The following is a 57,671-nucleotide window of genomic DNA, read 5'->3' as shown; positions in this document are numbered from 1 at the left end:
GGCCAGCGCGACGGCCGCGAGGACTCGGAGATGACGACGCACGGTTTCCCCCTTGGTTCGGTGCACGGCGCGCCGCGCACCGGTCGCGTGCGCGTGCGGTCGCCGCGCCCTTCGGTGCAACGATCTTCAGGTTAGAGCGCCGTCCACAGCCGCGACCATGAGGAAAACCCCCGCTTTCACCTGCGGAACTCCACAGTGCCGCGGGGAGACGCTCCTGCCGTCTGCCGTCTGCCGTCTGCCGTCTGCCGTCTGCCGTCTGCCGTCTGCCGTCTGCCGTCAGCCGTCAGCCGTCCGCACCGAGCGCCGTCAGGTCCAGCCCCCGCAGCCGTTCCGGATCCGCGAGGATGTCGATCGCGACGATCTTCCCGCCCACGACGGTCAGGCCCATCACCGACAACGGCGCCCCGTCCACGACCGTGACCACCCCCGCGGCCCCGTTCACCAGCGCGTACCGCGCACCGTGCGCGGTACGCCGGAAAGCGAGCGCCCGTCCGGCCACCTCGTGCGCACCACGAACGGTCCTGGCCAGCCCCGGGAACCCGGCGCCCGTGTCGGCACGGAGCACCACGTCCGGATCGAGGACCGCGAGCAACGCCTCGAAATCACCGTCGCGTGCGGCGGTGAGGAAGGCGTCGACCACCTCGCGCTGCCGGACGAGACCAGAGTCGGGCACGGCAGCCGTGTTCCGCACCCGGCGGCGGGCCCGGCTGGCGAGTTGCCGGGCCGCGGCCGGAGTGCGCCCGACGACGGGCCCGATCTCGTCGAACGGCACTCCGAACATGTCATGCAGGACGAACGCCAGACGTTCGGCAGGCGCCAGTGTCTGGAGCACCACCAACAGGGCGAGCCCGACGGCATCGGCCAGCAGCGCCTGTTGCTCCGGATCGGTCCCGTCCGTACCGCTGCCGCCACTCCCGCCGCCGACGGTGGCGCTGCTGATGACGGGGTCGGGCACCCGTACGTCGAAAGGCTCCTCGCCGCGCGCCGTACGCGTCCGCAGCAGATCCAGGCACACCCGGCCGACGACGGTCGTCAGCCAGCCACCGAGGTTCGCCACACCGCTGACGTCGGAGCGGCTGAGCCGCAACCAGGCTTCCTGCACGGCGTCGTCCGCCTCGCTCAGCGAACCGAGCATCCGGTACGCCACCGCCCGCAGATGCGCCCGGTGCTCCTCGAAGCGCTTCGCCAGGAAATCTTTCTCGTCCACCTGTCACATTCTCCCGTCGTGTTCCGTCAGAACGATGACGAACCGTTGCCCCTCGATGTGACGGACCGCCCCGCAGGACAGGAGACATGACCATGCAGAGCACCCAGAGCACCCAGAGCACCCAGAGCCCCCAGGACGCGCAGGGCACACAGGATCCGCAGGGCTCGCAGCCCCCCGTGCAGGCGCGGATCTCGAACCCGGCCGTGCTCCTCCCCGGCGTCACGGAATCCGTCCTCGCCGTCCTCAAGTCGGTCAAGAAGGCCGGTGTCCCGCAGGCCACGCTCGACCTGGTCCACCTGCGGGCGAGCCAGATCAACGGATGCAGCTACTGCGTGCACGGCGGCACGTTGCAGGCTCAGAAGGCCGGTGAGCGTGACGAGCGGCTGCACACCGTGGCGGCGTGGGCCGACGCGCCCTTCTTCACCCCGGCCGAGCGCGCCGCTCTGGCGCTCACCGAGGCCGTGACCCGGCTCAGCGACCGTACCGACCCGGTGCCGGACGCGGTCTGGAACGAGGCCGCGGCGCACTACGACGAGCGGCAGCTCGCCGCTCTGGTGCTCATGATCGGTATGACGAATTTCTTCAACAGGGTCAACGTCAGCACCCGGCAGGTCGCGGGCGCTGCCTGGTAAGGACCCGCCGACCGACCCGCCGACCGGGCTCGCCGACCGAACTGATCGGCCGGGCCCGGCGGCCGGGTCAGCCGAAACGGATGTGCTTGACGCTCGTCCACGTACGGCGCAGCCGCCCGCGGAGCGCGCTGTCGGTGTCGGGGGCCAGCTCCAGCCCGGCCGAGGCGGCGATACGGTCGGCGACCTGCGCGACCGTACTCCGGTCGGTCCACACGTGCTCGCTGAACTCCGGCCCGCGCAGCCGCTCCAGACAGTGGTCCAGCTTCGACACGGCGAAGCTCTCCCGCCGCAACGGAGTGTCCTTGCCGGCGACGAACCCCACGACATGCCCGAAGCCGCGCTCCCGCAGCCGCCGCAGCACCGTCCGCCGGTCGGCGAGCAGGGCGAAGTGCCGGACATCGTGGCCACGGTCGCGCAGCCGGCCGACAATCTCGTCGAAGTAGGACGTTTCCACGAGCGTCATCGGGGCGATCACGGTGCCCGGGTGCTTGGTCAGGGCCAGGTCCAGCACCTCGTGGACGCCCTGCCGCCAGGCCGGAAGGTCCTGGAAGTCGCCCCGCAGGGCCGGCGGCGTCATCCGGTGCAGGCCGAAGCCGACGTGCTCGGGGTCACAGATGACGCTGCCGGGGAGCCGGCGCTGGATCTCGTGCGCGGTCTGCGTCTTGCCGCCGCCGAACGGGCCGTTGATCCACAGGAGCATGGGCGGCACTCTACGGGTACGGGCTCCCGCAGAGCGAGGGCACTCCACCCCACACCCCGCTCCCCACACCCCACACCCGTAACTCCGCCCCCTCAGGGCGCCGCCGTGAACACCAGGCACGCATTGTGCCCCCCGAAGCCGAAGGAGTTCGTAAGGGCGGCGGACAAGGCGCCCTTCCGCGGCTCTCCCGTGACGACGTCGAGGCCGACCTCCGGGTCGAGGGTGTCGACGTTCTGCGTGGCAGGGACGACACCGTCGCGTACGGCGAGGATCGCGGCGAGCGCGCCCGCCGCTCCGGCCGCCCCGAAGAGATGGCCGGTCATCGACTTGGTCGCGGTGACGGACGGATGGGTCCCGATGGCCTCCGTGATCGACCGGGCCTCCGCGAGGTCGCCCAGAGGCGTGGACGTCGCATGGGCGTGCACATGCTCGATGTCGCGCGGGGACAGCCCGGCGGCGGACAGGGCCAGCCGCATCGCGCGGACCTGCCCCTCGGGGTGCGCGGCCGTGATGTGGTGGGCGTCCGAGGTGACGCCCGCGCCCGCGAGGGTGGCGTGCGCGCGGGCCGCGCGGGCGGCGGCGAAACCGGCACGTTCCAGAACGACCACGGCCGAACCTTCGCCGATCACGAAACCGTCCCGGTCGACGTCGAACGGGCGCGACGCCAGCTCCGGCTCGTCGTTGCGCGTCGAATGCGCCTTGGCCTGGGCGAAGCCCGCCAGCGGCAGCGGGTGGACACACGCCTCGGCCCCGCCCGCCACCACCACGTCCGCCCGGCCGAGCCGGATCAGGTCCAGACCCATCGCTATGGCCTCGGCGCCGGAGGCACAGGCGCTGACCGGGGTGTGGGCGCCGCCGCGCGCTCCCAGTTCGATGCTGACCCAGGCGGCAGGGCCGTTCGCCATCAGCATCGGGACAGTGTGCGGGGACACCTTCCGTACGCCGGACGTTTCGAGTACGTCGTCCTGGCCGAGCAGGGTGAGCGCGCCGCCCGTACCCGTACCGATCACCACGGCCAGCCGCTCCGGATCGACGGCCGGCGCGCCCGCGTCGGCCCAGGCCTCGCGGGCCGCCACGAGCGCGACCTGTTCGCACCGGTCCATGCGCCGGGCCTGCACCCGGTCCAGGACCGTACCGGGCTCGACCGCGAGCCGGCCCGCGATCCGTACCGGCAGCCCGGCCGCCCACTCCTCCTCGATGGCGCTGATGCCGGACCGCCCGGCCAGCATGGCGTCCCAGGTGGAGGCGGCGTCTTTGCCCAGCGGCGTGGTGGCACCGAGCCCGGTGACCACCACGTCCTCGGTGACGGTACGCATGAGATGAACCCCCTGTGCCATCAGATGAACCCCCTTTGTCGCATGGAGACAACTTCCCGGACCGCGTCAGGCCGGGAAATGATCAACTCGATGCTCACTCTGTCAGGGGGTTACTGAGGTGGCAGGTGGCAGCTTCCACGGAGTTCGTGGGTGTGCGGTTGTGGGAACCATGCAAAGCAGTCGCGGTGGGACGGCGCGTTCGCGTCGGCTGCCGGGCGAGCGGCGACGAGGAAGATCCGCCGGGAACCCGATCCATGAGCCCGCCCGGAACCCCGACAGCCCAGGGCCCTTCCTGTAGAGACCCGATCACGAGATATCTTGATGTCGAGCAATGTTGCAGACGTGGAGCGGAGCACCCGGTGACTGACTCGACCATCATCTACACACACACTGACGAGGCCCCGGCCCTGGCGACGTATTCGTTCCTGCCGGTGATCGAGGCCTACGCCTCGACGGCCGGGGTCACGGTGGAGAGCCGTGACATCTCCCTGGCGGGCCGCATCATCGCCGGTTTCCCGGAGTGGCTCCAGGAGGAACAGCGCATCGACGACGCCCTCGCCGAGCTCGGGGAGCTGGCGAAGACGCCCGAGGCCAACATCATCAAGCTGCCGAACATCTCGGCCTCCATCCCGCAGCTCAAGGCGGCCGTCGCCGAGCTGCAGGAGCAGGGTTACGCGCTGCCGGACTACCCGGACGACCCCAAGACCGACGAGGAGCGCGACATCCGCGCCCGCTACGACAAGGTCAAGGGCAGCGCCGTCAACCCGGTGCTGCGCGAGGGCAACTCCGACCGCCGTGCCCCCGCCTCGGTGAAGAACTACGCCAAGGCCAACCCGCACCGGATGGGTGCCTGGTCGGCGGAGTCGAAGACCGAGGTCGCGCACATGAGCGGCGACGACTTCCGCTCCACCGAGAAGTCCGCGGTCATCGCCGAGGACAGCACGCTGCGCATCGAGCTGGCCGGCGACGACGGCTCGACCACCGTCCTGCGCGAGTCGGTACCGGTGCTCGCGGGCGAGGTCGTGGACGCCTCTGTCATGCGCGTCGCCGTGCTGCGCGAGTTCCTCAAGGAGCAGGTGGCCCGCGCCAAGGCCGAGGGCGTGCTGTTCTCGGTGCACCTCAAGGCCACGATGATGAAGGTCTCCGACCCGATCATCTTCGGTCACGTGGTGCGCGCCTTCTTCCCGAAGACCTTCGCCGCGTACGGTGACGTGCTCGCCAAGGCCGGCCTGACCCCGAACGATGGTCTGGGCGGCATCTGGAAGGGCCTGGAGTCGCTGCCCCAGGGCGAGGAGATCAAGGCGTCCTTCGACGCGGAGCTGGCCGAGGGCCCGGACCTGGCCATGGTCGACTCCCACCGGGGCATCACCAACCTGCACGTCCCCAGCGACGTCATCGTCGACGCCTCCATGCCGGCCATGATCCGCACCTCCGGCCACATGTGGAACAAGGACGACCAGGAGCAGGACGCCCTCGCCGTCATCCCGGACAGCAGCTACGCCGGCGTCTACCAGGCCGTCATCGAGGACTGCAAGGCCAACGGCGCGTACGACCCGTCGACGATGGGCTCGGTGCCGAACGTCGGTCTGATGGCGCAGAAGGCCGAGGAGTACGGCAGCCACGACAAGACCTTCGAGATCCCCACCACCGGTACGGTGCGGGTCCTCGACCAGGACGGCAACGCGGTCCTGGAGCAGACGGTCGCCGCCGGCGACATCTTCCGCATGTGCCAGACCAAGGACGTGCCGATCCGCGACTGGGTCAAGCTGGCCGTCACCCGTGCCCGCGCGACCGGCGACCCGGCCGTGTTCTGGCTGGACGAGGGACGCGCGCACGACGCGAACCTCATCGCCAAGGTGAAGCAGTACCTCCCGGAGCACGACACCGAGGGCCTGCAGATCGAGATCATGTCGCCGGTCGAGGCCACGAAGTTCTCGGTCGAGCGCATCCGCCGCGGCGAGAACACCATCTCCGTCACCGGCAACGTGCTGCGCGACTACCTCACCGACCTGTTCCCGATCCTGGAGCTGGGCACCAGCGCCAAGATGCTCTCGGTGGTGCCGCTCATCAACGGCGGTGGCCTCTTCGAGACCGGCGCCGGCGGCTCCGCGCCCAAGCACGTCCAGCAGCTGGTCAAGGAGAACTACCTGCGTTGGGACAGCCTGGGCGAGTTCCTCGCGCTCGCGGTGAGCTTCGAGCACCTCGCGCAGAAGACGGGCAACGCGCGCGCCCAGGTGCTCGCCGACACCCTCGACCGCGCGACCGGCTCGTTCCTCGCCGAGAACAAGTCGCCCAGCCGCAAGCTCGGCGGCATCGACAACCGCGGCAGCCACTTCTACCTGGCCCTGTACTGGGCCCAGGAGCTGGCCAAGCAGACCGAGGACGCGCAGCTCGCGGAGTCCTTCGCGGCCCTCGCGGCGACGCTGGCCGAGCAGGAGCAGACGATCGTCGACGAGCTGATCGCCGTCCAGGGCTCGCCGGCCGACATCGGCGGCTACTACCAGCCCTCGGTGGCCAAGGCCGCGGCCGTCATGCGCCCGTCGCAGACGTTCAACCAGGCGCTCGCCACCCTCGGCAGCTGATACGGCGCCGGGCACCGGCGTACGGGCGCTCCCGTCCGCCGGCCGCCCGGCACCTGTACGACGGGTCCGCCCCGGCCGACAGCAGCGCTGCTGTCGGCCGGGGCGGACCCGTTTCCGTACGGCCCACTCGGGCGGGCCGGAGTGCCCTCACGGCACCAAGTGCCTCAGGCCCTCCTCGCACTTCTTCGCCAAGTCGGCGGACCGGGGGAGCATCAGCTCCTCGTACGCACGCACCGCGTCGTCCACCTGCTCCGCGTCGACCAGCGCCTGCGCCAGGTCGGCGCCGTCGAGCAGCGCGTGGTTGACGCCCACGCCGAGCGGCGGCATCAGGTGCGCCGCGTCACCCAGCAGCGTGACGCCCGGCACGTGCTCCCAGACGTGCGGTACGGGCAGCGCGTACAGCGGCCGGTTGGCGAAGCCGCGGTCACCGTCGAGCATGGCGTACCGCAGCCCCTCGGCCCATCCGTCGAGCCGCTCCCCGAGGTACGCGCGCATCGCCGCCGTGTCGTCCACGTCCAGCCCGGCGGCCGTCAGCCAGTCCTGCGGGGCCCGGAAGGCCACGTAGACGCGGATGTGACCGTTGCTGTTCCGCTGGGCGAACAGGATCGTCGTGCCGGACTCCGCCACCAGCGTGCCCGGGCCGACCAGCTGCGCGAGACCGGGATGGCGTACGTCGCTGTCGTCGAAGCCGGTTTCGAGGAAGGCGACGCCCGTGTAGGCGGGACGGGCGTCCGAGACGGCCGGGCGGACCCGCGACCACGCGCCGTCGGCACCGACGACCAGGTCGAAGTCCTCGGAGCTGCCGTCCGCGAACTCCAGACGGCAGGTGCCGTCACCGGGCGGCGTGGCACCGCTGACGGCACTTGCCCAGCGGACCGTCCCCGGCGCGAGCGAGTCCAGCAGCAGCTTCCGCAGATGTCCCCGGTCGATCTCCGGCCGGTACTCGACGCCCGCGCCCTCGTCCCCCGGAGGCCACTCCTGTTCCATGGCCGCCGCGGTGACGTGGTCCACCTTCCGCCACTCCTGGCCCTCGGGGCGTGACAAGGCGTGGAACCGGTCGAGCAGCCCCGCCGCGCGCAGCGCCGCCTGGCCCGTGTCCGGGTGCAGGTCGAGGCTGCCGCCCTGGGAACGGGCGTCCGCGGACGCCTCGCGCTCGAAGACGGTGACGGAAAGGCCGTGACGTTGCAGGACACGGGCACAGGTCAGGCCGCCGGGGCCGGCGCCGACGATCGCGACGCGGGCCGCACGGGTGGAATTCATGGTCCCTCTCCAGGGGTGCGCGGAGCGCCGGACCGCACGTCCGGCGTCTCTCTCCAACTAAAAAAGCACACCCAATAAATAAGTGCAACGACTTAACCTTCTTACTCGATGCACCGCGCGGTAGGCTGCACTCGTGACCCAACCCGTTCCCCGCATCGAGCCCCCGCCGCCCGCCCAGGGCGCCGCTCCCGTCGGCCGCCGCGAACGCAAGAAGGCACAGACCCGCAAGGCGCTGGCCGACGCCGCCCTGCGGCTCTTCCTGGAGCGTGGCTACGAGCAGGTCGGCGTCAAGGAGATCGCCGAGGCCGCCGATGTGTCGGTGACGACCCTGTTCAAGCACTTCGCCGGCAAGGAAGCACTCGTCTTCGACCAGGAGGGCGACATCGAGGCCGCCCTCGTCGCGGCCGTACGCGACCGGGCCCCCGGCCAGTCGGTTCTACGGGCTCTGCGCGAGTACGTCCTGCGCTCCGAGAAGGACACCGCGCATCCGGAAATCGCCGCGTTCGTCCGCCTGGTGTCCGAGACCCCGGCGCTGCGCGACTACGCCCAGCGCATGTGGATGCGCCACGAATCGGCCCTGGCCCGCGCCATCGCCGAGGAGGTCGGCGCCCCCGAGGACGACGTCACCTGCGCCGCCCTGGCCCACTTCGCCCTCGCCTCCCGCACCCTCAACGGGCAGTACTCCGACCCCCGCCGGGCCATCGAAGAGATCTTCGACCTGCTGGAGCGGGGGTGGGAGGCGGTCCGGCCGGGCAACTGATCGGTCGGGTCCGTCCGGGAAGCTGACTGGTCGGGTGCGTCCGGGGGCTGACCGGCCCGGTCCGTCCGGGGAGCTGGCTGGTCAGCGGCGGGGCTTGCCCCGCTTGGCGCCCTTCGGAGCGCCGGAGCCGCCGCGCGGACTGCGGGAGCTTTTGCCGACGGGCTTGCGCGCGGCGGGCTTCTGGCGGGCGCCGCCCTTGGCCGGCTGCTTGGACTTCGACTTCGACGGGGCCGAGGCCGGGGCCGGAGCCTGGGTACGACCACGAGAGCTGTTGACGGTACGGCCGCGGACGATGCCGATGAAGTCCTCGACCTGGTCGGTGGTCCGCTCCTCCGGCCAGGCCAGCGCGACCTGGGACTGGGGGGCGTCCGTCAGCGTCCGGTACTTGAGGTCCTTGCGGTGGTGCAGCCGGGCCAGCGACTGCGGGACGACCAGCAGGCCGATGCCTGCCGCGACCAGCTCGATCGCGTCCGCCGTCGTCGCGGGCCGCTCGAACGCGGGCCGGCCCGGAGGACGCTCCCAGTCGAGGGTGTCGTCGAGGGGATGCAGCACGATCTCGTCGGCCAGATCCTCGGTGGAGACCTCGTCGGCCGCCGTGAAGAGGTGGTCCTTCGGGACCACGACCACCGTCGTCTCCGTATAGAGGGGGATCGCGCTGAAGAACGTCCGGTCGGCCGGCAGCCGTACGAAACCCGCGTCGGCGCCGCCGTCCCGCAGCACGTCGTACGCCGCGTCCGCGGACGCCGCGACGAGTTCCAGCGGGATGCCGGGCAGCCGCTCGTTCCAGATACGCACCCACTTCGCGGGCGTCACCCCCGGGACGTACGCGAGCCGGAACGAGAGGGTTTCTTCCGAGCCTGTCACTCTGCCAGGTTACCGGTCGTGGTCAGCGGTAGCGCACACGATCGATACCCTTGACATCATGACGTCGCACCAGAACACCCAGACGATGAAGCCCGCGACCGCGGCGAAGAAGCTGGGTGTGTACCTCGAAGCCACCCCCGCCGCATTCCAGGAGGGTGTCGTCTCGCGCGCCGAGCTGAACGCGCTGCAGACCGACCCGCCCGAGTGGCTCCGGGAACTGCGGCTCAACGGCCCGCACCCGCGTCCCGTCGTGGCGGCGAAGCTCGGCGTCTCCATCTCGGGCCTCGCCCGCGGCGGAGTCACCGAGGCGCTCACCACGGAGCAGATCGACGCGCTGAAGGCGGAGTCCCCCGAGTGGCTGCAGAAGGAACGCGCCACCCAGGCCGAGGTCCGCAAGGAAACCGTGCGGATCAAGGAGAAGCACAAGACGGAGCAGGCGAAGCGCGAGCAGCAGGATCAGTAGAACCAGCAGAGCCAGCAGGACCAGCAGAACCAGCAGGACCAGTAGAGCCAGCAAAGCCAGTTAAGACAGCAGAACCAGCAGGAACGCGGGAAGCCGGCAGAACGGGAAGCCGGTAGAAGAGGAGCGCGGGCGAGGGGCGGAGCTCGCGTTCCCCCCCACCTGCCCCCGACGGGCCTCGGGATTCCGCCCGCCCTCCCGGCCCCCGCCCCAACCGGCCGCCTCGGCCTCCCATCACCTCTCTCACCCCTCACACCCCTCCCGCGCCGAAGGCCCCTCCTCGCGCCGCCAGGGGCGTCGCACCCCAGCCGTGTTCCAGCAGAGTGAACAGGTCGCGCAGGGCCCGGGCCGGATCGTCGCTCGCCCGGGCGAGGCTGGGAGCCTCCACGGTGAAGCGGGCCAGATTGGTGATCGCGAGGTCGTCCGGGGCCAGCCCGGTGGCCTCGGCGAGAGTGGCGGCCAGCGCCTTCTCGTGACGTGACCACATGCGCCGGGCGTAGTCCCGCAGCGCGGGGGACAAGGTGGGGTCGTCCGTCCGCGCGGCGGTACGGGTGCGCATCAGGTGATCACGCGGGGCGTGCAGGACGTGCAGGACGTGCAGGACGGGCTGTCCGGGGGAGCGGTCGCGTACGGCGGCGACCAGCGCACTCTCGACGTCCGCGTCCAGATCGAAGACGAGGGCTTCCTTGCTGGGGGAGTGCTCGAAGAGCCGCCCCGGCGGCCTCGTCTGCGCGCGTGTCCTGTTCGACGGCGCGGATCTCGCCCAGCCGGTCATCGGCCACTCCACGAGCGACCGGGCCCTGTACGCGTACGAAAGCATCATGCTGCCCCGCGCGGATCTCCTCGAACGCCGCGGCCTGTACAGGGTTCATGAACCCCTGGCGCCTGTCCCTGGCCTCGTCCTCAAGCCACTGCGCCTCGTCGGCGGACAGGTGCACGGCCATCACCTGCCATCACCGACCCGCCCCGGGCGAAGGTGACGCGCCTGCCGTCGGCGCGCACGTACCGGGTGTAGGGCCCGTACTCCGCTCCGGGGGCCGGGCCAACGGCCCGCCCCCGAGCCGCCTGGCGTCCCACGCCACCTCTTCCCCTTCCTCCGCTTCCTGCTATCGGTCATCCGCGCCGAACCTGCGTGAGGAGACCGCGTGTTCGCGTCACCGTAGGCTGAGCTCCCGGACGACGATCTTCTCTAGTCAGGGGTGGAGCGGTGTTGATCGAGGTCGCAGGTGTACGGGCCCCCGAGGGGCGGGCCATGGAGCTGGCGCAGTCGGTGTGTACGGAGTACGCGGACGACGCGTTGTATCACCACTCGATGCGGTCGTACTTCTTCGGTGCGGCGTGGGCGCAGGACCGTGGTCTCGATTTCGACCGTGAGTTGCTGTTCGTCTCGGCGCTGTTGCACGACCTGGGGCTCACCCCGCCGTTCGACAGTCACACGGTCCCCTTCGAGGAGGCCGGCGGCCATCTGGCGTGGGTCTTCACGGCCGGCCTGGACTGGCCGCGCGAACGGCGCGCGCGGGCGGCCGAACTCATCGTGCTGCACATGCGGGACGACGTGGAGCCGGAGGAGGACCTGGAGAGCCGCCTGCTGCAGGTGGGGACGAGCGCGGACGTCTCCGGGGCGGGGCTGGACGCCTTCGACCCCTCCTTCGTCGAAGCGCTCGTCAAGGCATATCCGCGCCTGGGCTTCGCCGAGTCCTTCGTCCGCCTCTTCCGTGACCAGGCGGAACGGAAGCCGCGGTGCGCGGCGGCGCAATTGGTGGCCGGCACTTGGCCGGACCGCACCATGGCCAACCCGCTGGAGCGTGCCTGACGGCTCGTGCGGTCGAACGGCGCCGGCGACGCGTCCGGAGGCCACGCCCGGAAGCAGCCTGGTCCGGCAGCCGTCTCAGTCGTCGGCGGCCACGAGGAGGGTGAGGGTGCCCAGGCGGCGGTCGATGAGCACGAGTTCATGGAATTCGATGTGGAGGGGGCCGTAGTCGTGCCGCGCGTCCTTGGGGAGGGATCCGAGCGCGTACCGGCTCGTCGACTGGTGGATCGGTGTGTAGACCGTCTCGCGAAGCTTCAGGTCCAGGTCCAGGTCCGGGGGGAGCGGGGCGCCGCTGGTGGCCCACGTGTGCAGCGTGGCGGCCGCGCCCGACCGGTCGACGGCCGTGTAGGTGCCGGGAGTGATCCGGTCCGCCCACCACTGTCCGTGTCGGGGTTCGAGCCAGACGCCGGCTCCGTCGTAGGTGTCCCGGAACTCCGGGTGGGCTATCAGGGCAGCCAGCAATTCCTGGTCGGTCGGCGCGCCGGACGGCACATGGAAGCGCTTGATGTGAACCCACCGGGATCCGTGGCCCCGCCCGTCCGGGAAGTCGTAGTTCTTGAAGTTCACGAAAGGGCTGTCCCAGTGGGTGAGCGCATGGTGCATACCCATCAGGATCACGCAGTGACGCCGGCGGTCGAAATCGTGGATGAGGCGCACCACCGCTGCCGCGGGGCCGCTCGCGACGCTCACCCGGCCGGCTCAAGCACATCCAGGGGCCCCTCGGACGCTCAGGCTGTGACCGAGATTTTTAGGTGGCGGATCATGATCTGAACTGCGGAGGTCAGGAGCCCCCTGAGAGTTCTTGTTGGCGGATCTTGAGGAGGCTAGTTGGCGGATCATGGTCGTGGATGCTCACTGTGCGTGAGTTTCGGGGTGTTGATGATCTGCCCGGCACTTGAGTCGATGTCCCGGGCGACCTGCTCGGCGTACTCGGTAAGGACCCTCCGCAGCTTCGCGTAGTGGGACATGGCATCGGGGCGGGTGAGCTGGTACCAGGTTGTATTTCGTCGCCGGGCCCAATCGCGTTGGATTTCCCTCGGCTGTCTCGCCTCGATAGGGCGAGGTGCGAACAGGTGCTCACCCTGTGTTACTTGTGTCCAGACGAAGACCGAAGCGTCCTGGCGTTTCCGGGCATTGATCGTGGGCTGTCTTCCGCGGGTCGTGGGGAGGCGAGCTGTCAATTCTTCCCACGTGGTCTCGCTGATTTCCCAGTTCTGAAGCGCGCCGCGACGTTCCTGGTAGTCAATTAGTCCTTTGGTTGAGCTGAGCATCTCGGCTAAGCCGGTCAGACTCTTTCGGAATCCTCTCGGGAGTTTTTGTGTGTCTTGCCAGTCGTGAATCTTGTCCCAGTTCACTGCAGATTCTGCCGCTTGGTTGATCCCGAGAAATTTTGCCGCTTCCGCAGGGGAGTTGCCGGCAGCCAGCTGGACAAGGCAAATAGCCGCAACTTTTCGAACGTATTTATGGCTTGTCCCGCCCAGTTTGGAGAGGAACGCGTGACACCACTCATCCTTTAAGAAGGCGGGGACATTTTCTGGAGTATACCCTTGCCTCCCTGAGGCGTTCGAGGTGATGATTCCGGATACTCGGGTAAACGGCGAGGGCGGTTTTAGAGCTTCGCGAATACGGGGGGAACAGTTCTCTTCCTGTCGCATAAGTTCGCGTTGCCATGAAGCGCGGGATGATGTCCAGTCGGCCGCCTCGGTTAGTTCTCTTAGCTCATCTCTGATATCTGAGGAGTCAAGGATCCGGGCTGCTGCCTGCAGCAGCCCGGCGCATGCTGCGGCGTCCTCTGGCGGTGAGGCGAAGTGGTGTCGCGAGGAGGGGCGTCCTTTCTTGCGCGGAAGATCTGGTTGGCTCTGGGCATAGGCCGGGACCGAGCTGGCGAGTTCGGGGGAAACCAGGGGGCTCGCGTGCGGCCATGAAGCGGTGATCAGTAGGGCAACGAGCCGTATATCCGAGTAATTGCAGCTGTCCTGTTCAGCAGGGTGTGATGGTTCCAGGGATTCAAGTAGCCTCTGCTGTAGCTGCATGAGCTCCTCGCCTGGCGAGCTCCCGCAATGCATGCCTTCTTCTCCCAGGGGGGATCTGCAGGTTTCTATGATTCGTTTCCGGTGGCTGGAGGCGGCGCTGTCCGCGCGACAGCAAACCGGGGAAACCTTCGGAAGGGCAGCGCGGAAAATCAGCTTTCTTTCACCGCTCGAAGGGCCTGCGAGGCTATTGCACTGTGGGCATGTATGGCTTAGGAATACCTTGTGCTCGGGGCATGCGAACATGATGGGTAGATGCCACGCCTTCTTCCATGAGACGCCCAGGGGGTCACCGTGGAGTGTTCCATGGGCCAGACACTTGTGGCAGTAGCGGCTAAAACTCGTGAAGAGCCATGGGTCGGAGAAGGCTGAGCCACCGTTGGCTGGCCAGTTATTGGCAATAGGCGGATAACGTGTGAGCCAGGGTTCCAGCGTCAGATTGACGACTTCGTGCCTCGTGAGGCGGGTCAGGCGGGAGAAGAGGGTCAGGGCGGGTTCGGGAACAGTGAGCAGGGTGCTGACGCTCAGGTGATTTTTCCCGGAAGACGGGAGAGAACTCATTCTGGCGATGTCGAGCGGGGAGATGTCGAGGCGGTGAGCGAGTCGTAGCAGGTAGCCGGGCAGGGATTCGCCGGACAGTGGGTCGAGGCTTCTTGGAAGGGGACGCATGAGTTGCTCTATCAGCTCCCGGTGCCAGCGGCCGCCGGGCCGTGGTCATCGAAAACGGTATTCCGGGGCCGTTTCGCCTGCGGGGTCTTTCTGCCGGCGGTCGGCGGGTCGGCCGGGATCACGGGCTCGTCCGGCGGCTGCTCGGGCTCGTCGCGTCGGAGCACGATCTCGTCCAGCAGGCTCTCGTCGAGCAGTTCCTTCCCGGATTCCATGGCCTCTTGGGCGCCGTCCTCAAGCAGGCGCCCCAGCAGACCGACGACGCCGCCGGTGCGACGCATCAAGTACTCAGGCATGGTGCCGCCGGTGAGCATGCCCTCCTTCGCGTTCAGCAGCCGCAGATGCTGCTCGATTCCTTCCAGGTGGTCGACGAAGGCATGGATCTGCTTCGTGGTGGTGTAGCGGAAGCGGTCGAGCTCGATGAGCTCGAAGCGGTGCTCGGTCTGGGTGATCTCCAAACCGTGGATGCGGGTCGACTCCAGCGGTGGCATCTCCCACTGCCGGGTCTTCTTGTTCCATGTGGCCTCGCGCAGCAGCCCGATGCCGGAGATGTTGACGCCGGTCAGGATCAGGGTGACGTCCAGACTCATAAAGGCCCGCATCAGGTCGAGGACATCCTGGTCGTCGGCTCTGTGCATCCGCAGTCGGCTGATGTCGTCCAGGATCAGCGCTTTGACGCCATGGTCGTGGAGGGAGTCGGCGACTTGCCGGACCAGTTCCGGCAGCGTGGCCGTCTTGCGGGTCGGGGCGCGGAAGAAGCCCAGGATCGACGCGCAAAGGCTCTTCGGGGTCGCTGTCACGGGAGTCGAGACATAGACGACCGGCGCGTGGAGATCACGCGTTCCCGGCAGGGACCCGGGGTTGAGATAGCTGTGCAGTTCCAGCCACTGGTCTTCGAAGACGGCCCCAGCGGAGCAGACAGACGCGGTCTTGCCGTAGTTGCCCCAGCCGCTGACCATGACGCCGGCGCGCGTCGGAGCGTCCTGCTTCATCGTGTTGCCGCGCAACCGGCGCCGTATCAGCTTGCCGACCTTGTCGTGCATGGGCGTGTCCTGCAGCGGGAGATTCGCGTTCGTCAACTGCCGGTAGAGGTCGTAGTCGGCGCGGCGGCTCTCGGGGATCATCCCCCACTGCTGCAGCGAGATCACCGGGGCGGGGACAAGCAGGCCGCAGTGGGTGCGGTAGTGCTGCCAGCCGACGTAGGTGTCGCGGGGCGGATGGCCGCCCAGGATCAACTCGGCGATCTTGGCTCGTGGGGGCAGGCCCTCCAGCGGATCGTCGTGCGAGAGTGCTCGGGTCACGCCTCTTCCTCCCGGGCAGCCCTGTCGGCTTCTGAGCCGTCGCGGGGCGGGAGCAGGAACATGGGCCGCCGGCTCAGTGCCTCGTGCAGCGTCGGCCGGGCGACGGGTCTGGTTCCGGCGAGTGCTTCTTCGCGTCGCCGGCGACGGTCGGTGTCGACCGCGCGGTCGATCGTGCGAGCGTGCTCGGCCCAGGCCGCGGGCATCTCGGCCGGAGTCGGCTCGTCTGCGGGGGCCGGTATGGAGGGACGGTCGGCGGCCGCAGCCTGTGCGCGGGTGATCTCGCGGGCCTGGGCGACGCGCTGCTTCTTCCCGGCCTTCTTCTTGGCCTGGCTGGGCCATTGGTCGACGGGGGTGACCGAGCCGAGGATCCCGAGCAGATGTTCCAAGAGCTCGCTCTCGGAGTGGATCCTGATGTTGTTGGCTTTCACGTGTGCCAGAAGGGCGCCGGCGGTCTTGTCCGAGAAGGCGGGGATCTCGCCTTCGGGCGGCAGCCCTCGCCAGCGCAGGATGTGCCAGGTCTCATGGTCGGCGTCGTCCTGGAGGAACACCTGCCGGCGGTCCCTTCGGTCGCTGCGGACCACCCACTGGCGCGCGTGCTTGCCGCCTCGGGCGGAGGGCTGTTGGAAGCGCGGCTCGTCGAGGACAGGATGGTGATACCAAAGCCCGAGGATCTTCACTCCGCGTCGCGGATGGATCTTCACGTGGTGCTTGCGCAGGACCTTGTAATAGAAGCTCGGTTCGGGGAAGTCCAGGTCGAAGCCACCCTGTTCCATCGCCGCGGCGAACAGGGTGTTGGGACTGTGGTCCTCACCCGGCGCCCAACTCGGGGCGTATTCGCCTAGTTTGCGGTTCTGCCAGATCTGGACGATCCAGGTCGCGATGATGTGCTCGGCCTGGGCGAGCGTGAGGCTCGCATCGCGTTCCGGGTCAGCCCCGCGGTCCGAGACGTCGCCGCCGGTGAAGCCCAGCAGGTGCTCGAAGAGCATGGTCTGGACGGTGAGGAACTGGCGCTCGACAGCGAATTTGTCGGTCTGACGCAGGACGCGGGCGGGCAGGATCCGGCAGCCGATCTCCCGCTCGGCCTCCACCAAGTCGTGGTTCTTGTAGGGGCCGCCGTGGTCGGTGGTGACCGTCTCCGGGGCGAAGAACGGCAGAGCGGCGACCCGGTGCCCAGTGAACTCGGCGATCACGTCGGCCGGAACCCCGGCATAGGGCCACTCCATGTCCTCGCCCCAGCCGTCCCGCATCGGAAACGGCAGCATCACGTCCCGCAGCAGCATCGCGATGTCGACCGAGGTGTCGGATTGCAGCGTGAGCCGGAAGGCCGGCAGCCCGTGCGTGTAGAGGTCGAGCGCGAGGGTCAGCGTCGCCGTGACCGCGTCGCCGAACACGGTCTCCCGCAGTTTCACCGGCATCGGGGTCGAGTCCAGCACCAGCACCTGGCCCGGCCGGTGGACCACCATCCGGCCGGAGACTCCGGCCTCCGCAGCTGCCTCGGCCGTCCGTTCGTAACGCGGCCGGGCTCCGCCGGGCCCGAACCACTCCTTCCAGACGTGATCGAGCGTCGAACGGGAAGGGATCTTCTTGGTGGGAAAAGTAGGAAACCGCTCGCTCATGTACTGGTGCATCAACCGGTGCTTGGCGGACATGCTCAAGCGGGCGCGTTCACCACACTCGGCCTTGACGGCGAAGATCGCCTCGCGGATCTCCTCGGTGATGCTGCGGTGCCCGCTGCGTCGCCGTGTCCAGCGCCCGTCCGCGCAGGCCAGCAGGAGACTGTCGCCCGAAAGTGCCGACAGGCGCTCCAGGGTTCGGTAGCTGAGGTGCTGCAGGCCAAGCCGGACCGCCTCCGGACGGGGCATCGCCTTCGTCTCCGCAGCCTTCGCGTGACGGCGTTGCGTCAGCGTCGTGCGGTCCGGGTCGTAGGCCGGCCGGGGCTCACCCGGCATCGCCCGAGCCGGGTGGCCTTCTCGGAATCCCGTCTCGGCCTCCAGCACGTGCGCAGCCCTCAACCGGGCCCGCTCCAGCTGGTCCTCGGTCAGGTCGGCCCGTGTCCTCGGCTGTCGGGCGACCGGCGACGGGCGACCCGATTCTTCGACCGTCGGCAGGAGCCGCAGGTCGGGGTGGTTGAGGAGCCAGCGGAACGAGCGGGTCTCCGTGCGGCCGTCGTCATCCACGAGGACGAGCCGACCGAACTGACCATGGACGTCTTCGATCGTCCACTCGACGCCGTTGAGCGTGACCCGCCTGCCCGGCGCGATCTGCAAGAACCCCCTCGCTGCCATCACGCCGCCCAGATCAGCGAGTTGTCGCGCAAGGGACTGCCCAGGTCAACACCTAGCTCGCGTTGCCAGAGCAGCCGGACGATGTTCGCCCGGCCAACGGAAGGCACGCTGGTCGCGCCCGCCAGCTCGGAGAACGTCATCACCCGTCCTTGCTGCCCGCCGATGGCGGAGAGCAGCTGGTGCCGCATGCCGAGCAGGTCCCTCGCCGGCCGACGGCGCGAGGACAGATGATCAAGGACGCTCCAGACATGCTGGCGCCAGCCCACGACCACCGAGTACCGCCAGCTGCAGGCGGCCGCCACTTCCCTGGCCGCCGCGAACTTCAACGCGTCCTCTTCCTTGATCAGCTCCATCGGGCGGACGTCCAGCAACCACATCCCGCCGCCGATCACGGCCAGAAAGTCCGGGATGTGCCAGGCATGCCCGCCCACATGCTCGAAGTCCAGCCGGAACGGCTGCGACAGCACCTCCGATGCCCTCAAGAAGTCCAGCGCGACCAGCAGACGCATTTCCTCCAACGACTCGAAGCCGTGCTTCCTGCCCGTGGAGGCCATCACCTCAAGCCCGGGGCGATGCCGCTGCTTCGCCCGCCACGTGAACCCCCGCATCGGGCGGGACGACAGCACCGGTACGTGAGCCATGTCCCGGATCGGCCAGCAGACCTTGCCATTGCCCACATGCCATGTCGAACTCCACCGACGTACCCAGTCGTCCCCAAGTCTCAGCCGATCCCGCAGCCCGGCGTCCCCGGCGTACGCCGTGACAAGTTGGTCCAGATGACTTGAATCCGACGGGATCTTCGCCCGCGTTACCTTGCCCACCCACTCACGGCACCACTACTCGGTCGATGAAGGAGGCAGTTCTTCGGAACTGATCACAACGCAGCGTTACGAGACCAAGATCCGCCAACTAAAACTCTCATCCGCCAACTAAAAGTCGCAGTCACACAGGCGCACCGGCCCCTCCCCACCCGCCATTGCATAAACCTGCCGCTATCCGTATAGTCATGCCTCCAAGGAGGAGGATCCATGCCAGTACGAGCAGCAGTGGCCGGAGCGAGTGGCTATGCCGGGGGAGAGGTTCTGCGGCTGCTTCTGGGGCATCCGGAGGTCGAGATCGGCGCGGTGACCGCGCACGGCAACGCCGGGCAGCGCCTCGGAGCGGTGCAGCCGCACCTGGTGCCGTTGGCCGGGCGGGAGCTGGTGGCCACCACGGCCGAGGCGCTGGCCGGGCACGACGTCGTCTTTCTGGCGCTGCCGCACGGGCAGTCCGCCGCGGTGGCCGAGGCGCTGGGGCCCGAGGTGCTCGTCGTGGACTGCGGCGCGGACTTCCGGCTGGCGGACGCCGGTGACTGGGAGAAGTTCTACGGTTCGCCGCACGCCGGCACCTGGCCGTACGGTCTCCCCGAGCTGCCGGGCGCGCGGGAGGCGCTGCGCGGGGCGCGGCGCATCGCGGTGCCGGGCTGCTACCCGACGGCCGTCTCGCTGGCCCTCTTCCCCGCGTACGCGGCGGGGCTCGCCGAGCCGGAGGCCGTCGTGGTCGCCGCCTCGGGTGCCTCCGGCGCGGGCAAGGCGCCCAAGCCGCACCTGCTGGGCAGCGAGGTGATGGGCTCGATGAGTCCGTACGGCGTGGGCGGGGTGCACCGGCACACGCCGGAGATGGCGCAGAATCTGGGCGCCGCGGCGGGGGAGCCGGTCACCGTCTCCTTCACACCGACCCTCGCGCCCATGTCCCGCGGCATCCTCGCCACCTGCTCCGCCAAGGCCCGGCCCGGCGTGGACGGCGCCGACCTGCGGGCCGCGTACGAGAAGGCGCTGGGGGACGAACCGTTCGTCCAGCTGCTCCCGGAGGGGCAGTGGCCGTCCACCGCGGCCGTGTACGGGTCGAACACCGCGCTGGTGCAGGTCGCGCTCGACGCGGCGGCCGGCCGGATCGTCGTGGTCAGCGCCATCGACAACCTGACGAAGGGCACCGCCGGCGGCGCGGTGCAGAGCATGAACATCGCCCTGGGCCTCGACGAGGCCACCGGGCTCTCTACGATCGGAGTCGCACCGTGAGCGTCACGGCAGCCAAGGGTTTCTCGGCGGCGGGCATCGCCGCCGGGATCAAGGAGAACGGGAACCCGGACCTCGCCCTGGTGGTGAACAACGGTCCGCGACTGGCCGCCGCCGGCGTCTTCACCGCCAACCGCGTCAAGGCCGCCCCGGTTCTCTGGTCGGAGCAGGTCCTCAAGAGCGGCCGGGTCTCGGCCGTCGTGCTGAATTCCGGCGGGGCCAACGCCTGTACCGGTCCCGGTGGCTTCCAGGACACCCACGCCACCGCGGAGAAGGCCGCCGAGGTCCTCAAGGGGCACAGCGCGGGCGAGGTCGCCATCGCCTCGACCGGTCTGATCGGCGTACGGCTGCCGATGGACAAGCTGCTGCCGGGGATCGAGAAGGCCGCCGTCGACCTGAGCGTGCACGGCGGGGAGAAGGCGGCCATCGCGATCAAGACGACCGACAGTGTGCACAAGACCGCCGTGGCCGGCGGGGACGGCTGGACGGTCGGCGGGATGGCCAAGGGCGCGGGCATGCTCGCGCCGGGCCTGGCCACCATGCTCGTCGTGCTGACCACCGACGCGGACCTGGAGCCGCCGGTCCTGGACCGGGCGCTGCGCGACGCGACCCGCACCACCTTCGACCGGGTCGACTCCGACGGCTGCATGTCCACGAACGACACGGTGCTGCTGCTGGCCTCGGGGGCGTCCGGGGTGGTTCCGGAGTACGACGCGTTCGCCGACGCGGTCCGCACGGTCTGCGACGACCTCGCGCGGCAGCTCATCGGGGACGCGGAGGGCGCCAGCAAGGACATCCGCATCGAGGTCGTCGGCGCGGCGAGCGAGGACGACGCGGTCGAGGTGGGCCGGTCCATCGCCCGGAACAACCTGCTGAAGTGCGCCATTCATGGTGAGGACCCGAACTGGGGGCGGGTACTGTCCGCCATCGGCACCACCTCCGCCGTCTTCGACCCGGACCGGCTGAACGTCGCCATCAACGACGTCTGGGTCTGCAAGAACGGTTCGGTGGGCGAGGACCGGGACCTGGTCGACATGCGCTACCGGGAGGTACGGATCACCGCCGACCTCAGCGCGGGCACCGAGTCCGCGGTGATCTGGGCGAACGACCTCACCGCCGATTACGTCCACGAGAACAGCGCGTACTCCTCATGAGCACCCGCAAGCACACCGCGCTGCCCAAGGCCCGCACGCTCATCGAGGCGCTGCCCTGGCTGACCCGCCATCACGGCAAGACCGTCGTCATCAAGTTCGGCGGCAACGCCATGGTCGACGAGGAACTGAAGGCCGCCTTCGCGCAGGACGTCGTCTTCCTGCGGCACGCCGGGCTGCGGCCGGTCGTCGTACACGGCGGCGGCCCGCAGATCAGCGCCCAGCTGGACCGGCTGGGCCTGGAGTCGGAGTTCAAGGCGGGCCTGCGCGTCACCACGCCCGAGGCGATGGACGTCGTACGGATGGTGCTCGCCGGACAGGTGCAGCGCGAACTGGTCGGGCTGCTCAACCAGCACGGCCCGCTCGCCGTCGGCATGACCGGCGAGGACGCCCACCTGATGTCCGCCACCCGGCACTACGCCGAGGTGGACGGGGAACTGGTGGACATCGGGCGGGTCGGCGAGGTCACCGCGATCGACCCCGGCGCCGTACGGGCCCTGCTGGACGACGGCCGCATTCCGGTCATCTCCTCCGTCGCCCGCAGCGCCGACGAGGGCGACGGGACCGGCGTCTTCAACGTCAACGCCGACACCGCCGCGGCGGCCCTGGCCGCGGCCCTCGGCGCCGAGACGCTGATGGTCCTCACCGACGTGGAGGGCCTGTACGAGGACTGGCCGCACAGCGACGAGGTGATCTCCCGGCTCACCGCCACCGAGCTGGAGAAGCTGCTGCCCGACCTGGCCAGCGGCATGGTGCCGAAGATGCGGGGCTGCCTGCACGCCGTACGCAACGGGGTGCACACCGCCCGGGTCATCGACGGGCGGGTGCAGCACTCGATCCTGCTGGAGATCTTCACCGACGAAGGGATCGGCACGATGGTCGTGCCGGACGGGCCCGCGGACATCGGCGCGGCCGACTTGGGCGAGAGCGAGAAGGCGGGAGCGGCATGACCGGCACGGCCACGGGGACGACGACCCGCACCACGTCCGGAACGGCGGTGTCCAACACCGCCCTCACCGAGCGCTGGCAGGGCGCCATGATGGACAACTTCGGCACCCCGCGCGTCCCCCTCGTACGCGGCGAAGGCGTCCGCGTCCAGGACGCCGACGGCAACGACTACCTCGACTTCCTCGGCGGTATCGCCGTCAACGCCCTCGGCCACGCGCACCCCGCCGTCGTGCGCGCCGTCTCCGAGCAGATCGCCACGCTCGGGCACGTCTCCAACTTCTTCGTCGCCGAACCGACCGTCGCGCTGGCCGAACGGCTGCTGCGGATCGCCGGCCGCCCCGGCCGGGTCTACTTCTCCAACTCCGGCGCCGAGGCCAACGAGGCCGCCTTCAAGATCGGCCGGCTGACCGGGCGTCCGCACATGGTCTCCACGACCGGCGGGTTCCACGGCCGCACCATGGGTGCCCTCGCGCTCACCGGCCAGCCCGCCAAGCAGGCCCCCTTCCGGCCACTCCCCGGCGACGTCGACTTCGTCCCGTACGGGGACGCCGAAGCCCTGCGCGCCGCCGTCACCACCGACAGCGCCCTGGTGATCATCGAACCGGTGCAGGGCGAGAACGGCGTCGTCGTCCCGCCCCCCGGCTACCTCGCCGCCGCCCGTGAGATCACCGCCGCCACCGGCACCCTGCTCGTCCTGGACGAGATCCAGACCGGCATCGGCCGTACGGGCCACTGGCTGGCCTCGCAGGCCCAGGGCGTCGAGGCCGACGTGATCACGCTCGCCAAGGGCCTCGGCGGCGGCCTGCCCATCGGTGCCACGCTCGCCTTCGGCCCCGCTGCCGGCCTGCTCACCCCCGGCTCGCACGGCTCGACGTTCAGCGGCAACCCGGTCGTGTGCGCGGGCGCGCTCGCCGTCCTCGACACCATCGAGGCCGACGGACTCCTCGACCACGTCAAGCGGGTCGGCGAGCGGCTGCGTGGCGGGATCGAGGCGTCGGCGCACCCGCTCGTCGGCCAGGTCCGCGGCGCGGGACTCCTCCTGGGTATCGTTTTGTCCGAGCCCGTCGCACCGCAGGTGCAGCGAGCGGCTCAGGACGCGGGCCTCCTGGTGAACGCGGTCGCGCCGGACGTCGTCCGGCTCGCCCCGCCGCTGATCGTCTCGGACGACGAAGCGGATACGTTCCTCCGGAAGCTCCCCGCCGTCCTCGACGCGGCCCTCGCTGGGGCACACGGGGTACAACGATCCGGAGACTGACGACAACGATGACCGAGGCGCAGGACAACGAGACGCTGCACGGGGGGCCTGCCGTACCGCAGACCCGCACCGCACGCCACCGCCGGATCGTGGACATCCTCAACCGGCAGGCCGTCCGCTCCCAGAGCCAGCTCGCCAAGCTGCTCGCCGACGACGGCCTGTCCGTCACCCAGGCCACCCTCTCCCGTGACCTGGACGAACTGGGCGCGGTGAAGATCCGCAACACCGGTGGTGAGCTGATCTACGCGGTACCGAGCGAGGGCGGCGACCGCAAGCCGCGGGCGCCGCTGGGGGAGTCCGCCAAGGAGGAGCGGATGCGCCGCCTCTCCGGAGAACTCCTCATCTCCGCCGAGGCGTCCGCCAACCTCGTGGTCCTGCGCACCCCGCCCGGCGCCGCCCAGTTCCTCGCCTCCGCCATCGACCAGGCCGAACTGCACGACATCCTCGGCACCATCGCCGGCGACGACACCCTGATGCTCATCAGCCGCGACCCGGCCGGCGGCCAGGCCCTCGCCGACCACCTGCTGCACTTGGCGCAAAAGGCACGCTGAACCGCGGGTTCCTCACCAGCCCGCCCGCCCGGCCGCTGTACTGGGACCTCGCCCGGGCCGCTGCGGCCGGGCGGCACGGGAGCCCGCCTCGGGCGGCCGGGTGGCCGGGCGGTATGCGGCGCGGGAGGTCCGATGCTGGCAGTACGCGCACGAGCACTGTTCGACGGAGTGGGGCCAGGACTGGTCGAGCGGCCCACCGTACTGATCGAAAACGGCCGGATCGCCGCCGTCCACCCCGGCGGGCTACCGCTGGTCGGGACCGACATCCTCGACCTGGGCGCCGCCACCCTCCTCCCCGGCTTCATCGACACCCACACCCACTTGGCGTTCGACGCGAGCGACGACGTCATCGGCCGGCTCACCGCCGCCGACGACACCACCCTCCTGCAACGCATCCGGACCGCCGCGCGGGCCACCCTGTCCGCCGGGGTGACGACCGTACGAGACCTCGGCGACCGCGCCTACCTCACCCTCGGCCTCCGCACGGAGACCGCACAGGACCCGGCCGCCGGCCCGCACGTCGTCGCCTCCGGCCCGCCCCTGACCACCGCCCGCGGCCACTGCTGGTTCCTCGGCGGCCGGGCGGAGGGCGTGGACGGCGTCCGCGCGGCCGTACGCGAACGGGCCGAACGCGGCGCCGACCTCGTCAAGGTCATGGTCACCGGCGGCGACCTCACCCCCGGCTCGGACCCGTACAGCGTCCAGTACAGCCGCGACGAACTCCGCGCCGTCGTCGAGGAGGCCCACCACCACGGCCTCCGCACGACCGCCCACGCCCACGCCACCGCCGGCATCCGCGAAGCGGTCGCCACCGGCTTCGACACCGTCGAACACTGCTTCTTCCTCACCGAAACCGGCGTCGACTTCGACCGCCAGGTGATCGAGGGCATGGTCCGCCGAGGCACCACCGCCTCCCTCACCCTCGGCGCCCTCCCGGGCGGACCCCCGCCCCCGGCCCACATCGCCCGCCGCATCCCGTCCCTCGTCACCGGCCTCGCCACCCTCCGCGAAGCCGGCGTGACCATGGCCCTCGGCAGCGACTCCGGCATCTTCCCGGTCAAGGCCCACGGCAGCTACCCGCACGGCATCACCGCCATGACCAACTTCGGCTTCACCCCGGTGGAGGCCCTCCGGGCGGCAACATCGACGGCGGCACTGGTGTGCGGCCTGGCCGGCCGCAAGGGGCGGATCGCGGCGGGGTACGACGCGGATCTGGTGGCGGTGGGAGGGGACCCGCTGGCGGATGTGGGGGCGGTGCTTGATGTGGTGGCGGTGGTCCGGGGAGGGGCGAGGGTGGGGTGACGGGCCTGTAGGTGTACGTCCCTACAACCGCTCCCTCATGTGCTCGTGCGGCGTCACCACGGTCAGCCGCTGAGGCTGCCGCGACGTCCACTGGCCCGACTCGTGCTCCGGCCGCAACACCCACACGGACCTGCCACGCACATCCGTGACGATGCCGCGGCGCCCGGCGTCCTCATCATGGACCAGGTCGCCCACCCACGGGCCCCGCTCGCCGGTCATCCTCGTTCCTTCCCGTGCAACTCCACCCACACCCGCTTGCCCCACGGCAACAGTTCGGCGCCCCAGTCCGCCGCCAGAACGGCGACGAGCATCAGACCGCGTCCGTCCACGTCCCCTTCGCCCGACTCCCGGGGTTCCGGCAGCTTCATCGACTTGTCCACGACACTGAGACGCACTCGGGCCGCTCCCGGCCGGGTGACCGAGACCCGGATGCAACGACTCCGCGCATGGTGGACGGCATTGGACACCAGCTCGGACACGATCAGGGCGCCGTCATCGGCCAGTTCCTCCAGGCCCCAGGCGGAGAGAGCTATGCGCACCAGGCGTCTGGCGGTGGCGGCGCTTTCGGGGGTGCGGGGGAGGGTTTCGGCAACGTGCGTCATGCCGATGCGCCCTTTCAGGTCGGTCACGTCCCGCGGCCGTCTGCGCAGCCGGTGGGACCTTACGGGCCGATCATCGGGATGAGCGTGCACCGGACCCATCCCACCGCCCTATAGGCCGCCCTATATTCGTCGTATGACGGCACCCGGCCTCAACATCTGGTCCCATCCGGGGCTGCTTTCCGCGCTCGCGGCCGAGGACTGGGGCGCCGTCCTGCGCACCTATCGCGGTCTCTCAGGGCTCTCGCAGACGAAGGTCGGTGAACGCGTCGGGCTGGCGCAGCCGGATGTCTCCGACATCGAGCGGGGGCGTCGCCGGGTGACGTCCGGTGAGGTGCGGCAGCGCATCGTCGGCGGGCTGGGAGCGCCGGGACACGTGGCTGAGCCGTACCGCGCGCCGGTCGCGGGGCTCGTGCTGCCCGGTCCGGGGCCCGACGCCGATCTGCTCGCGCGCATCACCGGTGCGACCGAGGCGACGCACAAGGCGGACGCCGCCACTCTGGACTGGCTGGACAGGCTGCTGGCCGAGCACCGTTCCGCCGAGGACCTGATCGGTTCCCGGCCGCTGGTGGGCCTGATGCAACAGCAACTCCGAGCCGTCGTGGACCTGTTCGCGGGTGCCCGGGGCCCGATCGCGGGCCGGGTGGTCCGACTTGCCTCCGAACACGCCCAGTTCCTCGCGTGGATGGCACAGGACCAGGGGCAGACCGCCGCCGCTCTCGCCTGGTACGACCGCAGCCACGACTGGGCGCTGGAGGCCGGCGACGCGGACATGGCCGCCACGACGCTGAGCATGAAGGCCCACCTGGCCTGGTCCGGAGGCCAGGGCGACCGCGCCGTACGGCTCGCCGAGGCGGCGCACTGGTCGGCCCCGGACGCGTCTCCCGGCGTACGGGGGATGGCGGCACAGATGGCCGCGCGGGGTCACGCCCTCGTCGGCGCCGGCGGCGACGCCCACCGGCTGCTCGACGAGGCGCAGACCCTGATCACCCGGGCGTCCCACCACCCGGAGGACGAGCCCGCGTGGATGTACTTCTACGGTGAGACGTGGTTCATGCTCCAGCGCGGCATGATCGCCATGCATCTGCGGGACTGGAGTGGCGCCGTCGGGCATCTGCGCACCGGGCTGGCAGGGCTGGAGGACCAGTACCGACGTGACCGTACCTGGTACGGGTGCTGCCTGGCCCACGCGTACGCCGGGGCCCAGGAGGCTGCCGAGGCGCTGACCGTGGCACTCCCGCTCGTCCCCGACGCCGCCACGATCGGCCGCCCGCACTCCTGGAACGAGCTGCATGTCACGGCTGCGGCCCTGCTCCGTGCGGGAGCGAAGGAGGGGCGCTTGCTGGTGGAGGCGCTGCAGCAGCGGGACTGACCGTTCCGTGCCGCGGGTCATACAGTGCGAACTTCTGGATTCGGCGGAGCGGGGGCCCGCATGCCACACTCGGATTGACCTGAAGACGCTTTAGGTCAGGCCCGGGGTACTCCCTTGTGAAATGGCCAAGAGAGCAGCCCGAGCCGCGAAGGCCCGGGCTTTGTCGGGAGTAGCCGATTATTCGTCTGTGCTGCGGGACAGGGCACGGGCCTTATCGGCCCAGTCGTCGATGCACGTCATGACCGAAGCCACCTGCTTGACCGCAGTGGAAATGTTCTTGACCGGCTTGCGGAGATGACGGCTCAACCCCGTCAGACCATCGGCTGCCGTGCCGAAGCCACTGACATGAGCCATGCTTTCCTGGGCGGATGCAGCCAAGTCGATGAGTTGGACCAGAAACTCTTCCGTATCCTCGCCACGCTCTTCGGGCGGGGTCGCCTCGACGAGGCCCAAGGCCGCCCGCACCCCGCTGTCCAGAGGGGCCATTCGTCCTACGAACGCCCGTGCGGTGCTGTTCAGCTCCTCGGACGGGGCGCTGATCGACTGTGCAAATCGAGCCACGGCCGCGAGACGAGCACTCGCAGGAACGTTGGCCTGGGTGAGGTCGAGCAGCTCTGTGTTGGACTGCTCGGTTAGTGCCCCGATCGTCTCAATCGTCTTGCCGAACGCTTCCATGTCGGCGGTCATCTCGCCCAGACCGTCCTCGATCGCAGCGAACTCGTCGAGCAGGCCGGGCGGGTCTTCGTCGTCCTTCTCTGTGTCTTCGGTATGGGCCGATGCTCCGTCGACCGTCTCGATTCCGCGTAGGACACGGGCCGGCGTGAGGGGTTCGAACCCGTCACGGAGCCCCACCTCCAGCGCGGTTTCGATGTCCCTGCGTGCGTCGGTCAACCCACTGCGAGAGCTGTGGTACCGGATGGTCCTGATCGATGCGATGTCGAAAGGCAGCTGCCCGTGCTCTCCGATGTGAATCGTCGGCTTGCCAGTGATGTGGCGGAGTCCCAGCTCGTACATCACGTTGGGATTTCCGCCGCTGACATCTGCGATGACAAGGTCGGACTGGATCACGTGCCGGCAGATCTGTTCGTTGATGTCGCCAGCATGAGGAATGCCATCCGAGCGTACGGCGACGACGCCGTACTTCTGACAAGCTGGGGCGATCATCTGCTCGAAAATGCGGAGGTGGTGTTCGTACGCCTCTCGCTCGGCGGTGCCGTTCGTGGAATACGAGTCACCGATGGGGCCGATGACGAAGCAGGTCAGGTTCTGATTCGCCTCTTGTGCAGAGACCAGCGTTGCGATCACCCGAGGTTCTCCGTTTCGTGATGGGAGGTACGGTGCAGTCGGGCCGCGTGAGCGGCGCCGCCCTCGAGGTCGACCGCGTATACGGGCCTTTCCTCGATACCGAGGGCGCTGAGCAGGTAAGTGGTGGGGATGCGGTACCGCCCGCCAACGCGAAGCACGGGGCAGGGAAAACGGCCGAGTCGGATCAGCTTGTACGCCGTACTTGGACACACACCGAAGGCGCGAGCGGCCGTACGCAGGTCGATGCACAGGGGAAGGTCGAACGCCTCTGCGAAGGACAGGGGAGGCCCGGACCGCGTGCTCACCGTTCGGCTTCCGGTGAGCGCAACACAAGCGTGCCGATGCGGGCCGCGTTCGCATGCCGACGTGCCCTGAACACGAGGTGTGGCAATCCGGCACACTGTGCGAGCGCTCCGAGCCTCTCCCCTTCCCGCTGGACTCGGGATTCTGTGAACCGCAGTGTCGCCGCAAGCCCTTCGTCCCGAGGCGGGGGCGTGATGTGCAGTTCCCATCCTTCGGCTGTAACGGGCTCGGTCTCCAGCGGAATTCTGGCCTGATAAGCGGCCGCGACCGCAGCGATGTCCACGACGGGAACTTCACGTCTGCTGCGACTTGCGTATGCCCACAATTGATTCACGGCTGTTTTCACTAAGCGGCTGCCAGCGTCCGCACTTTCCGGATCCGTGGTGTCGAGGGCTTCGAGCAGAGCGAGCACGGCTTCGCCCTCGAGATCAGCTCGGTCGGCCGCCAGGCGCCTCTCGATCCGGTGGATGGTCCGGTAAAGACCGGGCAGCCCGAGCCAGACGGCGAGCAACCGCCAGGTGTCGCTCTCACGCCTGGACTTCTCGCGTTGCGCCTCGCTGATTGCCTGACACCAAACTGCATTGCGCAACGCCCCGTCGGTGCCGGGCTCGTACAGTGCCTTCCGTGCGGCCTCGGGGGTCATCCGCAACGTCTGCTTGCCGATAGACACGGAGAAGCACGCAGCCGGCCTGCAATGGACTGTGGTGAGGCACACCGAGATGGCGGCAAACACGCTTTGGGGACGGGACGACGTCACCGATGCCCCCTGTCCGGGCTCGTCTGGCCGATCGCCGACAGCCTTGACAGTGCTGCAGCCACATGCTCGCAGCAGCGAGCCATTGTCAGCAGGCTCGATCGCACGGATGCGAGGCACGCCGCTGAGGTGCGGATCGTTGACTTGTGCCGGGATTGAACGGGTGCGGCCTGCAAGGTCGCTGAATGAATGTGGATTCCGCCATACACATTGCGCCCGACGTTCACTCCGCGGTCCACCCACTGGATGCTGTCCTCGCTGTGTTGTGTAGGTGCTGTCATCGTGTGTACCGAGGGTCGGTCAATGGGATGTGCCGTGGCAGCCCGACGATGACGCCTCCGGTGACGTCACGGCCGACGGCGACGCCTGCGTTGACGTGCTGAGAGAGGCGCGCCGGGCTGGGGCCGGGCGTGCAGGGGGGCGACTGTGGTGCGGTCGATCCCCCAGCGCCCGACCAGGCTGCATCCGGGCTGTGGCCGGGTACGTGAATCCAGCCGTAGTTGCCGAATTCCTTCACCCGGATGTGCGTTCTTACGTAGTGACTCGGATCCAGGCCTTGGTTGCCCAGGCGCACGACGTCCTGGTATAGCCGGTCGGAGACGATCGCAACGAGGTCAGTCGAAGGAACTGACGCAAGCACGAACTTCAGCTGTGGCGCGTTCAGGTACCGTGCTACAGCAACCGGCGCGGGGCCTGCATGCCCAAGGGCGGCGTCTTCGACAACACCGATGTCGACGGCGAGCCGCAGCCTCATACGCATCGCGGTGGAGCGGTGGGCGTTGAGGAAAGCCAGTTGGGCTGCCAGGTGGCGTACGAAGGGGCCGAGGACGCTGGCTTCCGGAGTGTTGTCGGGGAGCACGGCGAGCTCTTGGTCACCCTGCGGCTGGCGGATCCACGCGGCCCGATCCAGTCCAGTCAACGTCGCAGCCTTGTCCAGTACTCGTACCAGGTCAGCCTGCATCACCGTCTGAGTCCGGGTTTCGAGGCGACTGTACTGCTCCATGTCGGCTGCCAGGCAAAGCCGGCGCTGCGGGCTGATCTCTGGAGTAGGTGGGTAGGGACGTGTGCTCATGGCAACTCATCACCTGCCTGCGATAGTGGGTGCGGTGCAGAACAACCCTGCAACCAGACGTGGTAATTGGTGAAATAACCCGCACTGGTGCGGGATATTGCGGAGTATCTATGCGGCTGGCGCGCTCAACAGAGCCACTTCGCGCAGCTTTTCCAGGTTCAAGATGTTGGTTCGCCGGTATCCGGGGTCGATGAGATCCTCACGGCGCAGCTCAGTGAACGCCTCTTGGATGGCGCGAACTTTGCAGCCCGTGAGTGCGGCGTACTCGGCTTGAGTGAGATTCACGTCGATGCGGTACTGGCTTCGCGTTCGACACCCGTACAGATCCGTCAGTTCTACGAGCACACGGGCGAGCCGGACCTTGACCGGGAATCCGAGAATGATCAGGAGCTTGCGTTCGGCCCTACGCAGACGGCCGCAGAGCAACGCCTTGAGCGCCTGTGACGCCTCCGGGGTCGCCGCAAGGAAGGGCCGCAGGTCGTGTGGAGGGATGACGGTGGCGACGACATCGTTGTATGCGATGACCGTGGCCGATCTGGGCTTGCTGTCCATGGCAGCCATCTCACCCACGACGTCTCCGGCCCTTCGGATGTCCACCAGCCCTTCACCTTCGCCGTGCAGCCGGGTAGTGACCTTGACGAGACCTTCGCGGAGCAGCACAAGGTCGTGAGCGGGGTCGCCCTCGCTGATCAAGATGTCCCGTGGTGCGTAGCAGCGCCGGTTGCCCAGTTGCTGGAAGGCCGTGCGTACGGCTGTCGGCAATGTGTGAAGGAACGGGGTGTGATCATCGGCCCCTGAGGCGTGCATCATGCCCAAAGCAGACCACCTCACAGCTTGGGTGGTCCGGCTTTCACCCACACCTGTCGGTCCACTGAGGGCGTCCCGGGCGCACGAGGGCACTCAGTTGGCGCACCGGAGCGTTCGATCCGCCGGGGTGTGGTGGCGCTCGCGAGGGGCGTACGCCCTGACTTTTTGCTGTGGACGCCTGGTGGTCAGCGGGGGCGCTGCACGTGAGGCTTCCATTCCCTTGGGCGCCCCGAAATGATCGAGAGGCCGCATCGGAATCCTCCGATACGGCCTCTGACCTGCGACTCTAACGAGTCGGGACGACAGGATTTGAACCTGCGACCCCTTGACCCCCAGTCAAGTGCGCTACCAAGCTGCGCCACGTCCCGGTGCTCGCTTCGGCCGGGATTCCCCGGTCGCGGCGTGCACAAGAAAAATACCCTGTCCGGGGCTCGGAATCCAAAGCGGGGGCCATGGGGTGGTGCATAACGGCCGAAAAGGGGCGATGTAGTGCCGTGCGGGTCCCGTGGGGGCGTGTTTGCATGGCGCCATGGGTGAGCGGTCGGGGCAGGGAGTGGTTCGGCGGCGTCGTGTGTACGAGGCGCCTGAGGCCGGGGACGGGGTGCGGGTGCTCGTGGACCGGTTGTGGCCGCGGGGGCTGGCGAAGGATGTCGCGCGGCTGGACGAGTGGTGCAAGGACGTGGCGCCGTCGAAGGAGCTGCGTACTTGGTACGGGCACCGGGGCGAGCGGTACGCGGAGTTTGCCGAGCGGTACCGGGCGGAGCTGGCCGCTTCGCCGGCCGCGGAGGCGTTGGAGCGGCTGCGGGACCATGCGGCGGACGGGCCGCTGACGCTGCTCACCGCGACCAGGAGTCTGGAGCTGAGTCACGTGACGGTGCTGGCGGAGGTGCTGGGGGAGTAGCGGGCGTGGGGGTTGCGCAACGCCTCTGACCTGCGGTGATGTCCTGATCTCATCGCTTGGATGCGCCATTCGGGTGGTGCGCGTTGACGAATCATGCGGTGGAGTGCATAGTTATACCCATCAGCGTATGCACCGTAAGGAGAAACCCGTGACCGAGCGCGTCGTACTCGCCTACTCGGGCGGCCTGGACACCTCCGTCGCCATCGGCTGGATCGCCGAGGAGACGGGCGCCGAGGTCATCGCCGTGGCTGTGGATGTCGGCCAGGGCGGTGAAGACCTGGACGTCATCCGTAAGCGCGCGCTCGCCTGTGGCGCGGTCGAGGCGGAGGTCGCGGACGCCAAGGACGAGTTCGCCGACGAGTACTGCCTGCCGGCGATCAAGGCCAACGCGCTGTACATGGACCGGTACCCGCTGGTCTCCGCGCTGTCCCGGCCGACGATCGTCAAGCACCTGGTCGCCGCGGCCAAGAAGCACGGCGCGAGCACCGTGGCGCACGGCTGCACCGGCAAGGGGAACGACCAGGTGCGGTTCGAGGCGGGGATCTCCTCGCTGGCGCCGGACCTGAAGTGCATCGCTCCGGTGCGGGACTACGCGATGACGCGGGACAAGGCGATCGCGTTCTGCGAGAGCAAGAACCTGCCGATCACGACGACCAAGAAGTCGCCGTACTCGATCGACCAGAACGTCTTCGGGCGGGCCGTGGAGACCGGCTTCCTGGAGGACATCTGGAACGCGCCGATCGAGGACGTGTACGAGTACACGCAGAACCCGGCGCTGCCCCGGGAAGCCGACGAGCTGGTCATCACCTTCAAGGAGGGCGTGCCGGTCGCGATCGACGGCAAGCCCGTGTCGGTGCTCCAGGCCATTCAGCAGCTCAACGAGCGGGCCGGCGCGCACGGCATCGGCCGGATCGACATGGTCGAGGACCGGCTGGTCGGCATCAAGTCGCGTGAGGTCTACGAGGCGCCCGGCGCGATCGCGCTGATCACCGCCCACCAGGAGCTGGAGAGCGTCACCGTCGAGCGTGAGCTGGCCCGCTACAAGCGGCAGGTCGAGCAGCGCTGGGGCGAGCTGGTCTACGACGGCCTGTGGTTCTCGCCGCTGAAGCGGGCCCTGGACGGGTTCATCGACGAGGCCAACCAGGCCGTGTCCGGCGACATCCGGATGACGCTGCACGGTGGGCGTGCGGTGGTCACCGGGCGGCGGTCGGAGCAGTCGCTGTACGACTTCAACCTGGCGACGTACGACACGGGCGACACCTTCGACCAGTCGCTGTCGAAGGGCTTCATCGAGATCTTCGGGATGTCGTCGAAGATCGCCGCCAAGCGGGATCTGGCGTAAGGGCGCGAAGCCCAGGGGCGGGAAGCCCGGGGGCGCGAAGCCCAGGGGCGGGAAGCCCAGGGGCGGAGAGCTCCGGGGCCGGAAGCCGTCACGGCCGGGGTGTTTCTGCCGCCCCGGCCCCGTCCCCGGTGGCCGGTTCTCCGCCGGCCGCCGGGGACCCGTACATCTCACCATCCACGAGGAGCTGAGCAAGTGAGCAGCAACAGCGGTGACGTCCGGCTCTGGGGCGGCCGGTTCGCCGACGGGCCCGCCGAGGCCCTGGCGAAGCTGTCCGCCTCCGTCCACTTCGACTGGCGGCTGGCGCCGTACGACATCGCCGGTTCCCGTGCCCACGCGCGTGTGCTGCACAAGGCGGGGCTGCTCACCGAGGACGAGCTGACGCGGATGCTGGGGGGACTGGATCAGCTGGAGGCCGATGTCGCCGACGGCAGTTTTGTCGGGACCGTCGCCGACGAGGACGTGCACACCGCGCTGGAGCGGGGGCTGCTGGAGCGGCTCGGTCCGGACCTCGGCGGCAAACTGCGGGCCGGGCGGTCCCGTAACGACCAGGTCGCCACGCTGTTCCGGATGTATCTGCGGGACCATGCCCGGATCATCGGCGGGCTGATCGCCGATCTCCAGGAGGCGCTGGTCGGCCTCGCGGAGGCGCATCCGGAGGTGGCGATGCCGGGCCGTACGCACCTCCAGCACGCGCAGCCGGTGCTCTTCGCGCACCACGTCCTCGCGCACGTCCAGGCGCTGTCGCGGAACGCGGAGCGGCTGCGGCAGTGGGACGCGCGGACGGCGGTCTCGCCGTACGGGTCGGGCGCGCTGGCCGGGTCATCGCTGGGCCTGGACCCGGAGGCGGTCGCGGCGGATCTGGGGTTCGAGGGCGGTAGTGCGGCCAACTCCATCGACGGGACGGCGTCCCGGGACTTCGTCGCCGAGTTCGCCTTCATCACCGCGATGATCGGTGTGGACCTGTCCCGGATCGCCGAGGAGATCATCATCTGGAACACGAAGGAGTTCTCCTTCGTGACCCTGCACGACGCCTTCTCCACCGGCTCCTCGATCATGCCGCAGAAGAAGAACCCGGACATCGCCGAGCTGGCGCGCGGCAAGTCCGGACGGCTGGTCGGCAACCTGACCGGCCTGATGGCCACGCTGAAGGCGCTGCCGCTCGCGTACAACCGGGACCTCCAGGAGGACAAGGAGCCGGTCTTCGACTCCTGTGACCAGCTGGAGATCCTGCTGCCGGCGTTCACCGGGATGATGGCGACGCTGACCGTCAACCGGGAGCGCATGGCGGAGCTGGCCCCCGCCGGGTTCTCGCTGGCCACGGACATCGCCGAGTGGCTCGTACGGCAGGGTGTGCCGTTCCGGGTGGCGCACGAGGTCGCGGGGGAGTGCGTCAAGGAGTGCGAGCGGCACGGCATCGAGCTGGACGAGCTGAGCGACGAGCAGTTCGCCGCGATCTCGCCGCATCTGTCGCCTGAGGTGCGGACGGTGCTGAACGTGGCCGGCGCACTCGCCTCGCGCAGCGGCCGGGGTGGCACGGCCCCGTCCGCCGTCGCCGTCCAGCTGGCGGAGGTCAAGACGGACCTGGCCGCGCAGCGGGAGTGGGCGGACGCCAAGCGCTGAGCCACCGTTCACCTGCGTGAAGACGGCGGGTGCGAGCACCGGACGGCGGTGTTCGCGCTCGGGCCGCGGCCCCTCCGGAGATGTCCGGAGGGGCCGCGGCCGTTGCGGGGAGGGGGAGGGGCGGGCAAAGAAATCGTGAGACGTCGATGTCTCATTCGGGTACCCTGCGTCTCATGGCCGTTGACCGTGAACACGTACTGAAAGAAGCCGCCGGCCTGCTCACCCGCAAGGCGACCGCCGGTATGGACGAGATCGCCAAGGCCGCCGGCATCAGCCGCGCCACCCTCCACCGCCACTTCGCGGGCCGGGACGCCCTGATCAAGGCGCTGGAGGAGCTGGGCATCGCGCAGTTCGGCGGAGCGCTGGACGCGGCCCGTCTCGACGAGGACGACGCGGTCACGGCGCTGCGCCGGCTGATCACCGAGGCCGAGCCGGTCGCGGGGTTCCTCGCCTTCCTCTACACCGAGAACCAGCTCTTCGAGGGCGAGCAGACCAACGACGGCTGGGCACGGCTGGACGCCCGTATCCACGCCCTGTTCCGGCGCGGCCAGGAGGAAGGCGACTTCCGGATCGACCTGACGCCCGTCTGGCTCACCGAGGCGCTGTACGGACTGATCGGCGCCGGCGCGTGGGCCGTGCACGAAGGGCGTGTCGCCCGCAGAGACCTCGACCACTCGATCGCCGAGCTGCTGCTCGGCGGCATCCGACGGAGCATGGAGAAATGAGCAAGCCCGCCAAGGAGACCGCGGAGCGCACCGGCGCCACCGCGGAGCACCAGCCCCGCCCCGGACGCTGGCTCGCACTCGCCGTCCTGGTCCTCGCCGTCCTGCTGGTCGGCGTGGACGCCACCGTCCTGGGCCTGGCCACCCCGTTCCTCAGTGAGGACCTGCGCCCGTCCGGCACCCAGCTGCTGTGGATCGGCGACGTCTACTCGTTCGTCATCGCCGGTCTGCTGGTCTCCATGGGCAGCCTCGGTGACCGCGTCGGACGCAAGAAGCTGCTGCTGACCGGATCGGTCGTGTTCGGCGCCATGTCGGTGCTGGCCGCGTACGCGGGCAGCCCGGCCATGATGATCGTGGCGCGGGCGCTGCTGGGTGTGGCGGGCGCGACGCTGATGCCGTCCACCCTCGCGCTGATCCGCAACCTCTTCCACGACCCCAAGGAACGCAGTCTGGCCATCGGCATCTGGGGTGCCATGGCTTCGGCGGGCGCGGCCGTCGGCCCGGTGCTCGGCGGTTTCCTGCTGGGCCACTTCTGGTGGGGCTCGGTCTTCTTGATCAACCTGCCGGTGATGGCGCTGCTGGTGATCATCGGTGTCAAGGTGCTGCCGGAGTCCCGCAACCCGAACCCGGGCCCGTGGGACCTGCCCAGTGTGGGCCTGTCCCTGGTGGGCATGGTCGGCGTCGTCTACGCGGTCAAGGAAGCGGCGGTGCACGGCTTCCGCTGGGACATCGCGGCGGCCGCCGTCCTCGGGCTGCTCGCGCTGGTCACCTTCGTCCGCCGGCAGCAGTCGCTGAAGTCGCCGCTGCTGGACATGAAGCTCTTCCAGCACCGCGGCTTCTCCGGTGCCGTACTGGCCGACCTGCTGACCATCCTGGGGCTGTCCGGCCTGGTCTTCTTCCTCTCGCAGTTCCTCCAGATGGTGCAGCTGCGCTCGCCGCTCAACGCGGGCCTGGTCGAGCTGCCCGCCGCGATCGGCGCGGTGGGCGCGGGGCTGGCCGCCGGATATGTCGCGCGGCGGCTGTCCGTACGGCTCGTCGTCGCCGGCGGCCTGGGCGTGGTCGGCCTGGCCCTGGCCGGCTGCATCGGCCTGGGCCAGGACACCAGCACCTTCACTCTCGGCGCGATCCTGTTCGCCGTCGGCGTCGGGGCGGGCTTCGCCTTCACCGTCACCGCCGACGTGATCCTCTCCAGCGTGCCCAAGGAGCAGGCGGGCGCCGCATCCGCGGTCTCGGAGACGGCGTACGAACTGGGCGCCGCTCTCGGTATCGCCCTGCTCGGCTCCATCGTGACCAGCATCTACCGGGACTTCGCCACGCCGCACGGTGTGCCCGAGACGACCGCGAACGCCGCCAGGGAGTCGCTCGGCGGTGCCGTCGAGGCGTCCGGCACCCTTCCGGCCGACGCCGGGGACAGTCTGCTGAAGGCCGCCCAGCACGCGTTCGTCGACGGTCTGGACACCGCGGCGGGCGTCGGCGCGGCCGTCCTGATCGCCGCCGCCTGCGCAGCATGGTTCCTGCTGCGCGGGCAGCGGCTGGAGGACGGTTCCGCCGGAGTGGAGCCGGAGCCCGAGCCCGAGGCCGCGCGTCGCTGACCCGGGGGCTCGGAAGGCGGTGTGGCGTCGATCCGGGGGTGCGGAAGGCGGTGTGGCGTCGATCCGGGGGTGCGGAAGGCGGTGCGGCGTCGATCCGGGTGCTCGGAAGCCCGTGCGTCACTGATCCGGGTGGTTCAGGAGGCGGTGCGTCGCTGATTCGGGTGGTGCGGGAGGCGGAGCGTCACCGGTCCGGGTGATCCGTGACAACGCGCATCACCGATCCGGGTGATTCGCGAGAGCGTGCCTCACCGATCCGTGTGTCCCGTGGTACCGGGCAGGGGACGGCAGTTGTCCCCTGCCCGTTCACATTCCGGCCGTCTCGTGTGGGCCGGAAGGCTCCCATGGCTCGTTTGACTCTCCAGTCGTTCCCCCGCACTCGGGCACTCTCTGGAGGGTGACGACCTTGGCAGAGCTCGGCAGACGCATGTTCCTCACCGCGGCGGGGGCTCTGGCCACCGCCAGCGCGGTCGGCACCCACGCCTTCGCCTCCGGCCACGCGCGCGACGCGCGGTCCGCGGACGAGTACGTGGACGTGCAACTGCTCAACATCACCGATCTCCACGGGTATCTCCAGGCGGCTCCGGGCAGCACCTCGGTGATCACCGGCGCCGGTGGCAGGAAGTACACCGTGGGCGGCGTGGCCTACATGGCCGCGCACCTCGAACGGCTGCGGGCGGACCGCGCCAACTCCCTCTTCTTCGCGCCCGGAGACCTCTTCTCCGGCTGGGAGTTCGCCACCGAGTCGCTCGCCGACGAACCGACCATCGAAGCCCTCAACCGGATGGGCCTGGACTTCGCCTCGGCCGGCAACCACGAGTTCGACAAGTCACCCGCCTTCCTCTCCCAGCACATGGTGGACGGCATCTCCTACCCGACGGTCGACTGGGACAACTCCTTCGTCGACTCCTCCGGACAGCGTTTCCACGGCGCCGACTTCGCGTACTACGGCGCCAACACGGTCTGGGCCCGCAACGGTGAACGGGTCCTGCCGCCGTACAACATCGAGTGGGTGGACGCCGGACAGGGACGGCGGCTGCCGGTCGGCTTCATCCACCTGACCGCCCTCGGCACCGAGACCATGCCGGCTTCCTACCAGCCGGGGCTGCGCACGCTGGACCCACTGGCCACCGCCGACCGCTGCGCCGCGGAGCTGAAGTCCCGCGGCGTCAACGCGATCGTGCTCAGCCTGCACGACGGCGCGGTGGCCGGCGGCGACTTCAACAGCGGCACCAACCCCTCGGGCCCCGCCTACGAACTGGCGCTGCGCTGCTCACCGGACATCGACGCCATCGTCTGCGGCCATTGGCACACCGCCTTCAACATGATGGTCCCCGACCCCGACGGCGTGCCCCGCCCGTTCGCCGAGGCTGGCTGCCACGGCCAGATCGTCAACGAGATCAGCCTCCGGCTGGACCCGGGGACCGGCAAGGTCGTCCGGGAGCTGACCACGTCCACCAACCACCCCAACACCCGCGATGTGGCGCCCCATCCGGAGCTGTCGGACGTCGTCAAGTACTGGGCCGGGTACGGGACCCGGCGGGCCGCGGTGCCCCTCGGCAAGCAGTCCGCCTCCTTCACCCGGACCCGCAACGCGGCGGGCGAGTCCACCATGGGCGACCTGGTGGCCGACTGGGCGCTGTGGGCCGGGCGGCAGCCGCAGGGCCCGATGAACGACGCCAACCTCGACCCCGCCGTCCCCGCCGACCTGGCCCTCATCGCCATCGCGCCGCGCATGGGACAGGCCATCATCGCCGGGGATCTGACGTACGACGCCGCGACGAACGGCACGGTCGCCTTCGGCAAGGCGTGGAACGCGGTCGGCTTCGGCGACCCCATCGTCACGGCCACCGTCACCGGGCAGCAGCTCCACGACGCGCTGGAGCAGCAGTGGACCGTGCCCGCCGGCGGCGGTCTGAAGTACGCGCCGCTGGCCGTCTCCGCCAACGTCCGCTACAGCTTCGACGCCACGGGCCCGGCGGGCGACCGGGTCGACCCGGGCGACGTGTTCATCGACGGGACCGCGCTGGACGTGTCCCGCTCGTACCGGGTCGCGGCGCCGTCGTACACGCTGCTCAACCAGGACGGGTATCCGGCGTTCACCGGCTTCACCCGGCCCTTCCGGCACAACCGCGACTTCGAGAGCTTCGTGACGTACGTCAAGGAGCGCGGCCGCATCGAACCCGCGCCGCTGGACCGGGTGACGGTGAAGAACAGCAGCGCGCCGGGCGCGCGGATCGGCGCGACCACGGTCCCGCCGCGGCTGCGCAGCGCGGACGGCAAGGTGCTGCCCCGGGCGGAGGCCGCGATGCTCGCCGCCGGGCGGCCCTCGGCGGAAGGGTTCCGCGTGCCCTGCTAGCCGTACGGGACGGGCGAAGGACGGCCGTACGGAAAGTGCCGCGGCACAGCAGCACGCAGGCCCCGCCCGGGATCGGGCGGGGCCTGCGCGGTGCGGGTTCTCGGCGGTGGTCAGGCCGCGCGGGCCTTGGTGGCGTACATGTCCACGTACTCCTGGCCGGACAGCTCCATGACGTCGCTCATCACCTCGTCGGTGACGGCGCGCAGCACGTAGCGGTCCCGGTCCATGCCCTCGTAGCGGGAGAAGTCCAGCGGCTCACCGAAGCGGCAGGTCACCGGCGCCACGTGCGGGCGGCCCTTGCCGCCGGGCTGCACCTTGTCGGTGCCGATCATCGCGAACGGCACGACGGGCGCGCCGGTCATCAGGGCGAGGCGGGCGATGCCGGTACGGCCGCGGTACAGCCGGCCGTCGGGGGAGCGGGTGCCCTCGGGGTAGATGCCGAAGATCTTGCCCTCGTCCAGGATGCGGCGGCCGGTCATCAGCGCGGCGACGCCGCCGTGCCCGCCGTCCCGGTCCACCGGGATCATGCCCGAGGTGGTGAAGAACCAGGCCATCAGACGGCCCTTGAGGCCCTTGCCGTTCACATACTCGTCCTTGCCGATGAAGAACACCTGGCGCTTGACGATGAGGGAGAGGAAGAGCGAGTCGATGAAGGTGACGTGGTTGCCGGCCAGGATCACCGGTCCACTGCCCGGGATGCGCTCCGCGCCCTCGACCTTCGGGCGGAACAGGACACGCATGACGAATCCGAGGAACGCCTTCAGCAGAATGCGGGACAACGGGCCCTCCGGTCGTGGGTGGTCTGCGGCGGCCGCCGCGAGCGTGCACGAGTATGCAGCCCAGGACGATACTCGTCGGCCGGCCTCGACCGCACATCGGGTTCACGGGAGCGATACGCAGAGTTGACATGGGTTTCCCACGCGTTGGGGGGCAGGTCTCCCGTTCGAAAGGTGTACGTGCCTAGGATCGCCCCGACCCCATTGTCAGGTGCCGGACACCCTCACCGGTGCCCTGGAGCAAGGAGCGCGATCATGCAGGAACGGCAGCAGCCGGGACGCCGGACGGTACTGGGCGCGGCGGCCCTCGGCGCGGGCGCGGCGGTCTGGGGCGGCACCGGCACGGCGAGCGCCGCGAGTTCCCGCGGGCGCGGTCACGGCGCGCACGGCGAGCTGCCCGTACCGCTGATCGTCGGCCACCGCGGCGCCAGCGGCTACCGGCCCGAGCACACCTTCGGCTCCTACCAGCTCGCGCTGGACATGGGCGCGGACGTCATCGAGCAGGACGTCGTGCCCACCAAGGACGGCCACCTCGTCTGCCGGCACGAGAACGACATCACGGCCACCACGGACGTCTCCGCGCATCCGGAGTTCGCGGCCCGCAAGACGACGAAGACGGTCGACGGGGCCAAGCTCACCGGCTGGTTCACCGAGGACTTCACCCTCGCCGAGCTGAAGACGCTCCGGGCGAAGGAGCGCATTCCGGGCACCCGGCAGCACAACACCCTTTATGACGGCGTGTGGGACGTACCCACCTTCGAAGAGGTGCTGAAGTGGGCCGACCGCGAGGGCCGCAAGCGCGGCCGCCGCGTCTGGCTGCACATCGAGACCAAGCACCCCACCTACTTCCGCAAGCTGGGCCTGGGCCTGGAGGAACGTCTCGCCCGGCTGCTGCGCAAGTACGGACGGCACAAGAAGCACTCGCCCAACTTCCTGCAGTCCTTCGAGCCCAGCAGCATCCAGCGGCTCGACAAGCTCGTCGACTGCCCCAAGGTCGTCCTGCTGGGCACACTCAAGGACCGCCCCTGGGACTTCGAGGTGGCGGGCGACCCGCGCACCACCGCCGACCTGGTCAAGCCCGCCGGCCTGAAGTGGATCGCCGGCTTCGCGCAGGGCATCGGCCCGGACCTGACCGTCATCCTCCCGCGCACCGAGGACGAAAAGCTGGGCAAGCCCTCCTCCGTCGTCAAGGACGCGCACGCCGCCGGACTCGTCCTGCACCCCTACACCGGCCGCAACGAGAACACCTTCCTGCCCGCCGACTTCCGCCGTGGCACCGACCCGAACGCGTACGGCGACGCGCTGGGCTACTTCAAGAAGTGCCTGGCCACCGGCATCGACGGCCTCTTCTCCGACAACTGCGACACGGCGCTGCTGGCCGCCGCGGAGTTCCGCAAGCACTGACCGGCGGGGCGCCGCACGGCGTCACCCCACGACCGCCGGTGCCACGGACGAGTGAGGCCGTGGCGCCGGCGAAACCACCCGGCGGCGCCGCCACGTCTCGTACGCCATGCGGCACGCCACCCCGGACGACGACCTCATTCGTACGCTGCGCCCCCTGCTCGCCGCCGAAGTCGCGGCCGAAGCGGCCGCCGCGGGAGCCGACGCCGAAGACCTCGAACAGGGCGTGTGGACCCGGCTGCTGGAACACACCCGCGCGGCCGGACCACCCGCCGAACCCGCCCGGTGGCTGCGCCGCGCGGTCCGCGCCGAGGCCCGCGGCGCACGGCGGGTGGCCCTGTGGGAGGTCCCGTACGACCCCACCGGACCGCAGCCCCTGATCGCCGCCGTCGCCGAACGCGTGGCCCTGGAGGCCGAGGCGCGGCGGGCGCTGCTCGCCACCGTCGAGCGGCTTCCCGGACGCTGTCCCGCCCTGGTGCGCGTCCTGTTGTCGCGCTCCGACCTCACCTACCGCGAAATCTCCACCGCGTTGGGAATGTCACAGGGGAGCTTGGGGCCGGTCCGTTCCCGTTGCCTGGAATGCCTGCGCAGAATGCTCACGGCGGAGGTTGCCGCTGCGCGAAACCGGGGAGTCCGGAAGCAGCAGCGTCAGTCACGCCACGACGGCGACGTGCACCCCACGGCGCCGTCGGTCAGGGCAACCGGTCCGGGCGTACCCTCGCACCCTCTGCGCGCCCGGGCGCACCGAACCGAACAAGGGGAGGCAAACGCGCATGGGCATGAGCGTGACCGTCTCGGCAGCGACCGACCAGGACGCCGAGCAGATCCTCAAACTCCAGTACCTCTGCTACCAGCCGGAGGCCGCGCTGTACGACGACTACTCGATCCCGCCGCTCACCCAGACCCTGGATGACCTGCGTGCCGAACTGAGCGACGCCTGCGTGGTGGTGGCCCGGCTCGGCACGGAGGTCGTCGGGGCGGTACGCGGCACGGTCGACGCCGACGGCACCGCCGCCATCGGCACGCTCGTCGTCCACCCGCGGATGCAGCGGCACGGACTCGGCGGGCGGCTGCTGACCGCCGTCGAGGAGCGGCTGACCTCGGAGCGCTCGGCCAAGCGTTACCGGCTGACCGCCGGGCACCGCAGCGAGGGCAACCTGCGCCTGTACCGCAGCCACGGTTACGTCTCCGTCGGCACCGAGCAGGTCAGCCCCCGGCTCAGCCGGGTCACGCTGGAGAAGGAGGCGGCCGTCGCGGAAGGCGCGCCGCAGGACTACGTGGCGAGCGCCTGACCGGCCGGCCCCGTACCGCCAGGGTCCGCCGGGGAGCGCGTCACGCCCGGCGGGCCCGCCGCAGCCAGAGCAGACCGGTCACCGGCAGGAAGATCGGGATGAAGAGGTAGCCCATGCCGAAGTTCGACCAGACGGTGGCGTCCGGGAAGGCGGAGCGGTCCACCAGCGTCCAGGTGCCGACGCCGAGCACGCCGAGCAGCTCCAGCGCACAGCACACGACCGCCGCCCTGCGGGCCCCCTCCCCGCCGCGTACCAGCGAGAACAGGATGAAGGCGTAGAGCACCGCGGAGACCGCGGACAGGATGTACGCCAGCGGTGCCCGGTCGAACTGCGCGATCAGCTGGTAGGCCGCGCGCGACGCGGCGGCGACGGTGAAGACGCCGTACAGGGCCACCAGCAGCCGCCCGGGGCCGGTGCCCAGGGAGCGCCGCTCCCCGGCAGTGCCCTTGGGCGCGGACCCGGAGGACCGGGCTCCCGTGGATGTCTCAGCCATGGCCGCCTCCCCAGATGTCGAACAGCCGCACTTCCAGTACGGCGAGTACCACCGCGCCCGCGGCGACGGTGGCCGAGCCCCAGCGCGTCCGCTCCGAGAGGGACAGGAAGCCGGTGGCCGGTACGCAGGCCGCCGCCCCGATCAGATAGGCGACGAAGATCGCCGTACCGTCCCGCGGTGTCTGGCCGCCCCCCAACTGCACCAGTCCGACGACCAGTTGGACCACACCCAGCAGCGAGACCACGGCCATGCCGATGAAGTGCCAGTCCTTCGTCGGCTCGTCGCGGTACGCGGCGAAGCCGCACCAGGCGGCCAGGGCGAGAGCGGTCGCGCCGATCACGGCCGTCAGCGCGTCGATCACCGGGACCTCCGCGCGGCGCGGCTGCGCGCAGTGGAGAAAAGGGGCATGAGGCGACTTTAAACGGCGGGCTGCCGCCCATGGTGCGCGACCCCGCCGGTCACCCTCGGTCACCGGTGGTCGCCCCGGCCGGTCACCCCGCGTCACGTACCCTGGCGCAGCATGAAGATCTCCGCGGCCGCACTGCTTTTCGACAACGACGGCACCCTCGTCTCCTCCATGGACTCGGTGAACCGCTGCTGGGCCAGGTGGGCCGAGGAGTACGGCATCACCCCCGAGGAATTCGCCCGGGTCGAACTGCACGGCCGGCCGGCCGCCGAGATCATCGGCGATCTGCTGCCCGCTGCCCGGACACCCGAGGCGCTGGCCCGGATCGAGCAGCTGGAGGTCGAGGACGTCGCGGGCGGCGTGGTCGCACTGCCCGGCACCCTCGCGCTGCTGGCGCAGCTGCCGCCGGAGCGCTGGGCAGTCGTCACCTCCGCCACCTCCCGCCTCGCGGAGGCCCGCCTGGCCGAGGTCGGCATCCACCCGAAGGTCCTGATAGCCGCCGACGACATCACCCGCGGCAAGCCCGACCCCGAGCCGTTCCTGCTGGCCGCCCGGCGGCTGGGCGTGGACCCGGCGGACTGCGTGGTCTTCGAGGACGCGCCCGCCGGGCTGCGGTCCGGCCGCGCGGCCGGTATGACCACCGTGGCATTGACCACAACGCACCGGGCCGACGAGCTGTCCGCCGACGTGCTCGTCGAGGACCTGTCGGCGGTGTCCGTGCAGGCCACGGCGGACGGTCTGGAGATCGTCGCGGCGGGCTGACCGGCCGTCCACCCCTCGGTCGGGCCTGTCCGCCATACGGACAGGCTTGATCCGGCCGTACGCCTGTCTGGTTTACTGGCGAACATGACCACGACGAGCAACCGCACCCCTGCGACCGAGGCGCCCCTGACGCCCGGTGCTCGTTGCATGTGTCGAATGTGTGACCGCTGAGGGCCCCCGCCGAGCCTCGCGCCCCGAAGCGAGACCCGCCGCCTTGCGCCGTGCGAGACGTACACCGCCGTACCCCACGGACCCGGCCGCCCCGCGTCACCGGAACCCGAAGCCGGGCCTCCGCGCCCACAGCGCCCCCTCTCGGTCCTCCATGCCGCACTCCGCAATGAATGCCCCGTGCCCGGCGGGCGAGCCGCCCGGCACACGACAGTGACGGAATTCCCAGTGATCACCACAACGGGCCTGACCAAGGTCTACCGCTCAGGAGACCGCGAAGTCACCGCCCTGGACGGCGTCGATCTGCACGTCCGCGAGGGCGAGGTGTACGGCGTCATCGGCCAGAGCGGCGCCGGAAAGTCCACCCTCATCCGCTGCGTCAACCTCCTGGAGCGCCCCACCTCCGGCACGGTCACCGTCGCCGGGCAGGAGCTGACCTCGCTGGCCGGGAACGGACAGCGCGCCAACGCCGCGCTGCGTGCCGCGCGCAGCCACATCGGCATGGTCTTCCAGCACTTCAACCTGCTGTCCTCGCGCACCGTCCAGGACAACATCGAGCTGCCGCTGGAGATCCTCAAGGTCGACCGCCGCGAGCGCTCCCGCAAGGCGCTGGAACTGCTCGACCTGGTCGGCCTCGCCGACAAGGCCAAGGCGTACCCCGCCCAGCTGTCCGGCGGCCAGAAGCAGCGCGTCGGCATCGCCCGCGCCCTGGCCGGCGACCCCAAGGTGCTGCTCTCCGACGAGGCCACCAGCGCCCTGGACCCGGAGACCACCCGCTCCATCCTCCAGCTGCTGCGCGACCTCAACCGCCAGCTCGGTCTGACCGTGCTGCTCATCACGCACGAGATGGACGTCGTCAAGACGATCTGCGACTCGGCCGCGCTGATGAAGAACGGCCGCGTCGTCGAGCAGGGCACCGTCTCGGAACTGCTCGCCACCCCCGGCTCCGAGCTGGCCCGCGAGCTGTTCCCGGTCGGCGGCGAGCCCTCCGGCCCGGACCGTACCGTCGTGGACGTCACCTTCCACGGCGAGGCCGCCACCCGCCCGGTGATCTCCGAGCTGTCCCGTACGTACAACGTGGACATCTCCATCCTGGGCGCCGCCATGGACACCGTCGGCGGCAAGCAGATCGGCCGGATGCGCATCGAGCTGCCCGGGCGCTTCGAGGACAACGTCGTGCCCATCGGCTTCCTGCGTGAGCAGGGCCTCCAGGTGGACGTGGCCGGCGACCCGGCCGAGTCCGCGACGACGGCGCCCGCCGGCGCGCTGGTGAAGGAAGGTGCCAAGTGACCTGGTCGCAGATGCAGCCGCTGCTGTACAACAACACGCTCGACACGCTCTTCATGGTGTGGTGGTCGACGTTCTACGCCGTCCTGTTCGGCGTTCCGCTCGGCGTCCTGCTGATCCTGACCGACCGCGGCGGCATCCTGCAGAACGTCGTGGTCAACAAGATCATCGGCGCGGTGGTGAACATCGGCCGGTCCTTCCCCTTCCTCATCCTGATGGTCGCGCTGATCCCCTTCACGCGCCTGCTCGTCGGTGTCTCGATCGGCCCCACGGGCGCGGTCGTGCCCCTGGTCATCGCCGCCATCCCGTTCTTCGCCCGGCTCGTCGAGGCCGCGCTGCGCGAGGTCGACCACGGGCTGGTCGAGGCCGCCCAGTCGATGGGCGGCGGCACCTGGACCATCGTCTTCAAGGTGCTGCTGCCGCAGGCCCTGCCCGCCCTGGTCGCGGCCGTGACCACCACCGTCATCACACTGATCGGCTACTCCGCCATCGCCGGCGCGGTGGGCGGCGGCGGCCTGGGCAACCTGGCCTACACCTACGGCTATCTCCAGTACGAGACCAACCTCATGGTCATCACCATCGTGCTGCTGATCGTCCTGGTCATCGCCGTCCAGCTGCTCGGCGACCTGACCGTGCGCAGGCTGGCCCGCCGCGGCAGCCGCGGCTCCTCCTCCGTACGCGTCGGACTGCGCAAGGCGCCCGCCCCGGCCACCGCCACCGGGGAGCCCGCCGGGACCGCACCCGCCGCCGACGCCCCGAAGGAGCGCGTCGGCGCCTGAGACCGGGTCCAGCGGACCCTCTTGAGCCCGGACCCTTTGCCGGGCGCACCCCGCGCGGAGCCGCCGGCCCCGCGCGACCGAGAAACCGAGATAGGGGCACTCTTCGTGCGTACCACCCGCAACATCACCGTGGCCGTCGCCGCCGCGGCGGCCGTCGCCCTCGGCGCCAGCGCCTGCAGCGCGCCCTCCGACGTCTCCTCCTCCGGAGGCAGGAAGGCGGACAGCAGCACGCCGCTGACCGTCGCCGCCAGCCCCACGCCGCACGGGGCGATCCTCAACTTCGTCCGCGACAAGCTCGCGGCGAAGGAAGGGCTCAAGCTGGAGGTGAAGGAGTTCAACGACTACAACCTGCCGAACAAGGTCACCGAGGACGGCCAGGTCGACGCGAACTTCTTCCAGCACAAGCCGTTCCTGGACACCTACAACAAGAAGAACGGCACCCACGTCGTGCCGGTCGTCAACGTCGCGATCGAGCCGCTCGGTGTCTACTCGAAGAAGGTCGAGAAGCTCTCCGAGCTGACCTCCGGCAACACGGTGTCGGTCCCCAACGACCCGTCCAACGAGGGCCGCGCGCTCAAGCTGCTCGCCGACAACGGCGTCATCACCCTCAAGAAGGGGGTCGGCTCGGAGGCGAAGCTGACCGACGTCGAGGACGCCAAGGGCATCAAGCTCACCGAGCTGGAGGCCGGCCAGGTCGCGCCGCGCCTGGCCGACGTGGACGCCGCCGTCATCAACGGCAACTTCGCCATCGGCGCCCAGCTCAAGCCCTCCACCGACGCGCTCGCCCTGGAGAAGGCCGACGGCAACCCGTACGCCAACTTCCTGGCCGTCAAGAAGGGCAACGAGGACGACCCGCGGGTCAAGAAGCTGGCGAAGTTGCTGAACTCGCCCGAGGTCAAGAAGTTCATCGAGGACAAGTACACGGACGGCTCGGTCCTCCCGGCGTTCGGCGCGCCCCAGAGCTGATCGCCGTCACCGCAGGTCAGCACCGTAGGGACGGTCGAGTCCGGCAGACGACGGGCCCCGGAGGCGCTCCGTGCGCCCCCGGGGCCCGCGTGCGTGGCACATCCCCGGTCGGATGCTGCATCCTGGTGCACTCAAGACGGTCAACAGGGCCCGAACTTCGGAGCAGCACGGTCAACGGCGTTGGAGCAGCGGCATGACATCCACCTTTCCGGACATCTCCATCAGCACGGATCGGTTGGTGCTTCGCCCTTTCGAAGAGGCCGACGTGCCCGCGCTCACCGAGATGATGAACGACGAGCTGACCGCCGCCTGGACCGCGCGGCCGCAGCCGTACACCACCGACACCGCCCGTGACTGGGCCACCCGCCGGTCCGCCGCGGTCCGCACCGAAGGCCGCGGCATCGCCTTCGCCGTCACCGAGTTCCTCACCCAGCGCCTGGTCGGCACGGTCGAACTCGACCGCACCGACTGGCGGATCCTGAGCACCGAGATCGCCTACGTCACCGCCCCCTGGGCGCGCGGCGAGGGCTACGCCTCCGAATCCGTCCTCGCCGTCGCGCAGTGGCTCTTCAGGGACCAGAAGTTCGAACGGGTCGAGCTGCGCACCGCCGCCGACAACACCGCCGCCCAGCAGGTGGCCCAGAAGGTCGGCTGCATCAGCGAGGGCGTGCTGCGCAACGCCTGGATAGCCCGCTCGCGCACCGAGGACGGCGGCTGGGCGGACATCCGTACGGATCTGATCGTGTGGAGCCTGCTGCCCGAGGACCTCGACGGCGTACCGGGCCGGATGGCCGACGCCAACGGGTTCGCCTATCCGGAGTGGAACTGAGGCGGTCCACGGGGGCCGTTTGCCTGGTGCCGGGGCCCGTCCGCCAGGTTCCGGCCGCCGGGCCCTGGCGGCGGGAACGGCCCGGCGCCCGCGCCGGCGGCCCGCGCGACCGGGCGGTTCCGGCCACCGGTGCCCCGGCCCGCTTCCCTGTGGTCCGGACCTCTCGGGGTAGTCTCGGCCTGCCCACAGGACGCCGTGACCGGCTGACCGCCGCCGCGCGAGGCGCCCGGCGGGTGCGCGGCAGTTCCGCGTCCCGCGGCTCCGCCCCGTAGCGCCCCGCCCTGTTCCGTAGCAAGCGAAGTTCAGGAGACTGACGACGATGGCCGACCGGGTCACGGTGATCGGGTGGGACGGTTCGCCGTTGACCGCCGCCGCCCGCTCCGCCCTCGGCGCGGCGACCCTCGTGGCCGGCGCCGCCCACCACCTCGCCCTGCCCGAAGTGCCCCAGCACGCCGAACACATCCGGCTGGGCAGCGTGGGCCTGGCCGCCCGCCGCATCGCCCAGCACCGCGGCACCGCCGTGGTGCTCGCCGACGGCGACCCCGGGTTCTTCGGTGTCGTACGGACCCTGCGGGCACCCGAGCACGGCCTGGAGGTCGAGGTGGTGCCCGCAGTCTCCTCCGTCGCGACCGCCTTCGCCCGTGCGGGGATGCCCTGGGACGACGCCCAGATCGTCGTCGCCCACAGCCGAGACCTGCGGCGGGCGGTCAACGTCTGCCGCGCGCACACCAAGGTCGCGGTGCTCACCGCGCCAGGCGCCGGGCCCGCCGAACTCGCCCTGCTGCTGGACGGCGTCCACCGCACCTTCGTCATCTGCGAGGAACTGGGCACCGCGCGCGAGCAGGTGACGGTCCTCACCTCCGACAAGGCCGCCGACCACGTCTGGCGCGACCCCAACGTCGTCATCGTCGTCGGCGGGGCCAACGCCGCCACCCAGGGCAGCGGCTGGCTGGCGGGGCGCGACGTCGCCTACCCGGCACCGCCGCGCGGCTGGGGGCTGCCCGCACAGGCGTACGGCGGCGTCCTGGACGTGGGGGAATCCGTCCAGCTGCGCAGCGCCCAGCTCGCCCGCCTCGGCCCCCGGCCCGGAGACCTCCTGTGGGACATCGGCGCGGGCAGCGGCGCCGCCGCCGTCGAGGCCGCGCGCTTCGGCGCCGCCGTCATCGCCGTCGACGCCGGCCCGGACGCCTGCGAACGCACCGCGGCGGTCGCCCGCCGGTACGGCGTCCAGCTCCAGGTCGTCCAGGGACAGGCGCCCCAGGTGCTGGAGGACCTCCCGGAACCGGACGTCGTACGGGTCGGCGGCGGGGGAGCAGCCGTGGTCACCGCGTGCGCCGCCCGCCGCCCCGAGCGCATCGTGACGCACGCGTCGACCCGCGACGAGGCCGAGGCGATCGGCCGAGCGCTGGCCGACGGCGGCTACGAGACCGAGTGCGCGCTGCTCCAGTCCGTCGAACTGGACACCTCCGCCTGGGTCGAGCGGGAACGTGCCGTCGTCTTCCTGCTCAGCGGCTACCGGGTTGCTCACCCGTGACCCGGCCCGCAACCGGCGCGGGGTAGGCTGGCGGATCGTTGCGCCGCCGCCCCACGTTCGGTTTCGTACGCCAATATCCAGAACATGCTGTGACTTTGGCCGTAAATGAAGCACTCAAGGGCGGACGTGCCGCGAGGCGCGCTCGCTCGTTCTAGCTATAGGGGCGGTCGGCGCGCTGCGGTGGAGCGCGTCGCACGAGCGGTTGGAAGGAGCACTACCAATGGGCGAGGGGTACGCATGACCGACACCGGCCAGGTCCCGGGCGAGGGACTGCCGGAGAACGCAGGCGGACAGCCCGGACAGCCGCAGCCGGCGGCCGTTCCCCCGCCTGCCGAGGCCGGCCCGACGCAGCCGCCGGGGACGCCCCAGGCGCCCGACGCGTACACCTTCCCCGACCCCGCCGACGCGGGCACCGAGGACGACGACCTGCTGCTGATGCCGGGCGCCCAGGGCGCGTGGGGCAGCGAGCAGCAGCACCACCAGCACCACCAGTCGCAGTTCCCGCAGCAGGCCCAGCCGTCGCAGGCGGCGCCTCAGCAGACCGTGCCCGAGCAGGCCGGTCCGTACGACTCCGCGCCGCTCGGCGCCATGGCGTACGAGCCGGTGCCGCCGGAGGCCGGCGACCACGAGAGCGGCGGCCGCGACTCGGGCTCCGTCGACCTGGGCGGCGTACGCGTACCGCCGCCCGCCGCGCCGCAGCAGGCCCCCGTGCCGCCGCGCCGCCCCCTGCACATGGGTCCGCCGGTCCCCGACGCGAGCGGCGGCGTGGTCCGCTCGCTCGCCGACCGCGGCCCGGCCGGCGCGCCGCCGAGCACTCCGGTGCGCGGCAACCCCGGTCCGCCGACGACCGGCCCCGAGTACCTGGACGTCGAGGAGGGCGCGCAGCAGCCGGAAGCCCCTGCTGCCGCTGCCGCTCCCGCCGCGCAGCAGGCGCCCGCCGAGGCCTACGCGGCCCCCGGCTCGGCACCGCTGCCCGGGCCGCAGCTCGGCGAGATCCCCGTACAGATGCCCGCGCAGGTTCCCTCCTGGGACAGCGCTCCGGCGCAGGCGGCCCCGGTGGCGCCGGTCGCCGCTCAGGCCGCCGCCGCGGTTCAGGCCGTTCCGGACGCGGCCACGGCCGTCGGGGCGGTGCCGGCTCCGGAGGCGGTCGAGACGCCGGTCGAGACGCCCGTCGCGTCGCCCGTCCCGGATGCCGCCGCGGCCGCAGAATCGGTCGATCGCGGTGCTGAGGAGGCTGCGGGGGCTGGTGTGACGTCGGCTGAGATGACGGCGGAGACGGCTGATGTGACGGCGGAGACGGCTGAGGTTCAGTCCGAGGTGGCCGGAGCCGTCGCCCCGGAAGCGCAGCCGGAAGGCGTACGGGAAGGTGCCGAGGGCGCGCCGGAGGCCGCTTCGGAGGAGACTGCCCCGGAAGGGTCCGCCCCGCAGGCGGACGCCGACGGCAGCGAGCAGGCGGCGGAGGCCGTGGCGGGGGAGCCCGTGGCGGCGGAAGCCGTGACGGGGGAGCCCGTGGTGGCGGAGCAGCAGGCACCGGCCGACCCGGCCGCGTCTGCCGACCAGGCCGCCCCCGTCGAGCAGCCCGTACCGGCCGAGCAGCCTGCTCCCGAAGCCGAGGGCGCGCAGCCGATGGAGCCGGTCCAGGACGTGACCGCCGCCGGCGGGACGACCCACGCCACGGGTACGGCCGACGGCGCGCAGCCCGCGGACCCGGCCCAGGTGCCGCAGCCCATACAGGTCGCCGAAGAGGCACCGGCCGCCCCGGCCGGGACGCCCGCGGCAGCCCAGGAGACGGCCGCCCCGGCCGCAGGGCCGGCGGAGAGCGCCGCCGAGGCCGAGGACGCCCCGGCCGTGACGGCCACCGACGCGCCCGGCGCGGAACAGCCCGTGGCCCCCGTGGAGGCCGAGGCCGTACCGGCCGAGGACCCGAACGCGGTGGAGCAGGCCCCGGCCGTACCGGAGCAGCACCAGGTCGTGGCGGAGCAGGAACAGGCCGTCGCGCCCGTGACCGGCGTACCGCAGGAGACCGCTGCCCCGGCCGAGGAGCCGCAGCCGCAGGCAGCCGACGCGGCACCGGGCGCCCCGGAGGCGGTCGCCGGGCAGCAGCCGGCCGACGGGCCCGAGGCAGCTCCGGCCGCCGACGCGCAGGACCCGGCCGCCGAGGCCGCCCCCACGGACGCCGAGCAGGCCCCGGCCTCCCAGGAGCAGCAGGCCCCCGAGGCCCGGAGCCCGGAGGAGACGGCCCGGGCCGCCGGGCAGGCTCCGGCCGCTCCGGTGGCGGAGGAGACCCAGGCGCCCGCGGCCGAGGCCGTCCGGGCCGGAGCCCCGGAAGGCGACGACCAGCCGGCCCCGGAGCAGGACGCCTCCGAACTCGTCCAGCTCGGCGACGACCAGGACGGCGACGACCAGGACGGTCCGAACACGGTGCACGCTCCCGACACCACGGCCACCCCGACGGACGCTCCCCAGGAGCAGCCCACCGAGGCACCCGCCGCGGAAACCGGCACGGACACCGGCCCGGAAGCTGCCGCGAAGCCCGAGTCCGTCCCCGCCGCACCGGCCGCGCCCACCACCCCTCCGGCCACCGGCTACGACGACTCCGAACGGGCCGCCGTGCACCGCGTCATGCGCGAACGCCGCGACATCCGCAACGGCTTCCGCCCCGACCCCATCCCCAACGAGGTGCTGCTGCGCGTCCTGGAGGCGGCCCACACCGCCCCCAGCGTCGGCCACTCCCAGCCCTGGGACTTCGTCGTCATCCGCTCGCAGGAGACCCGGGAGCGGATGCACCAGCTCGCCTCGGCCCAGCGCGAGGCGTACGCGAAGTCGCTGCCCAAGGCCCGTGCCAAGCAGTTCCGCGAGCTGAAGATCGAGGCCATCCTCGAAACGCCGGTCAACATCGTGGTGACCGCCGACTCGACCCGCGGCGGCCGGCACACCCTCGGCCGTCACACCCAGCCCCAGATGGCCCCCTACAGCTCCGCCCTCGCGGTGGAGAACCTGTGGCTGGCGGCCCGCGCCGAGGGGCTGGGCGTCGGCTGGGTCAGCTTCTTCGACGAGCGCGAGATGGTCCGCGAGCTGGGCCTGCCCGACCACCTGGAGGTCGTCGCGTACCTCTGCGTCGGATTCGTCGACGAATTCCCCGACGAGCCCGAGCTGATGCAGGCCGGCTGGGCCAAGCGCCGCCCGCTGTCCTGGGTCGTCCACGAGGAGACGTACGGCCGCCGCGCCCTGCCCGGCGAGGCGCCCGCCGACCTCCTCCAGGAGACCCTCCAGGGCATCCGCCCGCTGGACGCCAAGGCGCTCGGCGAGGCGTGGGAGCGCCAGAAGCGGATGACCAAGCCCGCGGGCGCCCTGGGCATGCTGGAGATCATCTCCGCGCAGCTGTGCGGCCTGTCCCGCAAGTGCCCGCCGCCGATCCCGGAACCGGCCGCCGTCGCCGTCTTCGCGGGCGACCACGGTGTGCACGCCCAGGGCGTCACCCCCTGGCCCCAGGAGGTGACCGCGCAGATGGTCGCCAACTTCCTGGGCGGCGGCGCGGTCTGCAACGCCTTCGCCAACCAGGTGGGCGCCGAGGTCTGCGTCGTGGACGTGGGCGTGGCCGCCGACCTGCCGACCACCCCGGGCCTGCTGCCGCGCAAGATCCGGCCGGGCACCGCCGACTTCACCGCCGGGCCCGCGATGAGCCACGAAGAGGTGCTGCGCGCCCTCGAAGTGGGCATCGAGACCGCCCGCGACCTGGTGGCCGCCGGCAACAAGGCGCTGATCACCGGCGAGATGGGCATCGCCAACACCACCACCTCGGCCGCCCTGATCTCGGTCTACACCGAGACCGACCCCGGCGAGGTCACCGGCCGCGGCACCGGCATCAACGACGAGACGCACGCCCGCAAGGTCGACGTGGTCCGCCGTGGCCTGGAACTGCACCGCCCCGACCCCGCCGATCCCATCGGCGTCCTCGCCGCGGTCGGCGGCCTGGAGCACGCGGCGATGGCCGGCCTGATCCTCGGCGGCGCCTCGCTGCGTACGCCGGTCATCCTGGACGGCGTCAGCGCCGGAGCGGCCGCCCTGGTGGCCCGGGCCATCGCCCCCGAGGCGCTGGCCGCCTGCATCGCCGGGCACCGCAGCGCCGAGCCCGGCCACGTCGCCGCGCTCAACAAGCTCGGACTGCGCCCGCTGGTCGACCTCGACCTGCGGCTCGGCGAGGGCACCGGCGCCCTGCTGGCGCTGCCCGTCGTGCAGAGCGCCGCCCGCGCCATGCACGAGGTCGCCACCTTCGACTCCGCCGGAGTCACCGAGAAGAGCTGACCGCCGGGCCACCGGCCCTGAGCATGACCCCCGGCCCGCAGCCCCATAGGCTGTGGGCCGGGCCCGTACCCTCTCACCAGGTACGGGGCCCCGGGGTGGCAGCCGCCCCGCACGCCAGCCGCTCCAGCGCCGCAGCGGCGAACGCGTCCCCGTTCCCCCGCCCGCGAGCGCTGCCCCGCATCACCAGCGCCCCGCGCCACCCCACAAGGAGCCGTACCGCCATGGCCGAGCATGCCGAACACGCCGCCTACCCCGTCGGACTGCGCCTGTCCGGCCGCCGCGTGGTCGTCCTCGGCGGCGGCCAGGTCGCCCAGCGGCGCCTGCCCTCCCTGGTCGCCGCCGGCGCCGACGTCCTGCTGATCTCGCCGTCCGCCAAGCCGTCCGTCGAGGCGATGGCCGACACCGGCGAGATCCGCTGGGAGCGCCGCCGGTACGCGCCCGGTGACCTCGCCGAAGCCTGGTACGCGCTCATCTCCACCGACGACCCCGAGGCCAACACGGCCGCCTCCCAGGAGGCCGAGGACCGCCGGGTGTGGTGCGTCCGCTCCGACGACGCCGAGGCCGCCACCGCCTGGACCCCGGCCACCGGCCGCAGCGAGGGCGTCACCGTCGCGGTCCTCACCGGCCGCGACCCGCGCCGCTCCGCCGCCGTACGGGACGCCATCGTCGAGGGCCTGCGCGACGGCACCCTCGCCGCCCCGCACCACCGCGCCCGCGCCACCGGCGTCGCCCTGGTCGGCGGCGGCCCCGGCGACCCCGACCTGATCACCGTGCGCGGCCGCCGGCTGCTCGCCGAGGCCGACGTGGTCATCGCCGACCGGCTCGGCCCCCGCGACCTGCTCGCCGAACTCCCGCCGCACGTCGAGGTCATCGACGCCGCGAAGATCCCGTACGGCCGGTTCATGGCCCAGGAGGCCATCAACAACGCCCTGATCGAGCACGCCCGCGCCGGCAAGTCCGTGGTCCGCCTCAAGGGCGGCGACCCGTACGTCTTCGGCCGCGGCATGGAAGAGCTCCAGGCCCTCGCCGAGGCCGGCATCCCCTGCACCGTCGTGCCCGGCATCTCCAGCTCCATCAGCGTGCCCTCCGCCGCCGGCATCCCCGTCACCCACCGCGGCGTCGCCCAGGAGTTCACCGTCGTCAGCGGCCATGTCGCGCCCGACGACGAGCGCTCCACCGTCGACTGGCCGGCCCTGGCCCGCCTGCGCGGCACCGTCGTCGTCCTCATGGGCGTCGAGAACAGCGGCGCCATCGCCGCCACCCTCATCGCCCACGGACGCGGCGCCGACACCCCCGTGGCCGTCGTCCAGGAAGGCACCACCGCGGCCCAGCGCCGCGTGGACGCCACCCTCGCCACCCTCGGCGAGACGGTACGGGCCGAGGGCGTCCGCCCGCCCGCCGTCATCGTCATCGGCGACGTCGTGGCCGTGAACCCCGCCCACTGACCCGCGAAACCTTTCGCCGGCCCTCACGACAAGGCACCCCATCCCGTGGCTGAGATCATCACCGTCGACGACCCGGACGACCCGCGGCTGAGCGACTACACCGGTCTGACCGACGTCGAACTGCGCCGCCGCCGCGAACCGGCCGAAGGCCTGTTCATCGCGGAGGGCGAGAAGGTCGTCCGACGCGCCGAGCACGCCGGTTACGCGATGCGCTCGATGCTGCTGTCCGCCAAGTGGGTCGACGTCATGCGCGACGTCATCGACGAGGCCGCGGCCCCCGTGTACGTGGTCAGCCCCGCCCTCGCCGAACGCGTGACGGGCTATCACGTGCACCGCGGCGCCCTGGCGTCCATGGCCCGCAAGCCCCTGCCGACGGCCGCCGAGATCCTGGCCCGCCCCGGCACCCGCCGGATCGCGGTCATGGAAGCCGTCAACGACCACACCAACATCGGCGCCATCTTCCGTAGCGCCGCCGCCCTCGGCATGGACGCCGTCCTGCTCTCCCCGGACTGCGCCGACCCCCTCTACCGGCGCTCGGTGAAGGTCTCCATGGGCGCGGTCTTCGCCGTTCCGTATGCCCGCCTGGAGAACTGGCCCCGCGACCTCGACACGGTCCGCGCGGCGGGCTTCCCCCTCCTGGCCCTCACCCCGGACGCCAAGGCCGTCGCCCTGGACGAGGTGGCGCCGCACCGGCTGGACCGCGCGGCACTGCTGCTCGGCGCCGAGGGCGACGGCCTCACCCCTCAGGCCCTACGGGCCGCCGACACCTGGGTCCGCATTCCGATGGCCCACGACGTCGACTCCCTCAACGTGGGGGCGGCGGCAGCGGTGGCGTTCTACGCGGTGACGGCGGGGCGGGGGGATACGGGCGGCGCGTCCGCCCGATAAGCCCCGATAAGCCCCGGTAGGTCCTGGTGGACGAGATCAACTGCGTCAGGGCCCAGCCGACGGCCCAGCCGACGGCCCCGCCGTCGGCGCCACGGCCGAGGACGTCACCACGGACCGCTCGGCCCCCAGCCCCCGGGCCGGGCCCTGGCACCCCTGCGCCGCCGCGATACCCAACGCGACCAGCAGCGTCACCGTGATGAACACGATGATCCGCTGGCGCAGCAACCGCCGGTCCGGCCCGGGCCTGCGCCCGCCGGGCGACGTCCGCGCGCCCGTGCGAGGCGCCCGCGACGGACGAGAACCGTTACGTCCCGAGGCGCGCGCACCCGGTACGGACGGCCGTCTGACGCCACGGGGCTTCGGTGCGGCATCCCCGGGAGCGGCGGCTGCCGGCGCCTGCTGGGGCCGGCCCGGCGCGCCCCCGCGCCCCGCCGCACCCGCGCGGGGCGCCTGCGGGCGCG

Annotated in this window: 51 protein-coding genes and 1 tRNA gene (1 of these 52 running past the window's edge); 29 read left to right on the top strand and 23 right to left on the bottom strand. The window is 70.7% G+C overall.

Annotated features, from left to right (window positions below):
• Together JXZ78_RS30185 and JXZ78_RS30180 are read right to left on the bottom strand one after the other, a co-directional pair.
• A protein-coding gene (locus tag JXZ78_RS30185; protein WP_030017325.1) for a DUF4097 family beta strand repeat-containing protein crosses the window boundary here: on the bottom strand, positions 1-42 show its 5' portion. The gene continues 699 nt to the left of window position 1, outside the view; 42 of the gene's 741 nt are visible here — the first part of the coding sequence; it begins with the start codon at positions 40-42; the stop codon falls past the left edge of the window.
• Positions 43-283: 241 nt separating this feature from the next.
• Entirely contained in the window at positions 284-1,207 is a 924-nt protein-coding gene (locus JXZ78_RS30180; RefSeq protein ID WP_030017323.1) for a sigma-70 family RNA polymerase sigma factor, read from the bottom strand.
• Positions 1,208-1,383: 176 nt separating this feature from the next.
• Between JXZ78_RS30180 and JXZ78_RS30175 the strand changes: the two genes are divergently transcribed.
• On the top strand, positions 1,384-1,839 hold the full coding sequence (locus tag JXZ78_RS30175) for a carboxymuconolactone decarboxylase family protein (protein ID WP_030017322.1): 456 nt from the start codon (positions 1,384-1,386) through the stop codon (positions 1,837-1,839).
• Positions 1,840-1,906: 67 nt separating this feature from the next.
• Here JXZ78_RS30175 and JXZ78_RS30170 read toward each other — a convergent pair whose 3' ends face one another.
• Both JXZ78_RS30170 and JXZ78_RS30165 read right to left on the bottom strand, forming a co-directional pair.
• On the bottom strand, positions 1,907-2,539 hold the full coding sequence (locus JXZ78_RS30170; protein ID WP_030017321.1) for an AAA family ATPase: 633 nt from the start codon (positions 2,537-2,539) through the stop codon (positions 1,907-1,909).
• Between the two features lie 92 nt (positions 2,540-2,631).
• Positions 2,632-3,855, bottom strand: coding sequence for a beta-ketoacyl-[acyl-carrier-protein] synthase family protein (locus tag JXZ78_RS30165; protein ID WP_030017320.1), 1,224 nt, complete (start codon positions 3,853-3,855; stop codon positions 2,632-2,634).
• A gap of 359 nt (positions 3,856-4,214) precedes the next feature.
• On the opposite strand from JXZ78_RS30165, the gene JXZ78_RS30160 reads away from it, so the two are divergent.
• On the top strand, positions 4,215-6,437 hold the full coding sequence (locus JXZ78_RS30160) for an NADP-dependent isocitrate dehydrogenase (protein WP_030017319.1): 2,223 nt from the start codon (positions 4,215-4,217) through the stop codon (positions 6,435-6,437).
• Positions 6,438-6,584: 147 nt separating this feature from the next.
• On the opposite strand, the gene JXZ78_RS30155 is transcribed toward JXZ78_RS30160, so the two are convergent.
• Positions 6,585-7,697 (bottom strand): FAD-dependent oxidoreductase, encoded by a 1,113-nt coding sequence (locus JXZ78_RS30155; RefSeq protein WP_030017318.1) that lies wholly within the window; start codon positions 7,695-7,697, stop codon positions 6,585-6,587.
• A gap of 133 nt (positions 7,698-7,830) precedes the next feature.
• On the opposite strand from JXZ78_RS30155, the gene JXZ78_RS30150 reads away from it, so the two are divergent.
• Positions 7,831-8,457 (top strand): TetR/AcrR family transcriptional regulator, encoded by a 627-nt coding sequence (locus tag JXZ78_RS30150; protein WP_078623912.1) that lies wholly within the window; start codon positions 7,831-7,833, stop codon positions 8,455-8,457.
• An 81-nt stretch (positions 8,458-8,538) separates the two neighbouring features.
• Here JXZ78_RS30150 and JXZ78_RS30145 read toward each other — a convergent pair whose 3' ends face one another.
• Positions 8,539-9,321, bottom strand: coding sequence for a LysR family transcriptional regulator substrate-binding protein (locus JXZ78_RS30145; RefSeq protein ID WP_030017316.1), 783 nt, complete (start codon positions 9,319-9,321; stop codon positions 8,539-8,541).
• Between the two features lie 58 nt (positions 9,322-9,379).
• Here JXZ78_RS30145 and JXZ78_RS30140 point away from each other — a divergent pair, with 58 nt between their 5' ends.
• Positions 9,380-9,784 (top strand): DUF5997 family protein, encoded by a 405-nt coding sequence (locus tag JXZ78_RS30140; protein WP_030017315.1) that lies wholly within the window; start codon positions 9,380-9,382, stop codon positions 9,782-9,784.
• A gap of 247 nt (positions 9,785-10,031) precedes the next feature.
• Here JXZ78_RS30140 and JXZ78_RS30135 read toward each other — a convergent pair whose 3' ends face one another.
• Entirely contained in the window at positions 10,032-10,556 is a 525-nt protein-coding gene (locus JXZ78_RS30135; RefSeq protein WP_238783468.1) for a TetR family transcriptional regulator, read from the bottom strand.
• Between the two features lie 435 nt (positions 10,557-10,991).
• On the opposite strand from JXZ78_RS30135, the gene JXZ78_RS30130 reads away from it, so the two are divergent.
• Positions 10,992-11,594: an HD domain-containing protein gene (locus JXZ78_RS30130; protein ID WP_238783467.1), complete on the top strand. Its 603-nt coding sequence runs from the start codon at positions 10,992-10,994 to the stop codon at positions 11,592-11,594.
• Positions 11,595-11,669: 75 nt separating this feature from the next.
• On the opposite strand, the gene JXZ78_RS30125 is transcribed toward JXZ78_RS30130, so the two are convergent.
• The 5 genes from JXZ78_RS30125 to JXZ78_RS30105 all read right to left on the bottom strand — a co-directional run bounded on the left by JXZ78_RS30125 (position 11,670) and on the right by JXZ78_RS30105 (position 18,694).
• Positions 11,670-12,281: a hypothetical protein gene (locus JXZ78_RS30125; RefSeq protein ID WP_238783466.1), complete on the bottom strand. Its 612-nt coding sequence runs from the start codon at positions 12,279-12,281 to the stop codon at positions 11,670-11,672.
• Positions 12,282-12,427: 146 nt separating this feature from the next.
• A complete protein-coding gene (locus JXZ78_RS41320; protein WP_078623911.1) occupies positions 12,428-14,290 on the bottom strand; it encodes a TniQ family protein in 1,863 nt (620 codons plus the stop codon).
• 11 nt (positions 14,291-14,301) lie between these two features.
• Complete coding sequence (locus JXZ78_RS30115; protein ID WP_030017311.1) at positions 14,302-15,588, bottom strand: TniB family NTP-binding protein; 1,287 nt, start codon at positions 15,586-15,588, stop codon at positions 14,302-14,304.
• On the bottom strand, positions 15,585-17,873 hold the full coding sequence (locus tag JXZ78_RS30110; protein ID WP_033036981.1) for a transposase: 2,289 nt from the start codon (positions 17,871-17,873) through the stop codon (positions 15,585-15,587). The genes JXZ78_RS30115 and JXZ78_RS30110 overlap by 4 nt, the downstream gene beginning before the upstream one ends.
• Positions 17,873-18,694, bottom strand: coding sequence for a hypothetical protein (locus JXZ78_RS30105; protein WP_030017309.1), 822 nt, complete (start codon positions 18,692-18,694; stop codon positions 17,873-17,875). The genes JXZ78_RS30110 and JXZ78_RS30105 overlap by 1 nt, the downstream gene beginning before the upstream one ends.
• Before the next feature lie 207 nt (positions 18,695-18,901).
• Between JXZ78_RS30105 and argC the strand changes: the two genes are divergently transcribed.
• The 6 genes from argC (at position 18,902) to JXZ78_RS30075 (ending at position 25,134) form a co-directional block, all read left to right on the top strand.
• Positions 18,902-19,930, top strand: coding sequence for an N-acetyl-gamma-glutamyl-phosphate reductase (argC, locus tag JXZ78_RS30100; protein ID WP_030017308.1), 1,029 nt, complete (start codon positions 18,902-18,904; stop codon positions 19,928-19,930).
• On the top strand, positions 19,927-21,081 hold the full coding sequence (argJ, locus tag JXZ78_RS30095) for a bifunctional glutamate N-acetyltransferase/amino-acid acetyltransferase ArgJ (RefSeq protein WP_030017307.1): 1,155 nt from the start codon (positions 19,927-19,929) through the stop codon (positions 21,079-21,081). The genes argC and argJ overlap by 4 nt, the downstream gene beginning before the upstream one ends.
• The gene (gene argB, locus JXZ78_RS30090) at positions 21,078-22,028 is read left to right on the top strand and encodes an acetylglutamate kinase (RefSeq protein WP_030017306.1); all 951 of its coding nucleotides are present in this window, start codon (positions 21,078-21,080) and stop codon (positions 22,026-22,028) included. Before argJ ends, argB begins: the two co-directional genes overlap by 4 nt.
• A complete protein-coding gene (locus JXZ78_RS30085) occupies positions 22,025-23,281 on the top strand; it encodes an acetylornithine transaminase (RefSeq protein WP_030017305.1) in 1,257 nt (418 codons plus the stop codon). The genes argB and JXZ78_RS30085 overlap by 4 nt, the downstream gene beginning before the upstream one ends.
• Positions 23,282-23,289: 8 nt before the next feature.
• Positions 23,290-23,832: an arginine repressor gene (locus JXZ78_RS30080; RefSeq protein WP_030017304.1), complete on the top strand. Its 543-nt coding sequence runs from the start codon at positions 23,290-23,292 to the stop codon at positions 23,830-23,832.
• Positions 23,833-23,964: 132 nt separating this feature from the next.
• A complete protein-coding gene (locus JXZ78_RS30075; protein WP_030017303.1) occupies positions 23,965-25,134 on the top strand; it encodes an amidohydrolase family protein in 1,170 nt (389 codons plus the stop codon).
• 21 nt (positions 25,135-25,155) lie between these two features.
• Here JXZ78_RS30075 and JXZ78_RS30070 read toward each other — a convergent pair whose 3' ends face one another.
• On the bottom strand, positions 25,156-25,353 hold the full coding sequence (locus tag JXZ78_RS30070) for a hypothetical protein (RefSeq protein WP_030017302.1): 198 nt from the start codon (positions 25,351-25,353) through the stop codon (positions 25,156-25,158).
• Positions 25,350-25,736, bottom strand: coding sequence for an ATP-binding protein (locus tag JXZ78_RS30065; RefSeq protein WP_050501980.1), 387 nt, complete (start codon positions 25,734-25,736; stop codon positions 25,350-25,352). Before JXZ78_RS30065 ends, JXZ78_RS30070 begins: the two co-directional genes overlap by 4 nt.
• Positions 25,737-25,869: 133 nt before the next feature.
• Between JXZ78_RS30065 and JXZ78_RS30060 the strand changes: the two genes are divergently transcribed.
• On the top strand, positions 25,870-27,105 hold the full coding sequence (locus JXZ78_RS30060; protein ID WP_030017300.1) for a helix-turn-helix domain-containing protein: 1,236 nt from the start codon (positions 25,870-25,872) through the stop codon (positions 27,103-27,105).
• Positions 27,106-27,282: 177 nt separating this feature from the next.
• On the opposite strand, the gene JXZ78_RS30055 is transcribed toward JXZ78_RS30060, so the two are convergent.
• The 6 genes from JXZ78_RS30055 to JXZ78_RS30030 form a co-directional block, all read right to left on the bottom strand.
• Complete coding sequence (locus JXZ78_RS30055) at positions 27,283-28,410, bottom strand: hypothetical protein (RefSeq protein ID WP_078623910.1); 1,128 nt, start codon at positions 28,408-28,410, stop codon at positions 27,283-27,285.
• Positions 28,407-28,715 carry a helix-turn-helix transcriptional regulator gene (locus JXZ78_RS30050; RefSeq protein ID WP_030017298.1) on the bottom strand — a complete coding sequence of 103 codons (309 nt, stop codon included), beginning with the start codon at positions 28,713-28,715 and terminating at the stop codon, positions 28,407-28,409. The genes JXZ78_RS30055 and JXZ78_RS30050 overlap by 4 nt, the downstream gene beginning before the upstream one ends.
• The gene (locus JXZ78_RS30045; protein ID WP_157851442.1) at positions 28,712-29,383 is read right to left on the bottom strand and encodes a hypothetical protein; all 672 of its coding nucleotides are present in this window, start codon (positions 29,381-29,383) and stop codon (positions 28,712-28,714) included. The genes JXZ78_RS30050 and JXZ78_RS30045 overlap by 4 nt, the downstream gene beginning before the upstream one ends.
• Positions 29,384-29,744: 361 nt before the next feature.
• The gene (locus JXZ78_RS30040; protein WP_030017297.1) at positions 29,745-30,539 is read right to left on the bottom strand and encodes a hypothetical protein; all 795 of its coding nucleotides are present in this window, start codon (positions 30,537-30,539) and stop codon (positions 29,745-29,747) included.
• A gap of 108 nt (positions 30,540-30,647) precedes the next feature.
• Positions 30,648-31,349 carry a Crp/Fnr family transcriptional regulator gene (locus tag JXZ78_RS30035; RefSeq protein ID WP_050501976.1) on the bottom strand — a complete coding sequence of 234 codons (702 nt, stop codon included), beginning with the start codon at positions 31,347-31,349 and terminating at the stop codon, positions 30,648-30,650.
• A 291-nt stretch (positions 31,350-31,640) separates the two neighbouring features.
• Positions 31,641-31,714 (bottom strand) — tRNA-Pro (locus tag JXZ78_RS30030).
• Between the two features lie 161 nt (positions 31,715-31,875).
• On the opposite strand from JXZ78_RS30030, the gene JXZ78_RS30025 reads away from it, so the two are divergent.
• The 6 genes from JXZ78_RS30025 to JXZ78_RS30000 all read left to right on the top strand — a co-directional run bounded on the left by JXZ78_RS30025 (position 31,876) and on the right by JXZ78_RS30000 (position 39,879).
• Complete coding sequence (locus JXZ78_RS30025; protein ID WP_030017295.1) at positions 31,876-32,247, top strand: DUF488 domain-containing protein; 372 nt, start codon at positions 31,876-31,878, stop codon at positions 32,245-32,247.
• Between the two features lie 148 nt (positions 32,248-32,395).
• Positions 32,396-33,589: an argininosuccinate synthase gene (locus JXZ78_RS30020; protein ID WP_030017294.1), complete on the top strand. Its 1,194-nt coding sequence runs from the start codon at positions 32,396-32,398 to the stop codon at positions 33,587-33,589.
• A 192-nt stretch (positions 33,590-33,781) separates the two neighbouring features.
• A complete protein-coding gene (gene argH / locus JXZ78_RS30015) occupies positions 33,782-35,209 on the top strand; it encodes an argininosuccinate lyase (RefSeq protein WP_030017293.1) in 1,428 nt (475 codons plus the stop codon).
• A 173-nt stretch (positions 35,210-35,382) separates the two neighbouring features.
• A complete protein-coding gene (locus JXZ78_RS30010; RefSeq protein ID WP_030017292.1) occupies positions 35,383-35,934 on the top strand; it encodes a TetR/AcrR family transcriptional regulator in 552 nt (183 codons plus the stop codon).
• Positions 35,931-37,523, top strand: coding sequence for an MFS transporter (locus tag JXZ78_RS30005; protein WP_030017291.1), 1,593 nt, complete (start codon positions 35,931-35,933; stop codon positions 37,521-37,523). Before JXZ78_RS30010 ends, JXZ78_RS30005 begins: the two co-directional genes overlap by 4 nt.
• Before the next feature lie 424 nt (positions 37,524-37,947).
• Positions 37,948-39,879: a bifunctional metallophosphatase/5'-nucleotidase gene (locus tag JXZ78_RS30000; RefSeq protein ID WP_208870088.1), complete on the top strand. Its 1,932-nt coding sequence runs from the start codon at positions 37,948-37,950 to the stop codon at positions 39,877-39,879.
• A gap of 110 nt (positions 39,880-39,989) precedes the next feature.
• Here JXZ78_RS30000 and JXZ78_RS29995 read toward each other — a convergent pair whose 3' ends face one another.
• Positions 39,990-40,658 carry a lysophospholipid acyltransferase family protein gene (locus JXZ78_RS29995; protein WP_030017288.1) on the bottom strand — a complete coding sequence of 223 codons (669 nt, stop codon included), beginning with the start codon at positions 40,656-40,658 and terminating at the stop codon, positions 39,990-39,992.
• A 252-nt stretch (positions 40,659-40,910) separates the two neighbouring features.
• Between JXZ78_RS29995 and JXZ78_RS29990 the strand changes: the two genes are divergently transcribed.
• Together JXZ78_RS29990 and JXZ78_RS29980 are read left to right on the top strand one after the other, a co-directional pair.
• Complete coding sequence (locus JXZ78_RS29990; protein WP_030017287.1) at positions 40,911-42,059, top strand: glycerophosphodiester phosphodiesterase; 1,149 nt, start codon at positions 40,911-40,913, stop codon at positions 42,057-42,059.
• 770 nt (positions 42,060-42,829) lie between these two features.
• Positions 42,830-43,348 carry a GNAT family N-acetyltransferase gene (locus JXZ78_RS29980; RefSeq protein ID WP_030017286.1) on the top strand — a complete coding sequence of 173 codons (519 nt, stop codon included), beginning with the start codon at positions 42,830-42,832 and terminating at the stop codon, positions 43,346-43,348.
• Positions 43,349-43,388: 40 nt separating this feature from the next.
• Here the strand turns inward: JXZ78_RS29980 and JXZ78_RS29975 are convergent, their stop codons facing one another.
• Entirely contained in the window at positions 43,389-43,841 is a 453-nt protein-coding gene (locus tag JXZ78_RS29975) for a hypothetical protein (protein WP_030017285.1), read from the bottom strand.
• On the bottom strand, positions 43,834-44,202 hold the full coding sequence (locus JXZ78_RS29970) for a hypothetical protein (protein WP_030017284.1): 369 nt from the start codon (positions 44,200-44,202) through the stop codon (positions 43,834-43,836). Before JXZ78_RS29970 ends, JXZ78_RS29975 begins: the two co-directional genes overlap by 8 nt.
• A 159-nt stretch (positions 44,203-44,361) precedes the next feature.
• Here JXZ78_RS29970 and JXZ78_RS29965 point away from each other — a divergent pair, with 159 nt between their 5' ends.
• The 9 genes from JXZ78_RS29965 (at position 44,362) to JXZ78_RS29925 (ending at position 57,210) form a co-directional block, all read left to right on the top strand.
• Positions 44,362-45,009: an HAD family hydrolase gene (locus JXZ78_RS29965; protein ID WP_030017283.1), complete on the top strand. Its 648-nt coding sequence runs from the start codon at positions 44,362-44,364 to the stop codon at positions 45,007-45,009.
• A gap of 396 nt (positions 45,010-45,405) precedes the next feature.
• On the top strand, positions 45,406-46,467 hold the full coding sequence (locus tag JXZ78_RS29960) for a methionine ABC transporter ATP-binding protein (protein ID WP_030017282.1): 1,062 nt from the start codon (positions 45,406-45,408) through the stop codon (positions 46,465-46,467).
• Positions 46,464-47,243 (top strand): methionine ABC transporter permease, encoded by a 780-nt coding sequence (locus JXZ78_RS29955; RefSeq protein ID WP_030017281.1) that lies wholly within the window; start codon positions 46,464-46,466, stop codon positions 47,241-47,243. Before JXZ78_RS29960 ends, JXZ78_RS29955 begins: the two co-directional genes overlap by 4 nt.
• A gap of 105 nt (positions 47,244-47,348) precedes the next feature.
• Complete coding sequence (locus JXZ78_RS29950; RefSeq protein WP_030017280.1) at positions 47,349-48,209, top strand: MetQ/NlpA family ABC transporter substrate-binding protein; 861 nt, start codon at positions 47,349-47,351, stop codon at positions 48,207-48,209.
• A 193-nt stretch (positions 48,210-48,402) separates the two neighbouring features.
• The gene (locus JXZ78_RS29945; protein ID WP_030017278.1) at positions 48,403-49,038 is read left to right on the top strand and encodes a GNAT family N-acetyltransferase; all 636 of its coding nucleotides are present in this window, start codon (positions 48,403-48,405) and stop codon (positions 49,036-49,038) included.
• 319 nt (positions 49,039-49,357) lie between these two features.
• Entirely contained in the window at positions 49,358-50,572 is a 1,215-nt protein-coding gene (cbiE, locus tag JXZ78_RS29940) for a precorrin-6y C5,15-methyltransferase (decarboxylating) subunit CbiE (protein ID WP_030017277.1), read from the top strand.
• 237 nt (positions 50,573-50,809) lie between these two features.
• The gene (gene cobT, locus JXZ78_RS29935) at positions 50,810-54,877 is read left to right on the top strand and encodes a nicotinate-nucleotide--dimethylbenzimidazole phosphoribosyltransferase (protein WP_030017276.1); all 4,068 of its coding nucleotides are present in this window, start codon (positions 50,810-50,812) and stop codon (positions 54,875-54,877) included.
• 221 nt (positions 54,878-55,098) lie between these two features.
• Positions 55,099-56,322 (top strand): uroporphyrinogen-III C-methyltransferase, encoded by a 1,224-nt coding sequence (cobA, locus tag JXZ78_RS29930; RefSeq protein ID WP_030017275.1) that lies wholly within the window; start codon positions 55,099-55,101, stop codon positions 56,320-56,322.
• A 45-nt stretch (positions 56,323-56,367) separates the two neighbouring features.
• Positions 56,368-57,210, top strand: coding sequence for a TrmH family RNA methyltransferase (locus tag JXZ78_RS29925; RefSeq protein ID WP_030017274.1), 843 nt, complete (start codon positions 56,368-56,370; stop codon positions 57,208-57,210).
• Positions 57,211-57,671: the final 461 nt, after the last annotated feature.

The organism is Streptomyces monomycini (genome assembly GCF_022271435.1).
GTDB lineage: Bacteria > Actinomycetota > Actinomycetes > Streptomycetales > Streptomycetaceae > Streptomyces > Streptomyces monomycini.
This window is presented reverse-complemented; position numbering and strand designations above follow the sequence as displayed.

Bases quoted from the DNA above. Each gene is read 5' to 3' on its own strand.
- JXZ78_RS30065 (WP_050501980.1), bottom strand. From the start codon at position 25,736: ATGACGCACGTTGCCGAAACCCTCCCCCGCACCCCCGAAAGCGCCGCC.
- JXZ78_RS30110 (WP_033036981.1), bottom strand. From the start codon at position 17,873: ATGGCAGCGAGGGGGTTCTTGCAGATCGCGCCGGGCAGGCGGGTCACG.
- JXZ78_RS30075 (WP_030017303.1), top strand. From the start codon at position 23,965: ATGCTGGCAGTACGCGCACGAGCACTGTTCGACGGAGTGGGGCCAGGA.
- argB (WP_030017306.1), top strand. From the start codon at position 21,078: ATGAGCACCCGCAAGCACACCGCGCTGCCCAAGGCCCGCACGCTCATC.
- JXZ78_RS29980 (WP_030017286.1), top strand. From the start codon at position 42,830: ATGGGCATGAGCGTGACCGTCTCGGCAGCGACCGACCAGGACGCCGAG.
- JXZ78_RS30060 (WP_030017300.1), top strand. From the start codon at position 25,870: ATGACGGCACCCGGCCTCAACATCTGGTCCCATCCGGGGCTGCTTTCC.
- JXZ78_RS30070 (WP_030017302.1), bottom strand. From the start codon at position 25,353: ATGACCGGCGAGCGGGGCCCGTGGGTGGGCGACCTGGTCCATGATGAG.
- JXZ78_RS30000 (WP_208870088.1), top strand. From the start codon at position 37,948: ATGTTCCTCACCGCGGCGGGGGCTCTGGCCACCGCCAGCGCGGTCGGC.
- JXZ78_RS30010 (WP_030017292.1), top strand. From the start codon at position 35,383: ATGGCCGTTGACCGTGAACACGTACTGAAAGAAGCCGCCGGCCTGCTC.
- cobT (WP_030017276.1), top strand. From the start codon at position 50,810: ATGACCGACACCGGCCAGGTCCCGGGCGAGGGACTGCCGGAGAACGCA.
- JXZ78_RS30140 (WP_030017315.1), top strand. From the start codon at position 9,380: ATGACGTCGCACCAGAACACCCAGACGATGAAGCCCGCGACCGCGGCG.
- JXZ78_RS30085 (WP_030017305.1), top strand. From the start codon at position 22,025: ATGACCGGCACGGCCACGGGGACGACGACCCGCACCACGTCCGGAACG.
- JXZ78_RS29990 (WP_030017287.1), top strand. From the start codon at position 40,911: ATGCAGGAACGGCAGCAGCCGGGACGCCGGACGGTACTGGGCGCGGCG.
- argC (WP_030017308.1), top strand. From the start codon at position 18,902: ATGCCAGTACGAGCAGCAGTGGCCGGAGCGAGTGGCTATGCCGGGGGA.
- JXZ78_RS29965 (WP_030017283.1), top strand. From the start codon at position 44,362: ATGAAGATCTCCGCGGCCGCACTGCTTTTCGACAACGACGGCACCCTC.
- JXZ78_RS29945 (WP_030017278.1), top strand. From the start codon at position 48,403: ATGACATCCACCTTTCCGGACATCTCCATCAGCACGGATCGGTTGGTG.
- cobA (WP_030017275.1), top strand. From the start codon at position 55,099: ATGGCCGAGCATGCCGAACACGCCGCCTACCCCGTCGGACTGCGCCTG.
- cbiE (WP_030017277.1), top strand. From the start codon at position 49,358: ATGGCCGACCGGGTCACGGTGATCGGGTGGGACGGTTCGCCGTTGACC.
- JXZ78_RS30040 (WP_030017297.1), bottom strand. From the start codon at position 30,539: ATGAGCACACGTCCCTACCCACCTACTCCAGAGATCAGCCCGCAGCGC.
- JXZ78_RS30005 (WP_030017291.1), top strand. From the start codon at position 35,931: ATGAGCAAGCCCGCCAAGGAGACCGCGGAGCGCACCGGCGCCACCGCG.
- JXZ78_RS30170 (WP_030017321.1), bottom strand. From the start codon at position 2,539: ATGCTCCTGTGGATCAACGGCCCGTTCGGCGGCGGCAAGACGCAGACC.
- JXZ78_RS30025 (WP_030017295.1), top strand. From the start codon at position 31,876: ATGGGTGAGCGGTCGGGGCAGGGAGTGGTTCGGCGGCGTCGTGTGTAC.
- JXZ78_RS29975 (WP_030017285.1), bottom strand. From the start codon at position 43,841: ATGGCTGAGACATCCACGGGAGCCCGGTCCTCCGGGTCCGCGCCCAAG.
- JXZ78_RS30155 (WP_030017318.1), bottom strand. From the start codon at position 7,697: ATGAATTCCACCCGTGCGGCCCGCGTCGCGATCGTCGGCGCCGGCCCC.
- JXZ78_RS30165 (WP_030017320.1), bottom strand. From the start codon at position 3,855: ATGCGTACCGTCACCGAGGACGTGGTGGTCACCGGGCTCGGTGCCACC.
- JXZ78_RS30080 (WP_030017304.1), top strand. From the start codon at position 23,290: ATGACCGAGGCGCAGGACAACGAGACGCTGCACGGGGGGCCTGCCGTA.
- JXZ78_RS41320 (WP_078623911.1), bottom strand. From the start codon at position 14,290: ATGCGTCCCCTTCCAAGAAGCCTCGACCCACTGTCCGGCGAATCCCTG.
- JXZ78_RS30035 (WP_050501976.1), bottom strand. From the start codon at position 31,349: ATGATGCACGCCTCAGGGGCCGATGATCACACCCCGTTCCTTCACACA.
- JXZ78_RS30135 (WP_238783468.1), bottom strand. From the start codon at position 10,556: ATGACCGGCTGGGCGAGATCCGCGCCGTCGAACAGGACACGCGCGCAG.